The 47,405-nt window shown below is 75.5% G+C and carries 56 protein-coding genes and 2 pseudogenes; 31 read left to right on the plus strand and 27 right to left on the minus strand.

Translation table 11 applies throughout. The annotated features are described in order from the left end of the window. Nucleotides 1-176: 176 nt before the first annotated feature. The 4 genes from AB0B41_RS24660 to AB0B41_RS24675 form a co-directional block, all read right to left on the minus strand. Nucleotides 177-1,310: a tyrosine-type recombinase/integrase gene (locus AB0B41_RS24660; protein ID WP_358207188.1), complete on the minus strand. Its 1,134-nt coding sequence runs from the start codon at nucleotides 1,308-1,310 to the stop codon at nucleotides 177-179. Between the two features lie 298 nt (nucleotides 1,311-1,608). Beyond that, nucleotides 1,609-2,562 (minus strand): sensor histidine kinase, encoded by a 954-nt coding sequence (locus tag AB0B41_RS24665; RefSeq protein WP_358207190.1) that lies wholly within the window; start codon nucleotides 2,560-2,562, stop codon nucleotides 1,609-1,611. Then, nucleotides 2,559-2,867 carry a hypothetical protein gene (locus AB0B41_RS24670; RefSeq protein WP_358207192.1) on the minus strand — a complete coding sequence of 103 codons (309 nt, stop codon included), beginning with the start codon at nucleotides 2,865-2,867 and terminating at the stop codon, nucleotides 2,559-2,561. Before AB0B41_RS24670 ends, AB0B41_RS24665 begins: the two co-directional genes overlap by 4 nt. Before the next feature lie 197 nt (nucleotides 2,868-3,064). After that, nucleotides 3,065-3,538, minus strand: a complete 474-nt coding sequence (locus AB0B41_RS24675; protein ID WP_358207194.1) for an ArsI/CadI family heavy metal resistance metalloenzyme — start codon at nucleotides 3,536-3,538, stop codon at nucleotides 3,065-3,067. Between the two features lie 73 nt (nucleotides 3,539-3,611). On the opposite strand from AB0B41_RS24675, the gene AB0B41_RS24680 reads away from it, so the two are divergent. Then, on the plus strand, nucleotides 3,612-3,989 hold the full coding sequence (locus AB0B41_RS24680; protein ID WP_358207196.1) for a metalloregulator ArsR/SmtB family transcription factor: 378 nt from the start codon (nucleotides 3,612-3,614) through the stop codon (nucleotides 3,987-3,989). Between the two features lie 2 nt (nucleotides 3,990-3,991). Further along, a complete protein-coding gene (locus AB0B41_RS24685) occupies nucleotides 3,992-4,993 on the plus strand; it encodes a hypothetical protein (RefSeq protein WP_358207198.1) in 1,002 nt (333 codons plus the stop codon). Nucleotides 4,994-5,019: 26 nt separating this feature from the next. Here the strand turns inward: AB0B41_RS24685 and AB0B41_RS24690 are convergent, their stop codons facing one another. Both AB0B41_RS24690 and AB0B41_RS24695 read right to left on the minus strand, forming a co-directional pair. After that, nucleotides 5,020-5,595: a cation transporter gene (locus tag AB0B41_RS24690; protein ID WP_358207296.1), complete on the minus strand. Its 576-nt coding sequence runs from the start codon at nucleotides 5,593-5,595 to the stop codon at nucleotides 5,020-5,022. A 110-nt stretch (nucleotides 5,596-5,705) separates the two neighbouring features. Beyond that, nucleotides 5,706-6,059, minus strand: coding sequence for a metalloregulator ArsR/SmtB family transcription factor (locus AB0B41_RS24695; protein WP_358207200.1), 354 nt, complete (start codon nucleotides 6,057-6,059; stop codon nucleotides 5,706-5,708). A 102-nt stretch (nucleotides 6,060-6,161) separates the two neighbouring features. Here AB0B41_RS24695 and AB0B41_RS24700 point away from each other — a divergent pair, with 102 nt between their 5' ends. From AB0B41_RS24700 to AB0B41_RS24720, 5 genes are all read left to right on the plus strand, one after another. Beyond that, entirely contained in the window at nucleotides 6,162-6,842 is a 681-nt protein-coding gene (locus AB0B41_RS24700; protein WP_358207202.1) for a HEAT repeat domain-containing protein, read from the plus strand. Continuing rightward, nucleotides 6,836-7,837 carry a HEAT repeat domain-containing protein gene (locus AB0B41_RS24705; RefSeq protein ID WP_358207204.1) on the plus strand — a complete coding sequence of 334 codons (1,002 nt, stop codon included), beginning with the start codon at nucleotides 6,836-6,838 and terminating at the stop codon, nucleotides 7,835-7,837. Before AB0B41_RS24700 ends, AB0B41_RS24705 begins: the two co-directional genes overlap by 7 nt. A 216-nt stretch (nucleotides 7,838-8,053) precedes the next feature. Further along, a complete protein-coding gene (locus AB0B41_RS24710; protein WP_358207206.1) occupies nucleotides 8,054-8,332 on the plus strand; it encodes a hypothetical protein in 279 nt (92 codons plus the stop codon). Then, complete coding sequence (locus AB0B41_RS24715; RefSeq protein ID WP_358207208.1) at nucleotides 8,329-8,568, plus strand: DUF6186 family protein; 240 nt, start codon at nucleotides 8,329-8,331, stop codon at nucleotides 8,566-8,568. Before AB0B41_RS24710 ends, AB0B41_RS24715 begins: the two co-directional genes overlap by 4 nt. A 47-nt stretch (nucleotides 8,569-8,615) precedes the next feature. Further along, a complete protein-coding gene (locus AB0B41_RS24720) occupies nucleotides 8,616-8,834 on the plus strand; it encodes a hypothetical protein (RefSeq protein WP_358207210.1) in 219 nt (72 codons plus the stop codon). A gap of 2 nt (nucleotides 8,835-8,836) precedes the next feature. On the opposite strand, the gene AB0B41_RS24725 is transcribed toward AB0B41_RS24720, so the two are convergent. After that, nucleotides 8,837-9,583: an alpha/beta hydrolase gene (locus tag AB0B41_RS24725; protein WP_358207212.1), complete on the minus strand. Its 747-nt coding sequence runs from the start codon at nucleotides 9,581-9,583 to the stop codon at nucleotides 8,837-8,839. A 169-nt stretch (nucleotides 9,584-9,752) separates the two neighbouring features. Here AB0B41_RS24725 and AB0B41_RS24730 point away from each other — a divergent pair, with 169 nt between their 5' ends. The 3 genes from AB0B41_RS24730 (at nucleotide 9,753) to AB0B41_RS24740 (ending at nucleotide 11,531) form a co-directional block, all read left to right on the plus strand. Then, nucleotides 9,753-10,430, plus strand: coding sequence for a TetR/AcrR family transcriptional regulator (locus AB0B41_RS24730; RefSeq protein ID WP_358207214.1), 678 nt, complete (start codon nucleotides 9,753-9,755; stop codon nucleotides 10,428-10,430). 259 nt (nucleotides 10,431-10,689) lie between these two features. Continuing rightward, nucleotides 10,690-10,986 carry a hypothetical protein gene (locus AB0B41_RS24735; RefSeq protein ID WP_358207216.1) on the plus strand — a complete coding sequence of 99 codons (297 nt, stop codon included), beginning with the start codon at nucleotides 10,690-10,692 and terminating at the stop codon, nucleotides 10,984-10,986. A gap of 197 nt (nucleotides 10,987-11,183) precedes the next feature. Beyond that, nucleotides 11,184-11,531: an STAS domain-containing protein gene (locus AB0B41_RS24740; RefSeq protein WP_358207218.1), complete on the plus strand. Its 348-nt coding sequence runs from the start codon at nucleotides 11,184-11,186 to the stop codon at nucleotides 11,529-11,531. A 19-nt stretch (nucleotides 11,532-11,550) separates the two neighbouring features. On the opposite strand, the gene AB0B41_RS24745 is transcribed toward AB0B41_RS24740, so the two are convergent. The 3 genes from AB0B41_RS24745 to AB0B41_RS24755 all read right to left on the minus strand — a co-directional run bounded on the left by AB0B41_RS24745 (nucleotide 11,551) and on the right by AB0B41_RS24755 (nucleotide 14,045). Continuing rightward, entirely contained in the window at nucleotides 11,551-12,252 is a 702-nt protein-coding gene (locus AB0B41_RS24745) for a TetR family transcriptional regulator (RefSeq protein WP_358207220.1), read from the minus strand. Between the two features lie 93 nt (nucleotides 12,253-12,345). Next, nucleotides 12,346-13,671: a cytochrome P450 gene (locus AB0B41_RS24750; protein ID WP_358207222.1), complete on the minus strand. Its 1,326-nt coding sequence runs from the start codon at nucleotides 13,669-13,671 to the stop codon at nucleotides 12,346-12,348. A 113-nt stretch (nucleotides 13,672-13,784) separates the two neighbouring features. Continuing rightward, nucleotides 13,785-14,045 (minus strand): hypothetical protein, encoded by a 261-nt coding sequence (locus tag AB0B41_RS24755; RefSeq protein ID WP_358207224.1) that lies wholly within the window; start codon nucleotides 14,043-14,045, stop codon nucleotides 13,785-13,787. A gap of 203 nt (nucleotides 14,046-14,248) precedes the next feature. Between AB0B41_RS24755 and AB0B41_RS24760 the strand changes: the two genes are divergently transcribed. The 4 genes from AB0B41_RS24760 (at nucleotide 14,249) to AB0B41_RS24775 (ending at nucleotide 17,866) form a co-directional block, all read left to right on the plus strand. Further along, nucleotides 14,249-15,481: a helix-turn-helix domain-containing protein gene (locus AB0B41_RS24760; RefSeq protein WP_358207226.1), complete on the plus strand. Its 1,233-nt coding sequence runs from the start codon at nucleotides 14,249-14,251 to the stop codon at nucleotides 15,479-15,481. 140 nt (nucleotides 15,482-15,621) lie between these two features. After that, a complete protein-coding gene (locus AB0B41_RS24765) occupies nucleotides 15,622-16,461 on the plus strand; it encodes an SDR family oxidoreductase (protein ID WP_358207228.1) in 840 nt (279 codons plus the stop codon). A 40-nt stretch (nucleotides 16,462-16,501) separates the two neighbouring features. Beyond that, complete coding sequence (locus tag AB0B41_RS24770) at nucleotides 16,502-17,344, plus strand: alpha/beta hydrolase (RefSeq protein WP_358207230.1); 843 nt, start codon at nucleotides 16,502-16,504, stop codon at nucleotides 17,342-17,344. A 258-nt stretch (nucleotides 17,345-17,602) separates the two neighbouring features. After that, a complete protein-coding gene (locus AB0B41_RS24775; protein WP_358207232.1) occupies nucleotides 17,603-17,866 on the plus strand; it encodes a hypothetical protein in 264 nt (87 codons plus the stop codon). A 7-nt stretch (nucleotides 17,867-17,873) separates the two neighbouring features. Here AB0B41_RS24775 and AB0B41_RS24780 read toward each other — a convergent pair whose 3' ends face one another. Then, nucleotides 17,874-18,425 (minus strand): dihydrofolate reductase family protein, encoded by a 552-nt coding sequence (locus tag AB0B41_RS24780; RefSeq protein ID WP_358207234.1) that lies wholly within the window; start codon nucleotides 18,423-18,425, stop codon nucleotides 17,874-17,876. Nucleotides 18,426-18,892: 467 nt separating this feature from the next. Here AB0B41_RS24780 and AB0B41_RS24785 point away from each other — a divergent pair, with 467 nt between their 5' ends. Next, nucleotides 18,893-19,132, plus strand: coding sequence for an acyl carrier protein (locus tag AB0B41_RS24785; RefSeq protein WP_358207236.1), 240 nt, complete (start codon nucleotides 18,893-18,895; stop codon nucleotides 19,130-19,132). Between the two features lie 162 nt (nucleotides 19,133-19,294). Further along, a complete protein-coding gene (locus tag AB0B41_RS24790; RefSeq protein WP_358207238.1) occupies nucleotides 19,295-20,293 on the plus strand; it encodes a hypothetical protein in 999 nt (332 codons plus the stop codon). Between the two features lies 1 nt (nucleotide 20,294). Here the strand turns inward: AB0B41_RS24790 and AB0B41_RS24795 are convergent, their stop codons facing one another. Beyond that, nucleotides 20,295-20,525: a hypothetical protein gene (locus AB0B41_RS24795; protein ID WP_358207240.1), complete on the minus strand. Its 231-nt coding sequence runs from the start codon at nucleotides 20,523-20,525 to the stop codon at nucleotides 20,295-20,297. 150 nt (nucleotides 20,526-20,675) lie between these two features. Here AB0B41_RS24795 and AB0B41_RS24800 point away from each other — a divergent pair. The 8 genes and pseudogenes from AB0B41_RS24800 to AB0B41_RS24835 all read left to right on the plus strand — a co-directional run. Continuing rightward, nucleotides 20,676-21,197: pseudogene (locus AB0B41_RS24800) on the plus strand (HAD-IIIA family hydrolase); the annotation flags it as partial. Then, complete coding sequence (locus AB0B41_RS24805; protein WP_358207242.1) at nucleotides 21,194-22,234, plus strand: glycosyltransferase family 9 protein; 1,041 nt, start codon at nucleotides 21,194-21,196, stop codon at nucleotides 22,232-22,234. The pseudogene AB0B41_RS24800 and the gene AB0B41_RS24805, both read left to right, overlap by 4 nt. Further along, nucleotides 22,231-23,223: a glycosyltransferase gene (locus AB0B41_RS24810; protein ID WP_358207244.1), complete on the plus strand. Its 993-nt coding sequence runs from the start codon at nucleotides 22,231-22,233 to the stop codon at nucleotides 23,221-23,223. Before AB0B41_RS24805 ends, AB0B41_RS24810 begins: the two co-directional genes overlap by 4 nt. Nucleotides 23,224-23,226: 3 nt before the next feature. Next, nucleotides 23,227-24,462 (plus strand): glycosyltransferase, encoded by a 1,236-nt coding sequence (locus AB0B41_RS24815; RefSeq protein ID WP_358207246.1) that lies wholly within the window; start codon nucleotides 23,227-23,229, stop codon nucleotides 24,460-24,462. Then, nucleotides 24,462-25,022: pseudogene (locus AB0B41_RS24820) on the plus strand (SIS domain-containing protein); the annotation flags it as partial. The gene AB0B41_RS24815 and the pseudogene AB0B41_RS24820, both read left to right, overlap by 1 nt. A 119-nt stretch (nucleotides 25,023-25,141) precedes the next feature. After that, nucleotides 25,142-25,912 (plus strand): SDR family oxidoreductase, encoded by a 771-nt coding sequence (locus tag AB0B41_RS24825; protein ID WP_358207248.1) that lies wholly within the window; start codon nucleotides 25,142-25,144, stop codon nucleotides 25,910-25,912. Beyond that, a complete protein-coding gene (locus AB0B41_RS24830) occupies nucleotides 25,903-27,411 on the plus strand; it encodes a PfkB family carbohydrate kinase (RefSeq protein ID WP_358207250.1) in 1,509 nt (502 codons plus the stop codon). Before AB0B41_RS24825 ends, AB0B41_RS24830 begins: the two co-directional genes overlap by 10 nt. Further along, on the plus strand, nucleotides 27,408-28,337 hold the full coding sequence (locus AB0B41_RS24835) for a PfkB family carbohydrate kinase (RefSeq protein ID WP_358207252.1): 930 nt from the start codon (nucleotides 27,408-27,410) through the stop codon (nucleotides 28,335-28,337). The genes AB0B41_RS24830 and AB0B41_RS24835 overlap by 4 nt, the downstream gene beginning before the upstream one ends. A 328-nt stretch (nucleotides 28,338-28,665) precedes the next feature. Here AB0B41_RS24835 and AB0B41_RS24840 read toward each other — a convergent pair whose 3' ends face one another. The 7 genes from AB0B41_RS24840 to AB0B41_RS24870 all read right to left on the minus strand — a co-directional run bounded on the left by AB0B41_RS24840 (nucleotide 28,666) and on the right by AB0B41_RS24870 (nucleotide 34,188). Beyond that, nucleotides 28,666-28,890 carry a hypothetical protein gene (locus AB0B41_RS24840; protein ID WP_358207254.1) on the minus strand — a complete coding sequence of 75 codons (225 nt, stop codon included), beginning with the start codon at nucleotides 28,888-28,890 and terminating at the stop codon, nucleotides 28,666-28,668. Further along, complete coding sequence (locus AB0B41_RS24845) at nucleotides 28,887-29,861, minus strand: glycosyltransferase family 9 protein (RefSeq protein ID WP_358207255.1); 975 nt, start codon at nucleotides 29,859-29,861, stop codon at nucleotides 28,887-28,889. The genes AB0B41_RS24840 and AB0B41_RS24845 overlap by 4 nt, the downstream gene beginning before the upstream one ends. Nucleotides 29,862-30,123: 262 nt before the next feature. Further along, the gene (locus tag AB0B41_RS24850; protein WP_358207257.1) at nucleotides 30,124-31,068 is read right to left on the minus strand and encodes a PfkB family carbohydrate kinase; all 945 of its coding nucleotides are present in this window, start codon (nucleotides 31,066-31,068) and stop codon (nucleotides 30,124-30,126) included. Between the two features lie 46 nt (nucleotides 31,069-31,114). Further along, nucleotides 31,115-31,495: a TraR/DksA C4-type zinc finger protein gene (locus tag AB0B41_RS24855; RefSeq protein ID WP_358207259.1), complete on the minus strand. Its 381-nt coding sequence runs from the start codon at nucleotides 31,493-31,495 to the stop codon at nucleotides 31,115-31,117. After that, entirely contained in the window at nucleotides 31,492-32,292 is an 801-nt protein-coding gene (locus AB0B41_RS24860) for a 5'/3'-nucleotidase SurE (protein WP_358207261.1), read from the minus strand. Before AB0B41_RS24860 ends, AB0B41_RS24855 begins: the two co-directional genes overlap by 4 nt. After that, entirely contained in the window at nucleotides 32,289-33,290 is a 1,002-nt protein-coding gene (locus AB0B41_RS24865; protein ID WP_358207263.1) for an SDR family oxidoreductase, read from the minus strand. Before AB0B41_RS24865 ends, AB0B41_RS24860 begins: the two co-directional genes overlap by 4 nt. A gap of 55 nt (nucleotides 33,291-33,345) precedes the next feature. Continuing rightward, entirely contained in the window at nucleotides 33,346-34,188 is an 843-nt protein-coding gene (locus AB0B41_RS24870) for a PIG-L family deacetylase (protein WP_358207265.1), read from the minus strand. Between the two features lie 147 nt (nucleotides 34,189-34,335). Between AB0B41_RS24870 and AB0B41_RS24875 the strand changes: the two genes are divergently transcribed. Beyond that, the gene (locus tag AB0B41_RS24875) at nucleotides 34,336-34,641 is read left to right on the plus strand and encodes a hypothetical protein (RefSeq protein ID WP_358207267.1); all 306 of its coding nucleotides are present in this window, start codon (nucleotides 34,336-34,338) and stop codon (nucleotides 34,639-34,641) included. Then, a complete protein-coding gene (locus AB0B41_RS24880; protein ID WP_358207269.1) occupies nucleotides 34,638-35,498 on the plus strand; it encodes a glycosyltransferase family A protein in 861 nt (286 codons plus the stop codon). Before AB0B41_RS24875 ends, AB0B41_RS24880 begins: the two co-directional genes overlap by 4 nt. Here the strand turns inward: AB0B41_RS24880 and AB0B41_RS24885 are convergent. Then, nucleotides 35,488-36,447 (minus strand): glycosyltransferase family 9 protein, encoded by a 960-nt coding sequence (locus AB0B41_RS24885; RefSeq protein WP_358207271.1) that lies wholly within the window; start codon nucleotides 36,445-36,447, stop codon nucleotides 35,488-35,490. The genes AB0B41_RS24880 and AB0B41_RS24885 overlap by 11 nt on opposite strands. Then, nucleotides 36,440-37,555, minus strand: coding sequence for a glycosyltransferase (locus tag AB0B41_RS24890; RefSeq protein WP_358207298.1), 1,116 nt, complete (start codon nucleotides 37,553-37,555; stop codon nucleotides 36,440-36,442). Before AB0B41_RS24890 ends, AB0B41_RS24885 begins: the two co-directional genes overlap by 8 nt. A 99-nt stretch (nucleotides 37,556-37,654) precedes the next feature. Here AB0B41_RS24890 and AB0B41_RS24895 point away from each other — a divergent pair, with 99 nt between their 5' ends. The 3 genes from AB0B41_RS24895 (at nucleotide 37,655) to AB0B41_RS24905 (ending at nucleotide 39,733) form a co-directional block, all read left to right on the plus strand. Continuing rightward, entirely contained in the window at nucleotides 37,655-38,770 is a 1,116-nt protein-coding gene (locus AB0B41_RS24895; RefSeq protein WP_358207273.1) for a glycosyltransferase family 9 protein, read from the plus strand. Beyond that, complete coding sequence (locus tag AB0B41_RS24900) at nucleotides 38,767-38,934, plus strand: hypothetical protein (RefSeq protein WP_358207275.1); 168 nt, start codon at nucleotides 38,767-38,769, stop codon at nucleotides 38,932-38,934. The genes AB0B41_RS24895 and AB0B41_RS24900 overlap by 4 nt, the downstream gene beginning before the upstream one ends. 256 nt (nucleotides 38,935-39,190) lie before the next feature. Next, the gene (locus AB0B41_RS24905; RefSeq protein ID WP_358207301.1) at nucleotides 39,191-39,733 is read left to right on the plus strand and encodes an alpha/beta fold hydrolase; all 543 of its coding nucleotides are present in this window, start codon (nucleotides 39,191-39,193) and stop codon (nucleotides 39,731-39,733) included. Nucleotides 39,734-39,765: 32 nt separating this feature from the next. Here AB0B41_RS24905 and AB0B41_RS24910 read toward each other — a convergent pair whose 3' ends face one another. The 5 genes from AB0B41_RS24910 to AB0B41_RS24930 form a co-directional block, all read right to left on the minus strand. Then, nucleotides 39,766-41,052, minus strand: coding sequence for a DUF222 domain-containing protein (locus tag AB0B41_RS24910; protein WP_358207277.1), 1,287 nt, complete (start codon nucleotides 41,050-41,052; stop codon nucleotides 39,766-39,768). 268 nt (nucleotides 41,053-41,320) lie between these two features. Beyond that, nucleotides 41,321-41,722, minus strand: a complete 402-nt coding sequence (locus AB0B41_RS24915; protein WP_358207279.1) for a DUF3618 domain-containing protein — start codon at nucleotides 41,720-41,722, stop codon at nucleotides 41,321-41,323. Further along, on the minus strand, nucleotides 41,719-42,156 hold the full coding sequence (locus tag AB0B41_RS24920; RefSeq protein ID WP_358207281.1) for a phage holin family protein: 438 nt from the start codon (nucleotides 42,154-42,156) through the stop codon (nucleotides 41,719-41,721). The genes AB0B41_RS24915 and AB0B41_RS24920 overlap by 4 nt, the downstream gene beginning before the upstream one ends. A 42-nt stretch (nucleotides 42,157-42,198) precedes the next feature. Then, nucleotides 42,199-43,569, minus strand: coding sequence for a cytochrome P450 (locus AB0B41_RS24925; RefSeq protein ID WP_358207283.1), 1,371 nt, complete (start codon nucleotides 43,567-43,569; stop codon nucleotides 42,199-42,201). Between the two features lie 67 nt (nucleotides 43,570-43,636). Continuing rightward, a complete protein-coding gene (locus tag AB0B41_RS24930) occupies nucleotides 43,637-43,855 on the minus strand; it encodes a hypothetical protein (RefSeq protein ID WP_358207286.1) in 219 nt (72 codons plus the stop codon). Nucleotides 43,856-43,967: 112 nt separating this feature from the next. Between AB0B41_RS24930 and AB0B41_RS24935 the strand changes: the two genes are divergently transcribed. Next, nucleotides 43,968-44,816 (plus strand): uroporphyrinogen-III synthase, encoded by an 849-nt coding sequence (locus tag AB0B41_RS24935; RefSeq protein ID WP_358207289.1) that lies wholly within the window; start codon nucleotides 43,968-43,970, stop codon nucleotides 44,814-44,816. Between the two features lie 3 nt (nucleotides 44,817-44,819). Here the strand turns inward: AB0B41_RS24935 and AB0B41_RS24940 are convergent, their stop codons facing one another. Next, nucleotides 44,820-46,073, minus strand: a complete 1,254-nt coding sequence (locus AB0B41_RS24940) for an MFS transporter (RefSeq protein WP_358207291.1) — start codon at nucleotides 46,071-46,073, stop codon at nucleotides 44,820-44,822. Between the two features lie 303 nt (nucleotides 46,074-46,376). Here AB0B41_RS24940 and AB0B41_RS24945 point away from each other — a divergent pair. Beyond that, the coding region (locus AB0B41_RS24945) for an AAA family ATPase (protein WP_358207293.1) at nucleotides 46,377-47,405 on the plus strand (1,029 nt) is incomplete at its 3' end.

Genomic DNA, 47,405 nt, shown 5'->3' on the forward strand with positions numbered 1-47,405 from the left:
GAACTCCGGCGGGTGAGAAGCGGGCACGAACGACATCCTTCCCGGCGGACGAGGTCCGCCTCAGAGGAGGTGTCCGGCCTCAGGGGCCAAGCTCAGCTGTCGTTGTCACGGACCGTGACGAAGCTGACGGCTTTGGTCGGAGGCCGGGTTACGCGGGAACACAGCATCGCGGCTGGTTATCCGAGGTCCTCCAATACGTCGGCCGCACCTGTGTCAAGGATCGCCCGGCCGTAGTACCGATCGCTGGTCATCGACGGCTTGGCATGGCCGAGCTGGTCTGCTGCGGCGCGACTCGAAAGACCGGCTCCGTCCATCATCGAAGCCACCGTCTTGCGGAAGACATGGCTCGTGACCCATTCGTAGCCGCTCGCGATCAACGCCTCCTTGAGGTCGGCCTGGGTATTGGACGGGTCGCGCAGCCCGCCATTGGTGGCGGGGAACACCAGCGGCTCGGAGGTCGTGTCCTGGGGTCTGCGCCGCCGCAGCATCTCGACTGCCCACGTGGGCAACCGGAGTCGGCGGCCCTTCACCTTCGACGACGGGTCACGACGGACTTGCAGCCCCTTGCCTCGTTCGCGAACGACCATCCCGCCCGTCCGAACGGTGCCGGACTCGAGATCAACGTCATCCCAGCCCAGGGCGCAGATCTCGCCAATCCTCAGGCCCGTGGCAAACATCGCCGATACGAGGTCCGGGATATCGCGGCGTACTGCGACCTCGTCGTAGGTGAGCAGGGCACGGAGCTGACGTGCCTGCGGAGCGGTAAGGGCGACGGGGTCCTTCTTCGGTGCGCCGGAGAGGCGTGGGGCGTCTCGGACGGGGTTCCGGTCGAGGGCGTCGTGCCTCAACGCCAAGCCGCACATCCCCGACAGCACCGTCCGCACGAGCTTCGTCACCGCGACCCCGTGCCGCTCGCGCACAGCCTTGAGGTGACGGTCGACAACGCCTGTGCTGAGCTCACGGACGCGGAGGCTGCCGAGGGAGGGCTTCACCTGGCGATCGAGGCGGTCGCGATACGCCCGGAGCGTGCCCGGTGATTTGGCGCCGTCGTCGATCTCCGACCACCACGCCTCGGCGAGGGCATCGACCCGAGAGTCCGGGGTGATCTCCGCGCCTCCGTCGATGCGGACGCGGTCGCGCAGGGCCTCGGTGAGCGCGCGTTTCGCGGCGTTCTCCGTCGGCCCGTTCCTCTGCACCTGCCTTGTTACGCCGTCCCAGTCCCTGAACAGCGTTCGCGCCCACCACACGCCCCCTCGATCGTAAGTGCGTATCGAGGAGTACGTACCCAGCGGCATGGCGGGGCGGCCCATGAGTCACATTTTAGTCACAGGAAACGATGACGATCCAAGCGCAACGCTGATGGACATGGTCGACAGTTCGCCCAGCTCAGAGCTAGTAGCGAGCAGTCTTCGCAAGTGATGAGAAGCGCTGAAGTAAATCGCAGGAGTTACTGGTTCGAGTCCAGTCGGAGGAGCTTCTCCCCAGCTCACAGGCCTAATCCGGCCTGTCGCGCGCGGTCCGCGCCCCACCCGACTTCCACCATTCGTCGACGTCTGGTCTGGTCCCTGGCGCCGCGGAGCCCGAGCGGCCCGCGTGCGCGCTCGCGATCTACCGCCGGAGATAGATGCGGATGGTCGTGCCGTGACACGCGGCGTGGACGCGGACGAGGTCGGCGACGTGGTTCACCAGCAGCAGGCCTCGTCCGCCCACCTGTCCCGGCCGGGCAGGGCGGCGCCCCACCAGTGGATCGTCGAGCCGGCCGGCGTCCTGCACCTCGCCGACCAGGTGGGCCTCGTCGATCCACACCCGGAGCGCGCATTCGCCCGTCGCGTGCTCGATGCTGTTGGTGATCAGCTCGTTGATCGCGAGCTTGAAGTCCCCGACCCGGTCGGGGGTCAGGCCGGCCCGCCGTGCCTCGGCCACGGCCAGCGCCCGAGCCTGCGACAACGTCCGGATGTCGACCTGCATCGCGGACGGTCGACGTGGCGGCTCGGGGAGGACCTCATTGTAGTCGGAGAGCACGCGATGCGGCTCGTAGTGCCCGCTCGGGCGGGGCCCGGCGGGTCCGATCACCGTCGGGTGCGTTCGTTCGGCGTCGGCCACGACGCGCTCGGGTAGGCCGTTCACGTCGTAGGGGCAGAGGATGTCGACGGGCCTGCCGGCGAAGGCCTGGTTGATCAAGGCTTCGTGTTGCACGCAGGCCGGGTACTCGACCTCGCTCCGACCGGGCCAGACGGGCTCGCCGATGATCCGGACCCGGTCGGCGCCGACATGGTGGTCGGCGAAGGCGAACAGGACCTCGGGCAGGATCCGGCCCGGGTTGCGACCCGCCTGCGTCATGTCGATCAATCGGACCCGACCGGCGGATCCGCCCAGGGCCGCCCGCAGCGGTTCCAACTTCGAACCCGGCACGGCCGCCGCCACCGGGCCGCCGGCCCGGAGACCCTCGGCGATGAACGACAGCGTGCCGGCGAGGTACTCGTCCAGCCCTCGGTAGAACAGGGCGGGATGCCGGAACCACCCACCGTCCTCGGCGACGGGGGGTGGGAGTAGCGCAGTCACGGCTGGGTCCTGTCGACGAGAAGGCCGGGAACCCCGCTCGGCCAGCATGTGTCGAACACACGGAGGAACGTCGGACCCGGGTCGATCAGTCGGAGGTGGCTGCCGGGCGGCAACCGCTCGGACGCGGCGACCAGCATCGCCACCGCTCGAACGCTGACGAACCGCAGATCGGCCACATTCATTCGCCCGCCTCGCCCGCCCGAGGCGATCCGATCCAGAGCGGCGGCCCAGAAGTCGTGGTTCCGGACGTCGATCACGCCACGCACCCGCCAGCCCCCGTCGCTCAGCGCGATGATGTCGACCATCCCGGTGGGGTCGCCGCCGTCGAGGACCGGTTTGTGTGGGTGACGGGTCTGGAGGCGCCCTCGCGGCCCCGCGTCCCGGGTCTTCACAGGATGGGCGTCGGGTGGTGTCCCGTCTGCCATCCAGGAAGTCTAGGTGCGGCCGGCCCGGGCGGGCACCGCTGCATTCGGGCAGACCCCTCCTCGGCGGCCTGCTCCGTTCAGCCGCAGCACTTCACCGCCGCGTCGTCCGTCGGCTCGGCAGGGGTCCCGCACTCGCACTCCGCGTCCGGTGACGTACCGGTCGGGTGGATCGAGGTGGCGTCGGGGGCGTCGGCCTTGACGGTGTAGACCTCCCACGGCTCCTGCCCGGGGCCGTGCACCCAGACCTTGTCCTGCAGCGCGTAGCAGCAGGTGGTGTCGTTCTCGACCTGCGTGAACAGACCCAGCTCGGAGAGGCGGGCGGTGGCGGCGTCGACCTCGCCGGTGGTCCCGACCTCGACGCCGAGGTGGTCCATGACCGTCGGGCGGCCGGGCTCGCCCTCGATGAGCACCAGCTTCAGCGGCGGCTCGGCGATGGCGAAGTTGGCGTAGCCGGGGCGGAGCTTGGCCGGCTCCACCCCGAACAGGGACCGGTAGAACGCGATCGAGCCCTTCAGGTCGGAGACCCGCAGGGCGAGCTGGACAGGGGACACGGCGCGCTCCTTGTTTCGATGGTTGTCGAGACATGAGGTTGCACCCTGGTTCGAGGTTCGTCAACATAGGCGTATGTCGAAGCAAGACCTGTCGGTCGTCGACCTGAGCGCGCCGGTCTGCTGCACGCCGCTGACCAGCGAGCCCCTCGACGCGCAGCGCGCGGTGGAGCTGGCGCGGGTGTTCAAGGCGCTGGGTGACCCGGTCCGGCTGCGGCTGTTGTCGCTGATCGCCTCGCACGAGGGTGGCGAGGCGTGCGTGTGCGAGCTGACCGGGGTGTTCGACCTCACGGGGCCGACGATCAGCCACCACCTCAAGGTCCTCAAGGAGGCCGGGCTGATCACCGGTGAACGGCGCGGGACCTGGATCTACTACCGCGTCTCACCCGGCACGCTGCGCATGCTCGGCGACGTCCTGACCCCGTCCGTCCTGGTCGGCGAGCCGGCGGTGTAGCCGTGGCCGGCCCGGGACGGGTCTGCCCGGTGGCCTACCGCTACCGGCCCGAGGACCTCGCCGAACCTCCCGCGTTCGCCTGCACGACCCTGTTCGTGGTCGGCGGGCTCTACGGCAACCCGCACGCACTCGACGCGGTCCTGGCCCGCGCGGCCGCCGAACCCGCCCCTCCCGAGATCGTGTTCAACGGCGACTTCCACTACCTCGACGTCGACCCCGACCACTTCCGGGCGGTGGAGGCCGGGGTGCACGCCCACCACGCGACCCAGGGCAACGTCGAGTACGCCCTGGTCGCCGACGACGACACCGTCGGCTGTGGGTGCGACTACCCCGACTACGTCGCCGAACCGGTGGTCGTCAACTCCAACCTGGTCGTCGAGCAGCTCCGCGCGAGCCCCGCCCTGAAGGACGACGCGGTCCGACGCCGCCTGGCCGAGCTGCCCCGGCACCTCACCGTGCTCGTCGGGGACCACCGGGTGGGGATCGTGCACGGCGACCCGGAGAGCCTGGCCGGGTGGCGGCTGGCGCTCGAGGCCCTCGACCCACCGGACCGGGACGCCCGCGCCCATGCGTCCTTCGCCGGACCGACCACGACGGCCGAGCAGGTGGTCGACTGGTGCCGCCGGGCCGAGGTCGACGCGCTGTGCTGCACGCACACCGGCCTGCCCTACGCCCAGGACCATCCGCACGCCGGCCGTCGCCTCCTCGTCGCGAACAACGGGTGCGCAGGCCTGCCGAACTTCGCCGGCACCCGCGTCGGCGTCCTCACCCGCCTGTCGGCCGATGTGCGCCCGCCCGGCGACAGCCTCTACGGGACCACTCTCGACGGCCTGCGCGTCGACGCCCTGCCCGTCCGCTACGACCACGAACGCTGGCAGGCCGACTTCCTGCGCTCGTGGCCGCCCGGTTCACCTGCCCACGACAACTACGCCACCCGCATCGAGCAGGGGACCTGGCTGACGGTCGACCACGCCGCCCGCGGCACGGTCGCCGTCACGCGCTGATCCGCGCCACCGTCCGGGCGGCGCGGTCAGCAGCAGTGCCGCCCCTTCCAGGCCTCGCGCCCTTCCCGGACCGCGACGGCGGCGATGACCAGTGCCGCGATCGGGTCGGCCCAGGACCAGCCGACGAGGCCGTTCAGCAACAGCCCGACGAGCAGGACCCCGGACAGGTAGGTGCAGAGCAGGGTCTGCTTGGAGTCCGCGACGGCGCTGGCCGAGCCGAGCTCCCGACCGGCCCGGCGCTGCGCGGCGGACAGCAGCGGCATGATCACGAGGGAGAGCGCGGCCAGCACGATGCCGACCGTCGAGTGTTCGGGCTCGTCGGCGCCGAGCAGGCTGCGCACCGACTCCACCGTGACGTACGCGGCGAGGGCGAAGAACGACAGGGCGATGACCCGCAGTGCGGCGCGTTCGCGCTTCTCGGGGTCCGAGCCGGAGAACTGCCAGGCGACGGCGGCCGCGGAGGCGACCTCGATCACCGAGTCCAGGCCGAAGCCGATCAGTGCGGTGGAGGAAGCGACGTGTCCCGCGCTGATCGCGACGACGGCCTCGACGACGTTGTAGGTGATCGTCGCCGCGACCAGCAGGCGCACCCGGCGGGTCAGGACGGCGCGACGGTCGGGCCTTGCCGCGACGGCGGGGAGGGCCGAAGCGCTGCAGCAGTTGTCCGTGCAGCCGGGGCTCTCGGCGTCGGGTGCGGACCGGCCGGTCTCGGTCACGGCCGCCCGGCCCGGGGTGCGGGGGAGCGGTCGTCCTCGTCGAGGCAGGCCGGGCCCGTGTCGACGGCCAGGACGACGGCCAGCAACTCGTGCAGGGCACGCGCGAGGTGGGGATCGGAGATCTCGTAGCGCACCTGCCGCCCCTGGTAGGAGGCGGCGACCAGGCCGCAACCGCGCAGGCAGGCCAGGTGGTTGGACACGTTCGGCCGGGTGAGGCCGAGCCGGCCGGCGAGCTCCCCGGGAAAGCCCGCGCCGTCGAGGAGGGCGACGAGGATGCGGCACCGGGTCGGGTCCGCGAGGGCCTTCCCGACCCGGGCGAGCGCCGCCTCCCGCGTCTCACCGGTCAGCATGCGCTGAACTATAAAGCATGGGCTGAATTCTGAGAACCCGCGCGCACGGGCTTGACCTTGACACCGTGACAAGGTCTTGAATCGCGGGCGGAGGTGATCGAGATGACGAGAGTCCACGAGGGGGCGGGCCCCGCGCTGAGGTCGGCCCTGGAGAGTCCTGCCGCGTCGGGCCGCCTGCACGCGGCCCTGACGGCCGGGATGCACCCGAACCCCGAGTACGTCGAGGTCCTGGTCGAACGGTGCGCGGTCGAGCCCGACTTCTCCGTCCGCGACATGCTGACCTGGGCGCTCACCCGGCACGACGCCTCGGTCACGGTGGAGCGGTTGCTGTCCGAGCTCGGGTCGGAGGTCCCGCAGGGGCGGAGCCAGGCCCTGCACACGCTCTCGAAGATCGGCGACGCGCGGACGTGGCCGGCGATCACCGTCGAGCTCCTGACGGACGAGGACGACGAGGTCGCCCGTACGGCATGGCGCACCGCCGCCGCACTCGTCCCCGAGGGTCGTGAGACCGAGCTCGCCGCGACGTTGTCCACCCAGTTCGACCGGGGGGACGGCGAGGTGCAGCGGAGCCTGAGCCGGGCCTTCGTCGCCCTCGGGGACGCGGTCCTGCCCGTCGTCGAGCGTGCGACGACCGCCCGTGACCCGGGCGTGCGCGCGCACGCGATCGCCACGACGCGGCTCATGCAGCATCCCGACGAGGGGTTCGACGCCGCGATCGCGGAGGCCCGCCGGGTCGTCGCGCTGCGCGGGGCCCCGCTCGTCGGGGAGCACGCGGAATGCTGATCGGTGAGGTCTCCGCGCAGTCCGGGATCAGCGCCCGGATGCTGCGCCACTACGACCGCATCGGGCTGGTGTCGCCGACCGGGCGGACGCAGGGCGGATATCGGCAGTACTCGGACGACGACGTCCGGCGCCTGTTCCACGTGGAGGGCCTCCGCTCGTTGGGGTTGAGCCTGCAGGACGTCGCGGACGTGCTCGGCGACCTCTCGTTCAGCCCGGCCGCGATGGTCGAGCAGCTCGTCGCCCGCACGCACGACCGCCTCGCGCGGGAGGAGGAGCTCCTGCGCCGGCTCGGGCAGGTCCAGGCGAGCGACCCGGCCGCGTGGTCGGACGTGCTGCGGACGATCGGCCTGATGCGGGGGCTCGACGCCGGCGATCCCTCGGCCCGTCAACGCTTCGCCCTCTCGCTCACCGGCGAGGGGGACCGCGACTCCGTCCCCCTCGCCGAAGCGGCGTTGAAGGAGTCCGACCCGAACGTCGCCGGCGCGCTCGACTGGGCCCTCGCCCGGCTCGGGGACAGCGCGATCCCGGTCCTGGCGGAGGCTCTGGACTCACCGGTCGCCGAGCGGCGACATCGCGCGCTGGCGGCACTGGTCAAGATCGGTTCGCCGCGTGCCTCGGCCGTCCTGGCCGACGCGTTCCGGCATCCCGACCCCGTGGTGAGCGGACGTGCCGCCCTCGTGCGTGCCGCATGCGGTGAGGCGGACGCCGTCCCTGCGCTCGTCGCCCTCGTCGTCGAGGGACGCGACGACGTCGACGCCGCGGATGCACTCGGGGCGCTCGCCTCCCGGCACGGTCGGGCGGACGAGATCGCACGCGCGATCGCGGACGAGCTCACCGGCGCTACCGGCGCGGCCCGGCGGCGACTGGCATCGGCACTCGCCGACGTCCCCGGACCGCGGGCGGAGGCGACGCTGACCGGCCTCGTCGACGATCCCGACCGCGGCGTGGCACTCACCGCCACCTTCCTGCTCCAGGCCCGGCGGTCCGACGACTGAGCGACTCCTCGTCCGGGCCTGGCCCACCCGGACGAGGAGCGGGATCGTGGCGAGGTGTTATCCCGCCGTTCTCCCGCCGACCCTGCGGCTGCCTCGTCCGCGGCCGCTCGTCGGAGTGCGTCGCGGGCCGTCACCCGGGCCGCGGTGCTCGCGGTCGCGGTGACAGTCGCCGTGCTCGTCTCGCCGATCCCGACCCACACGTGGCAGGCGACGGCCGTGACCGCTGCGATCGGCGCGATCGGGGCTGCGCTCGCGGCATCCGGTCGCCTCGGGCGGGTCGGCGCACGCACGCGGGTCACGCCCCGATCGGCGGCACCGTGGGTCGCGCTCGTCGTCGCCGTCACCGCGCTGGAGATCGGTGCGCTGCTCTACGGCTACCGGCCGGAGTTCCCCACGATCAGCTACCTGGTGGGGCCGGAGTTCGTCGACCGCGCGGTCCGGCTCGTCGGCTACGTCGCCTGGATCTGCGGCGGGTACTGGCTGGCCCGGCGATGACCGGGTGGGACGCGACGATCGCCGCGTACCTCGCCGTCGTCGTGCTGGCCGGCGTCGTCGAGCTGGTCGGGAGGCGTCCCGGCACCGCGACGCCGACCTTCGGCGAGCTGGTCTCCGCGATCGCGATCACGCTCCCCGGCCGGATCGCGCTGTTCGCGTGCTGGTGGTGGGTGGGCTGGCACTTCCTGGCCCGCAGCAGCGCCCGCGTCGCTCCCCACCTCGTCGACCTGCCCTGACGGTAGCCGCCGGGCTCGCTCCCGAGCCGAGTGCATAGGGTGTCGCGGTGCAGCTGACGGTGACCCGGCGGACCGGCGATCGCGAGTGGACCTGGACCGTGGTCGACGAGGAGGGCTTCGTCGTCTCCGGAACCGCGAACAGCCGTCGGCGGGCGCGGGACATCATCGCCTGGGTACAGACGGAGATGCGCTTCCCGCCCATGCTGCGGCCTCAGGCCGGGATGCACCGGCACCTGGCCTTCAAGCTCCCGCTCGTGGACGACTGACCTCAGCGTCGCGGTGCCGGTTCGGCCGGCGCCGAGGCGGACGTGCCCGAGCGCACGGCGCGGGCGATCAGCACCCCGAGCTCGTGCGGGTGCGTGAGCGGGGCCATGTGGTCCAGACCGGGCAGTGTGACCGCTTCCGCGCCGGGCACCATCGCCGCGAGCAGCTCGACGTCCTCGCGGAACCAGGGCCGGGTCCCCGTGCCGGCCACGACGCAGGTCGGTGCCGTGATGCGCGTGCCCTCGGCGGGGCCGAAGTCCCACGCCCGCAGGGCCGGGAACTCGTCGGTGAAGAAGAAGGCGGACTCCCGGACGGCGGCGGCGATGCCGTCGTCACCCAGCCGTTCGCGCAGCCCCTCGCGGTACCCCTCGCCGCCCATGCCCGCGAGGAAGAGGTCGAACGCGGTCGCGGTGTCGCCCGCCCTCGCCGCGGCCAGCGCGGGCCTGACGAAGCGGGGGACCAGCTCGTCGCGGAGGGGCCCGGCCGGCTGCGCGGGTTCGTAGAGGATCAGGCCCGCCACGAGCTCGGGGGCGTCGAGCGCGAGCTGCAGCCCCATGCAGCAGCTGGAGGAGTGGCCGACCCAGTGCGCGCGTTCCACGCCGAGCTCCCGCAGCAGTGCGGCGCAGGCCCGGGCGTGGTCGCCGATGGTGAGGTGCCCGGCCGGCGGCGGCCCCCGTCGTAGCCGGGGCGCAGCGGCCGGATCACCCGGAACCCGTCGAGCGCCGGGTCCGCGAGGAGCGGCCCGAACCATCCCCCGAACACCCCGGCGTGGACGAGGAGCACGACCTCCTCCCCGGCCCCGCGCTCGTCGTACAGGAGCCCTGCCGCCCTGTTCATGAGCCCGCCCGTCCTCGAGATCCTGGCCCCGGAATTCATCCGAGTGTCGCTGGTATGAATCGAGAAGGAGTAGGGTCCTCGCGGTGGCCGACCCTGTCAACCGCCGCCGGTACCGCTCGGCGCTCCGCGCGGACCAGGCGCGGGAGACCCGGAGGCGGATACTGGCGGCGGCCGAGTCCCTGTTCGTGGTCCGGGGGTACGCGGGCACCACCGTCGCCGCGGTCGCCGAGGCCGCCGGGGTCGCGCCCGACACCGTGTACACCGTTCTCGGCGGCAAGCGGGGACTCCTCGACGGGGTCATCGCGCACGAGAGCGAGGATCCCGACGATCCGGTGCAGGCCGACCAACGGCGCAGGCGCGACGAGCTCGGCGCCCTCCCCGACCCCGTCGAGCGGCTGCGGGGGCTGGTCGCCCTGAGCTGCGAGACCCTGGCCCGGACCAGCCCGGTTCACCTGGTGATCAGGGGCGCGGCGGACGGGCACCCCTTCGCGGCCGAGCTGCGCGCCCGCATGCTGCGCCGCCGGCTCGACATCCAGCGCCGCCACCTCGCCACCCACCTCGGCGGGGCGTTGCGGGACGGGCTCGGCGCCGAGGAGGCCGCCCGCCGGTACAGCGCGCTGCTCTCGCCGGAGCTGTACCACCTGCTCACCACGGAGTGCGGGTGGACCGCGGCGCAGTACGAGGGGTGGGTCGTCGATCTCCTGCAGCACGATCTGCTCGGACCGCGCCCCACCGCTCGCGCGGATCCCGGGCCCCCGTGAGCGGGCCGGGCGTCCGGATCCGTGTGTCCGGATCCGGTCAGCGCGTGCCCGGAGGTACGCGGGGCCGTACCGTCGACGGCACCGCCGCATCCGTGGCAGGCGAGGAGTCCGGCGCGATGGACGAGTGGCACGGCGCGCGCGAGCATGGACGTGCTGGTCCGCATGCGGGAGCGCCGGCCCCGGCGGTCGCCCTGACCGGGTTCGGTGACCGGTGTGGCGGTCGGACGCACGGCACACCACGGAAGCGGAGGAGGTTCGGATGCGCGGCGACGAGCGTGCGGACAGGAGCGAGTCGCTGAGACGGCAGACGGCCCGGCTGCGGGCGGAGGGGGAGCGCGTCGCGGCGCAGGTGGCGGCGCTCGCCGCGCAGCGGGCGAGCATCGAGGACGAGGTCGCGTCCACCCTGGACCACTCGGCGCAGGTGCGGCCCGCCGACGCCGACCGGCTCCGGGGCCTCGCCGAGCACGCCCGGGAGTCGGCGCGGCACGAGCGCGCGGAGGCCCTGCGCTGGGCGAAGTACAGCCAGACGGGCGGCGCAGAGGACCGGACGCCGTAGAGCTGCGCCGATCGGGGCTGGCGGGTCGTGCCCGCACGGCAGGTCCGCCCCGTCGCGCCGCCGACCGGACGGGTGCCTCGGATGGCCGTAGCGGGACGGCCCGGCTCGGGCGGACACTCGGCCACCGCGCCGCACCGCGCCGGGCCGCGGTGGAGCGCCACAATGCTGGGGGCGTCGTGTGCGCGTGCGAGAGATCGTTGCCGGGGGGCCTGCTGCTGACGCTGCGGCGCCCGTGCCCCGACGTCGTCGTGGTGTCCATCGAGGGCGAGGTCGACCTGTCGAACTGCCCGGAGCTCGACGGCGTGGTGATGCGGGTGGCGGCCGCCCCCGGGGTCGAGCGCGTGGTCGTCGACCTGACCGCTGTCGGGTTCTTCGCGGCGTGCGGCGTGCGCTGCCTGGACCGGCTGCAGACGCGGCTGGCCGCCGGGAGGCACCGGATGCAGGTGGTGGTGTCGCCGGACTCCGGGACGGTCCGGCGGGTGCTCGACCTCGTCGACGGGTTCGAGATCGTCGACTCGCTGGCGGAGACCGGCGCGACGTGCTGAGGCGGCGCTGGCCCTCGGGTCAGGCCCGCCGCACCTCGTCCAGCCCCGCCGCCAGGTGGGCGAGGGCCTCGTCGACCTCGTGCCGCAGGACGGCGAGCGGTGGGGCGTGGTCGTGCCCGGCGTCGTCCTGGTCGGGGCCGGACGCGTGGTCGAGCCAGCGTTCGAGGACGACCCGCAACGCCGCCAGCGCCGCGGCCGCGCACAGCTGCGGGTAGATCGGCCGCGGACCGCCTTCCGCCCACGGCACGCCGACACGGTCGGCGACGGCCCGGGCGAGCGCCTGCTCCTGCGCCGTGAGCACCGCCATCTGCTGCGGCACCAGCGAGGGGCTCTCCCGCATGAGCCGCAGCGCGCGGAGGTGGTCGCGGCCCGCCGCGTCGTGGCGGTCCATCACCACGAGGACCGCCTCGCGCAGCGCCGGGAGCACCGACTCCGCGGCCGGCCGGGCCCGGAACTCGGCGACGAGCGCCTCCGCCCCCGCGGCCGCCGCCGCGACGACCGCCTCCTCCTTGCTGGAGTAGTGGTTGAAGAAGGTGCGCAGCGCGATGTCGGCCTCGGTCGCGATCTGCTCCACGGTGATGTTCTCGACGCCGTGCCGGACCGCGAGCCGCAGCGCCGCGTCCCGCAGCGCGGCGCGGGTGGCGAGCTTCTTGCGCTCCCGGCGGCCGACCTCCGGGGGCGCGGGCGCGACGGGCGGAGTGGGCGGTGCCGGCCCTGCCATCGGTCCCCTCTCGTGGCCCGTCGTCGTGGCCGCACATTATGACGACCGGCCGGGCGCGGCCCGGCCGGTCGACCACCTGCCGTCAGGTCGGTGTCACGCCCAGGTCACCGGCAGCGAGTGCACGCCGAAGATCAGCATGTCGTTGCGCAGCGGCACCTCGGCGGCCTTCGCGGCGAGCCGCAGGTCCGGCAGCCGCGTGACCAGCTCGGCGAAGCCCACCCGCATCTCGATGCGGGCCAGCTGCTGGCCCAGGCACTGGTGGACGCCGTGGCCGAACGCCAGGTGCGATGCGCGCTCGCGGCCCAGGTCGAGCCGGTCCGGGTCCGCCCAGTGCCGGGTGTCGCGGTTGACCTCGGGCGTGGCGACGACGACCGTCGCCCCGGCCGGGATCTCGACGCCGCCGACCGTCACGGCCTCGGTGGCGATCCGGCTGACGCCGAGCTGGATGATGCTCAGGTACCGCAGCAGCTCCTCGACCGCGGTGTCGATCAAATCCGGGTCGGCGCGCAGGGCCGCCAGCTGGTCCGGGTTCTCCAGCAGGGCGAAGGTGCCCAGGGCCAGCATGTTCGCGGTGGTCTCGTGCCCGGCGCCGAGCAGCACGAGGGCGACGTCGATCAGCTGGGCGTCCGTCAGCGGCGGGTCGGCCTCGTGGATCAGGCCGGAGAGGATGTCGTCCGCCGGGGTCGCCCGCTTGGCCGCCACCAGCTCGGAGATGAACGTGTAGAGCTCGCCGCCGGCGCGGGCGCGCTCCTCCGGCGTCGACCGGGAGTTCAGGGCGACGGCGGTGTTCTCCTGGAACCGCGCCCGGTCGGCGTAGTCGACGCCGAGCAGCTCGCAGATCACCAGCGACGGCAGCGGCAGCGCGTAGGCGGGGACGAGGTCGGCCTCGGTGCCGGCCGTCTTCATCGTCTCGATGTGCTCGACGGCGATCTCGGTGATCCGCTGCTCCAGCGCCTTCATCCTGCGCACCGTGAACTGGCCGGTGAGCAGCCGCCTGATCCGGGTGTGCTCCGGCGGGTCCATGAAGATGAACATCCCGTCCGTACGCGCCTCGATCGGGGCGGGGCACACCGGCTCGCCGCGCTCGATCGCGGCGGCCTGCGCGGCGGCCTCCTCGGGCGGCATCTGGGTGGCCTCGCGATAGCGGACCCGGTCCGAGCTGAACCTGCGGTCCGCCAGCACCGCGCGGGCCTCCTCGAAGCCGGTGACCAGATAGGCCCGTCCTCCGTTGAGCAGCGGCAACGGCTGCACCGCGCCCTGCCCGCGGCGCCTCTCCAGGCCGGGAGCGGGGTCGAAGGGGCACTCGGTGCGCCGTTCCAGCAGGTCGGCGGGCAGCACCCGGGTCCCCGCGGCGGGCGAGTTCTCCGCGGGCGCGGTGCCGGGGTCGGTAGTGGCGTCCTGCTCGCTCGGGGCACTCATGTGCCTCCTGTTCCGGGTGCCGCCGGCGGGCACCCGTCGTCCGGGTGGACCCAGGCTACCCACGAACGTGCACGCCGTGCAGCGATGCACAGCGTGCACTCAGGTTCGGTGACTCACCGTGGGTCCATCGCCTCCCGCAGGGCGTTCGCCAGCCCGCGCACGGCCCGGCGCACCCCGATCGGCAGGGCGCGGCCCGCCCGCAGCTCGATGGCCGCGCTGTGCAGCACGTTGCCGACCTGAGTGGCCACGGTGCGGTCGCCGATCACCTCGTCCCGGTAGTCGTCGAGCAGCTCGGCGACGGTCGAGTACGCCTCGGCCTCGGCGAGGACCTGGTCGTCGACGGTGGTCTCCCGGTCGTACCGGCTCCGGCCCATCCGTACCTCCGCGCGGTCGTGGTCCGACGGGGGCGCGGCGGCCGGGGTACTTCCCCTACCCCGGCCGCCGCGCGCAGTACGACGGTAGCAGAAGTTCGAACATCAGTTCGAGTCGAGGTGGGGTGTGACCCACGCCCGCCGCGGCGCACCCGTCGGGCATCCTGACGCCCGACGGGCACGGGCCGAGGAGGACGTCGGAGCGGATGGCGGAGACGGGGGGACGCCGGGCCGGCGCGGACCTGCAGGCCGTGGTCGACCAGCTGGCCGACGAGCTGGGCCGCTCGGTGGTGGTGAACGACCCGGTGGTCCGGATGCTCGTGACGAGCCGGCACTTCGGCGACGAGGACGACGTGCGCGTCCGCGCGGTCCTGCAGCGCGACGCCGGGGCGGCCGTCGCGCGGCACGTCCTGGACCAGGGGGTCGCCCGGTGGTCCCGGGCGGGCGTCGTCCCGGAGCGACCGGACCTGGGCCTGCGGGCGCGGCTGTGCGTCCCGATGCGCCACCACGGCGAGCTCCTCGGCCTGCTCATGGTGATCGACGCCGACGGTAGCCTCACCGACGCGCAGATCCGCCGTCTCGAGGAGGTAGCGGCGGCCGCGGCCGCGCTGCTGGCCCGCGACGAGGAGTCCGAGGAGGACCGCGCCGAGCGCGCCCGGCTCCTCGGCCGGCTGTTGGGCGACGACGTCGCCGCCCGCGGTGCGGCCGTGACCGCCGCGGTGTCGGGCGGCCTGGTGGCCGACGCCGAGCAGGCCGTCGTCACCGTGCTCCGCGCGCCCGGCGCGGCGCGGCCGGAGGTGGCGACCGCCCTGCGGGTGGTGCTCGACTCCGCCGCACACCGCCACCCGCACCGGTCCCTCGCCGCGCCGGTCCCGGGCGGCGGCACCCTGCTCCAGGTCGGTGCCCTGCTCGATCCCGTGGAGGTCCGCACCACGGCCGAGCGCATGGTCGCGGCCGCCGGCCGGCTCCTCGGCGGCACCCAGGGAACGGGCGGGGTCGTGGCGGGGATCGGCGAGGTCGTTCCCGGCCTGCGCTCGGCGTTCCGCTCGGCGCGGCAGGCCAGGGCGGCGGCGCGGGGCGCCCGGGCACTGCCCGGCCTCGGCCCGGTCGCGCAGTGGGAGGCGGTGGGCCCCTACGGGTTCCTGCTCCAGCTGCCCGACGACGTGCTGGGCCCGGCCCTGATCCCGGCGCCCGTCGTGCGCCTGCTGCGGCACCGGAGCGCACCTCGTCTGGTCGCGACCCTGCGCGCCTTCCTCGACCACGGTGGCTCGATGCCCCGCACCGCGGAGGCGCTGCACCTGCATCGCACCTCGCTCTACTACCGGCTCGAGCGGATCACCGAGATCACCGGCCTCGACCTGCAGGACGGCGGCGACCGGCTGCTCCTGCACACGGGTCTGCTGGTCGCCGAGCTGACCGGGAGCGACGGCGAGGACTGACGGTTCTTCCTACGAACCGTGGAATTCCGCTGCCCGAGTTCCGGCGCCCGTCCGTAGCGGGCGGCGTGGCGGCGCCGCGAGACTCGGCCGGACGCGGGCCGGTTCCGGTCCGGCGAGGGCGCAGGGAGGCGGCGGCAGCGATGACGGTGCACGGGACCGGACCGGTCGGACGCCCCCGGTTGGCCGGCCGGACCGCGCTCGTGCTCGGCGGCGGCCACGGTCCGGGCGACGGTGGCCCTGGAGCAGGGGGCACGGTCGGCATCGGCTTCGCCACCGCGACGACGTTCGCCCGGCACGGCGCCGCCACCGTCGTCGTCGACCGGGACGCCGACGCCGCCGAACGCACCGTCGAGGAGATCCGCCGGTGCAGGGGCACGGGCCACGCCGTCGTCGCCGACGCGACCGACCCGGACCAGGTCGAGGAGGCCGTGGCGGAGACCCTGCGCCGGACCGGCCGGCTCGACGTGGTGCACAACAACGTCGGAGCGACCCGGCTCGGCGGGCCCGAGGAGCTCACCCTCGAGCAGTGGCGGGCGACCCTGGCGGTGAACCTGGACAGCGTCTTCCTCAGCGCCCAGAAGACGATCCCGCACCTGCTCCGGCACGGCGGCGCGATCGTCAACGTCTCGTCGACCGCCTCGATCCGCTGGACCGGCTACCCCTATCCCGCGTATGCCGCCGCGAAGGCCGCGGTCAACCAGCTCACCCGCAGCCTGGCGGTGCAGTACGCGGACCGCGGGATCCGCGTCAACGCCATCCTCGCCGGGCTGATCGACACCCCGTTGGTCTACCGGCAGCTCTCGGGCGGCAGGGCGGCCGCCGACGTCCGGGCCGAGCGGGCGGCGCTGAGCCCGACCGGCGCGATGGGTAGCCCGTACGACATCGCCCACGCCGCCCTCTTCCTCGCCTCGGACGAGGCCGCCTACATCACCGGCGCGCTGTTGCCGGTCGACGGCGGGCTGCACGTCCGGGCCGCCTGAGACCGTCCCCCGGCCCTCCACCGACGACGCAGGAGCGACCATGAGCACCTTCACCACCCAGGACGGCGTCGAGCTGGCCTACCGCGACACCGGCCCGGCCGGCGACGCCCCGCCGCTGGTGATGCTGCACGGCTGGGGTCAGACCCAGGCGATGTTCCGGCACCAGGTCGAGGGCCTCGCCCCGCGGCGCCGGGTCGTGACGCTCGACCAGCGCGGGCACGGGGTCTCGGAGAAGCCGCACCACGGCTACCGGATCGCCCGCCTCGCCCGCGACGCCCACGAGCTGCTCGACCACCTGGGGATCGAGCGCGCCGACGTCCTGGGCTGGTCGATGGGCGTGTCGGTGTGGTGGAGCGTCGTCGACCAGTACGGCACCGGGCGGATCCGCCGGTTCGTGGCCGTCGACCAGCCGGCCGCCGTCGCCGCGGTGCCGTGGATGTCGCCGCAGGCGCAGGCGGACAGCGGCGCGATCTTCGACGTCGCCGCGCTGCTGTCGCTGTGCGAGGCGCTGCACGGGCCGGAGGGGGCGAAGGCCACCGAGGACTTCGTGCGCGGCATGTTCGGCGACGAGCCCGACCCCGAGCTCTGGGCGTTCGTCGAGGAGCAGATCAGGCTGACGCCGCCGCACGCGGGCGTCCCGCTGCTGTGGGACCACTGCGCCCAGGACTGGCGGGACGTCCTGCCCCGCCTCGACCGCCCCACCCTCGTGATCGGCTGCGAGGGCAGCCACGTCGACCCGGCCTCCCAGCGCTATATCGCCGAGAACGTGCCCGGCGCCGAGCTGCACGTCTTCCCGCGGGAGGTCGCGAGCTCGCACTTCCCGTTCCTGCAGAACCCGGCCGCGTTCAACGACGTGGTCGAGGCGTTCCTCGACCGGGCCTGACCTCGGGCCGGGCGTGGCGCGACCCCTCGGCCCACGCCCGGCTCGTCCCCACCGCGGGACCGCCCCCTGTGGTCTCGCTGTGAGCCGGGCGCGCGCGGATGTGCCCGGGCGGGCCGTCGTGATCTCCTGACGGCGTCGCTGCCGGGCGGGCGTGCCCGGCCGCACGACGGGACCTCCCGGCCCCGGCAACCCCTCGGCGGGGGCCGGGAGGTGCTCGACCGGCCGTTTTCGTCGGACCCCCGGCTTAGCCTGGCCGTCGTGGACGCCGGGCCCGTCGAGTCGTCGCGCCCGCCGCACCGGGTGGACCCCGACCGTGCGGCGCTCGTGCGCGCCTTCGCCGTGCTCCGCGGCCGGCCGGTCGACGACACGGAGGTGCGGGCGGTCCTCGACAAGGCCGACGCCCTCACCCGCGAGGAGCTGAACACCCTGTGGCGCCGCCACGAGCGGGCCCCGCACACCGTGGACTACCGCTCGCAGCTCGCCCTGGTGCTGCGGTTCGTCGAGCTGGGGCACCAGGGCTGAGGCGGGATCAGCCGGCGGCCGGGGTGTAGGTCAGGTGCACCACGCCGTTGTCCAGGCCCTTGCTGCCGGCCAGGGTCAGCACCCGCCGCGGACCGCCCTCGGGGAACAGCCGCGGGCCCTCGCCGACGGCGACGGGGTAGACGAACAGGTGCAGCTCGTCCAGCAGGCCGTCGTCGAGCAGGGCCTTCACGAGAGTGCCGCTGCCGCTGACGTAGAGGTCGCCGTCGACCCGCGCCTTGAGGTCGCGGATGGTCTCCGGGTCGTACTTGCCGATGATCGTGGAGTTGTTCCAGTCCGCGGTCTGCAGCGTGCCGGACACGACGTACTTGGGGGACTCGTTGAAGAACGGGGCCCCCGGGTCGTCCTCGGCGGTGCGGCCGGACCAGGCCGGCGCGAACTCCTCGAAGGTGGTGCGGCCCAGCAGGATCCCCGTGCACGAGCTCATGAAGCCGCCGATCTCCGCGCCGAGCTCGTCCGTGAACCCGTAGTCCATCGTCCACATCGGGGCGCCGATCACGCCGTCGAGGGTGGTGAACTCGTGGACCTTGATGCGCGCCATGGCGTCCTCCTGGTTCTCGGGCGGCGCCGGGACTCCCGCCCCGGCCGCCGCTGTCGTCGGGCGGTGGACCGCCGTCCGGTCCCGATCTCATCGGTCGTCCGTCGGAAGGATCGCGGCGGGGTGTCCCGGCGCTACCGGGGAACGACGTCCCGACCGGACGGCAGCGGGTACGTTGCGACGGGTGCCCTGCCGCGCACGCCTCCGCCGGGACGGACGGCGGCCGGGCGGCGGGTTTGACCGGCCACTGCGGGGGCACAGGACCCGCGGGCGCCGGACAGCCGTGGTGGGCGCCCCGCGCGGCGGGAGGTGGTGCTCCCGGCGCACGAGGAGCCCCCGCGGGCGCGTCCGCGTCCGCGGGGCTCCTCCGTCCCGGAACCCCGATCCCGTGCGCCCCAGCGTGGTTCGCGCCCGTCCCGGCGGGTACCTGCCTCCGGTCCGCACGGGTTCGACGACCGGAGGTGACCCACATGGCGACCGGGGAGACCGGCTTCAGCGACGTGATGTACGACCTCGTGTCCGTGCAGTACCACGCGCTCAAGGCCGGGCACGACTACGGCCAGTACGTCCGCGACGCCCGCAACGCCGGGTACGACGACGTCGCGTCCTTCTTCGAGGAGGTCATGACGGAGGACTCCCGCCGCGCCGCCCGCTGCCACGAGCTCCTGCGCGAGCTCTCGGCGAAGGAGGACACGGGACGCACCGCCTGACGTGGTGAGCACCGTCGAGGCGACCGCCGTCGAGCCCGCCCACCGCGGGCGTGCTCGACGGCCTCGCCGCCGCGATCGCCGCCGAGCGGGCGGGGACCGCGGAGGCCGAGGCGGCGGGGTAGGGGCCGGGTTCGGTGTCCGGGCGACGGGTACTCCCGGCCGGTGAAGGTCACGAGAGGACTCCTGAACGGGGTGACGGCCGGGGCGGCGGGTACGACCGCCCTCGACGTCGTCAGCGGTACCGACGCGGTGCTGCGGGCGCGACCGGCGAGCCGGGCTCCCGAGCAGCTTGTGGCGGCCGTCGCGGCCCGGGCCGGGGTGGAGGTGCCCGGCGGCCGGTCCGAGCGGCGGAACCGGCTCGCCGCCCTGGGCCCGCTGGCGGGCTCCGCGACCGGGCTGGTCGTCGGCGCCGTCGCGGGCGGGTTGCGCGCGGCCGGGCTGCGGCTGCCCACCGCGGTCGGCGGCCCGCTGCTCGGCGCCGCCGCCATGCTCGCGACGGACGGCCCGCTCGCGCTCACCCGGGTCTCGGACCCCCGCACCTGGTCGGCCGCCGACTGGACGGCCGACGTGCTCCCGCACCTCGCCTACGGCCTGGCCACCCACGCCACCCTCGTCCGGCTCGAGCGCGGCTCGCCCGACTCGTCCGACACAGCCTCCGCCGCTCCGCCCGCACGCCCGTCGACGCTGCTCCGGGCGGCCGCCCTCGGCGCCGCGACGGGTTCCCGCAGCACGGCGGGCACGGCGGCGCTGGCCCTCACCTCACGCACCGGGGACACCGGTGTCGCCGGACGGATCGGCGGGCGCACCGGCACGACCCTGGCCGGCCTGCTGGCCGTCGGGGAGGCCGCGGCCGACAAGCACCCCGCCGTACCCAGCCGGCTCGCGGCGCCGGGCCTGGCCCCGCGCCTCACCCTGGGTGCCACGAGTGCTGCCGCGATGGCCCGGCGCGACGGCGAGGACCCCGCCCTGCCCGGGCTGGTCGGGCTGGCGGGGGCGGCCGGTGCGGCGGTGCTCGGCGCGCGCGCCCGTACTGCCGCCGCGCGCCGCTTCGGCTCCGACCGGCCGGGCGCGGTCGCCGAAGACGTGCTCGCCGCCGCGCTGGCCTGGTTCGGCGCCCGCCGTCGTCGGTCACCCGACACCGCCGAGCAGATGAGGCGCTGAGCTACCCGTCCCGGCGGGCCTCGGCGCCGGACTCGCCGGCCATTCCCTCGTCCTGACCGGCCGCGCGGCCGACGAAGTCCTCGGTGGTGCCGGTCCCGGTCGTCGTCGCGGCGTCGCCCCGCTGGGTCGGCCGGCCGCCGGTCTCGCGGGTCCGGGCGGTGGCCGGGTCGGGACGCACGTCGTCCTCGGCGGTGGGCGGACGACCGAACAGGGACCGCAGCTTCTCGAACATCCACGGCGGATACCCGTGACCCCGGTCACGAACCTGTACTGTCACTCGGCGTCACTGGAACTACGGAGAGTAGTAGTCCTCGTCGACGAGTTTGCTCCGATCGCCAGCGGTGATTCGTCCACCATGAGACCGGCTTGGACACCGCCCGCCGCGGTCCTCTTCGACCGCGATGGCACGCTCGTGGTGGACGTGCCGTACTGCAGCGACCCTTCCGCCGTGCGGCCCATGCCCGGAGCACGCCGGGCCCTGGGCATGCTGCGCGCATCGGGGATCCCGATCGGTGTCGTGTCCAACCAGTCCGGGATCGGGCGCGGCCTGTTGCACCGGTCGGACGTCGACGCCGTGAACCGGGAGGTCGAACGGCAGCTCGGGCCCTTCGCCACCTGGCAGGTGTGCCCGCACGCGCCCGGGGACGGCTGTGCCTGCCGCAAGCCCGCGCCCGGCATGGTGCTCGCCGCGGCCGCCGAGCTGGGCGTGCCGGCGTGCCGCGTCGCCGTCGTCGGCGACATCGGCGCCGACGTCGGGGCGGCCCACGCCGCCGGCGCCGCCGCCGTGCTGGTCCCGACGGCGGTGACGCGCGTCGAGGAGATCCACGCGGCGCCCGTCGTCGCCCCCGACCTGGTCAGGGCGGTGGACCATCTGATGTACGGCCCGTTCGGGGCCGCCGCGTGAGGAAGGTGCTCGTCGCGAGGCTCGACGGCGCGGGGGACGTGCTCCTCGCCGGGCCCGCGGTGCGATCGATCGCGCGCTCGGCGCGGGTGACGATGCTGGTCGGACCCGCGGGGGAGGAGGCCGCCCGGCTCCTGCCGGGGGTCGCCGAGGTCCGCGTGTGGGCCTGCCCGTGGGTGCTGGGCGACCCGCCGCCGGTGCGGCGCAGCGAGATCGACGCGCTGACCGACGACCTGGCCGGCTTCGACGAGGCCGTCGTGCTCACGTCCTTCCACCAGTCGCCGCTGCCGCTCGCCCTGGTGCTGCGGATGGCGGGCGTGCCGCGGATCACCGGCGCCTCGGTGGACTACCCGGGCGCGCTGCTCGACGTCCGGCTGCGGCCGGGCGAGACGCTCGACGAGGACCAGCCCGAACCCGAACGGATGCTCGCGATCGCGGCGGCCGCCGGGTACCCCCTCCCGCCCGGCGACGACGGCCGGCTGGACGTCCGGCTGCCGTATCCGCTCCCGGCGGCCCCGGCGGAGGTGGTGGTGCACCCCGGCGCCGCCGTCGACGCCCGCCGGTGGCCGGCTGGGCACGCCGCCGAGGCCGTGCGGCTGCTGGCCGGCGAGGGGTGGCGCGTGGCGGTGACCGGCGGCCCCGGCGAGCGCGACCTCACCGCGCAGGTCGCCGGCGAGCACGCCCTGGACCTGGGCGGACGCACCTCGATGGCCGAGCTGGCCGCGGTGCTCGCGGGGGCGTCGGCCGTCGTCGTCGGCAACACCGCGGCGGCCCACCTCGCCGCCGCCGTGGGCACCCCGGTGGTCTCGCTGTTCGCGCCGGTCGTGCCCGCGGTGCGCTGGCGGCCCTACCGGGTCCCGCAGGTCCTGCTCGGCGACCAGGACGCCCCGTGCCGGGACACCCGGGCGCGCGAGTGCCCCGTCGCCGGCCATCCCTGTCTCGCCTCCGTCCGGCCCGGCGACGTCGTCGCGGCCGTCCGGCGGCTCACCCGCCCCACCGTTCCCCTCGCCGGACCTCGCACGGAGGAGATCCCCGCGTGAACATCCTGATCTGGCACGTGCACGGCTCCTGGACGACGGCGTTCGTCCAGGGCGCGCACCGCTACCTGCTGCCGACCCTGCCCGAGCGCGGGCCGTGGGGCGGCGGGCGGCCCGCGGCCTGGGACTGGCCCGCGTCCGCCGTGGAGTGCTCGCCCGCCGGGCTCGCGGAGTCCGACGTGGACCTGGTCGTGCTGCAGCGGCCGGAGGAGCTCGAGCTGGCCGCGGAGTGGCTGGGCCGGGTGCCCGGTCGCGACGTGCCGGCGATCTATCTGGAGCACAACGCCCCGCGCGAGGGTGCGGCCACCACGCGGCACCCGATGGCCGATCGCGACGACCTGCTGCTCGTGCACGTCACGCACTTCAACGCGTTGATGTGGGACGCGGGAAGCACGCCCACGACGGTGGTGGAGCACGGTGTCCTCGACCCCGGGCACCGGTACACGGGCGAGGTGGCCTCGGCGGCGACCTGCATCAACGAGCCGTTGCGGCGCAACAGGATCACAGGCACGGACATCGTCGCCCGGTTGGCGGCCGACGTTCCCGTCGACGTCTTCGGCATCGGTACGGACGACCTCGATCTACCGGGTGTCCGGAGCTGCGGCGACCTGCCCCAGCACCGGATGCACACCGAACTGGCGCGCCGCCGCGTCTACCTGCACACCGCGCGCTGGACCTCGCTCGGGCTCTCGCTGATCGAGGCGATGATGCTCGGGATGCCGGTGGTGGTGGTCGGCACCACCGAGGCGCCGGAACGGGTGCCCCCGGCCGCCGGGGTGTGTTCCACCGACTTGCGCCGGCTGCGCCGCGGGCTCACCGACCTCGTCGCCGACCCGGAGGCGGCGGCGACCGCCGGCCGGGCGGCACGCGAGGCCGCGCTCGCCCGGTTCGGCGTGGAGCGCTTCCTGCACGACTGGGAGGGCGTGCTCGCCCGCGTCACCGACACCGCTCCCACCCTCGCCCCGAGACCCGCTCTCACCGGAAGGAGCTGACCCATGCGGATCGCCATGGTGTCCGAACACGCCAGCCCCCTCGCCGAGCCCGGCGGACCGGACTCGGGAGGGCAGAACGTGCACGTCCGGGAGCTGAGCCTGGCGCTCGGCCGGGCGGGGCACGACGTCACCGTCTACACCCGGCGGGACCACCCGGACCTGCCGGAGGTGGTCGCGTTCGGCCCGGGCGCGCGCGTCCGGCACGTCACCGCGGGCCCGGCGCGGCCCGTGCCGAAGGACGACCTCGTGCCCTTCGTCCCGCTGCTGGCCCAGCAGCTGGAGCGGGCCTGGCGCGCCGATCCGCCGGACGTCGCCCACGCGCACTTCTGGATGTCCGGGCTCGCCGCCCGGGGCGCAGCGGGCCTGCTCGGCCTGCCGCTGGTGCAGACCTTCCACGCGCTCGGCCACGTCAAGAAACGCGAGCAGGGCGCGGACGACACCAGCCCGACCGGCCGCATCGCGGCCGAGGAGACGTTGGTGCGCACCGCGGACCGGCTCACCGCGTCCTGTGAGGACGAACTGTTCGAACTGCTGCGCCTGGGCGCCAACCGCCGCCGCATCTCCGTGGTGCCGTGCGGGGTGGACCCCGAGGAGTTCGGCCCGGAGGGACCGACGCCGCGACGCGGCCGCCGGAAGCGGCTGCTCGCGCTCGGGCGGGTGGTGCGGCGCAAGGGCGTCGACGAGGTCGTCAAGGCCCTGCGCGACGTCCCCGACACCGAGCTCGTCGTCGCCGGCGGGCCGCCCGCCCGGATGGACCTGATGGCCGACCCGGAGCTGAACCGGCTGCGCGGGCTGGCCCGCCGGATGCGCGTCGCCGGCCGGGTGCGGTTCCTCGGCGCCGTCCGGCGGCCCGACGTGCCGGCGCTGATCCGCTCGGCCGACGCCGTGGTCTGCGCGCCCTGGTACGAGCCCTTCGGCATCGTCCCCCTGGAGGCCATGTCCTGCGGCCGGCCCGTCGTCGCGACTGCGGTCGGCGGCATGAAGGACACGGTCGTCGACGGCGAGACCGGCCTGCTGGTCCCGCCGCGCGACCCGGAGGCGCTGGGCGCGGCGCTGCGGGCGCTGCTGGAGGACCCGCAGGCGGTGGCCGACTTCGGCGCCGCCGGGCGTCGCCGGGTGCTGTCCCGCTACACCTGGGCGAAGGTCGCCGGCTCCACCGCGGTGGCCTACCGCGAGGCGATCGCCGGCCGCGAGGCCGGGGCCCCGGTGTCGCGCGAGGCTCGGACGGGGGTGCGGTGATGGCCGACGTGAGTCCACACCAGGTCCTGGGCGGGCACGTCGACCGGCTGGAGGCCGCCCTGCCCGCCCTGCGCGCCGCGGCCCCGACCCTCGTGCGGTGGGGCGCCACGCTCGCCGGGCTGCTGCCGGGCGGCGGCCGCCTGCTCGCGGCCGGCAACGGCGGCAGCGCGGCGGAGGCCCAGCACCTCACCGCGGAGCTGGTCGGCCGGTTCGACGGCGAGCGCCAGGCGCTCTCCGCGATCGCCCTGCACGCCGACACCTCGTCGATGACCGCGATCGGCAACGACTACGGCTACGAGGAGGTGTTCGCGCGGCAGGTCCGCGCGCACGGCCGCCCCGGGGACGTCCTGCTGCTGCTGTCCACCAGCGGCCGCAGCCCCAACCTGCTCGCCGCGGCCGACGCCGCGCGCGAGCTCGACATGGACTGCTGGGCCCTCACCGGGCCCGGCCCGAACCCCTTGGCCGGGCGCGCCACCGACGCCGTCTGCCTGCCGGGTGACACCGCGACGGTGCAGGAGTCGCACCTCGCCGCGGTGCACATGCTCTGCCGGGCCCTCGAGGCGCAGCTGCCCGCTGCGCCGGGTGTCCCGGCCGGGCTGGTGGCCCGGCACCACCGGACCCACCGCCGGGCACCCGCCCTCGACCCGACGATCGCCCCGACGACCGTGAGGAGACCCGCATGACACTCACCGACACCACACCCCACCCCACGCCCGCGAGCGACCCCCGCGACCGGCTCCCCACCTCGCGCCCGGTCGGGACGGTGCTCGTCACCGGTGCCGCCTCCGGCCTCGGCCGGGCCGTCGCCGAGGCCGTCGCCACGGCGGGCGGCACCCCGCTGCTCGTCGACCGCGTGGACCCGACGCCCGGCCTGACCGAGGCCGCCGACGCCGCCCACGCGCTCGCCGACCTCGCCGACACCCGCGCGGCCGAGGAGGCAGTCCGTGCGCTCGTCGAGCGGGCGGGCGGCGTCGACGGCGTCGTCACCTGCGCGGGTACCGACGCCTGCGGCCGGATCGACGAGGTGTCCGCCGAGGACTGGGAACGCGTGATCAAGGTCAACCTGCTCGGTACCGCCGCGGTCATCCGGGCCGCGCTGCCGAGCCTGAAGGAGCGTCGCGGGCGGATCGTCACGGTCGCCTCCACGCTCGGCCTGCGCGCCCTGTCCGACGCCTCGGCCTACTGCGCCTCCAAGTTCGGCGTGCTCGGGATGAGCCGCGCCCTGGCGGCGGAGCTGGCCGGCGAGGTCGGGCTGACCACGCTGGTGCCCGGCGGCATGGACACCGCGTTCTTCGACGGCCGTACCGAGCAGTACCGGCCCGGCCCGGACGCCAAGCTCAACGACCCGCGCAACGTCGCCGCCACCGTCCTGTTCGCGCTGACCCGCCCCGAGGGGTGCGAGGTCCGCGAGCTGGTGGTGTGCCAGTCCGAGGAGCCCTCGTGGCCCTGATCCCCGTGTCGTGCGCCCCGGTCGCCTCCGTGGCCGCGGCCGCGCGCATCCCCGACCGGCGGCCCCGGGTTCTCGTGCTGGGCGACGTCGTGCTCGACGGCTGGGTGCGCGGCAGCGCCCGCCGGGTCGCCCGCGACGGGCCCGTCCCGGTCGTCGAACCGTCGTCCGAGGAGGTCGCGGCCGGCGGAGCGGGCAACGCCGCCGTGGCGCTGGCCGCGCTGGGCGCCGACGTCGAGATCGCCTGCACGGTCGGCGACGACCCGGACGGCCGCACCCTGCGCTCGGCGCTGGCCGAGGCCGGCGTCCGCACGGACCGGTGCGTGCTCGACCCGGCCCGCGCGACGGCGGCCAAGCGCCGCATCGTCGCCGGCGACCCGCCCGGGCAGCCCGTGGCCCGTTACGACGTGGTGCCGCCGGGCCTTCCCGGCAGCGCGACCGTCCGCGCGCTCGCCGACCAGACCACCGCGGCGCTGGCCGACGGCCCCGACGCGGTGCTGGTCGCCGACTACGGGCTCGGCGCGCTCTCGCCCGCGGTGCGCCGGCGGATCGCGCGGGCGCGCAGCCGGATCCCGCTGCTGGTCGTCGACGCGCACGACCTCGCGCCGTGGGCCGAGCTGACGCCCGACGCCGTCACGCCGAGCGTCGAGGAGGCCGCCGCCGTGCTCGGCGTCGACCTGCCCGAGCGCGACCGGCTCGCGTGGGGGCTGGAGCACGCGTCGGCACTACGCGCGGCCACCGGGGCGTCGGAGGTGCTGCTCACCCTGGACGTCGACGGGTCCGTGCGGCTCCCCGCGGACGGCACGCCGTTGCGGCGGCCGGCGGGGGAGCACGCACCGCCGTCGGGCGCCTGCGGGGCCGGCGACGTGTTCGCCGCGGCCTGGACCGTGGCCGTCGCGTCGGGGACGCCACGGGAGGAGGCGCTGTCGCTGGCGCAGACCGCCGCCGACGTCGTCGTCACGTTGTCGGGGACCGCGGTATGCACCGCCGCGGCGCTGACCAGCCGGCTCGCGGCCGGGGACCCGGGCAGCGTGCTGTCGCACCGGGACCTGCTGACCGTGCTGGCCGAGCACCGGGCGGCCGGGCACCGCATCGTGTTCACCAACGGCTGCTTCGACGTGCTGCACCGCGGGCACGTGGCCTATCTGCGGGAGGCCGCCGAGCTGGGGGACGTGCTGGTCGTGGCCCTGAACAGCGACGACTGCGTGGCCCGGCTCAAGGGTCCGACGCGCCCGGTCAACCCGCTCGAGGACCGCGCCGGGGTGATCGGCGCGCTGGCGGCGGTCGACCTGGTGACCTCGTTCGACACCGACAGCCCGGTCGAGCTGCTCGACCTGGTGCGGCCGGACGTCTACTGCAAAGGCGGGGACTACACCCCGGAGATGCTGCCGGAGACGCCGGTGGTGGAGCGGCTGGGTGGGGAGGTCCGGATCCTCGGTTACCTCGCCGACCACTCCACCAGCGCCATCGTGGCGCGGGCCGCCGAGGGGGCCGGGCGATGAGCTCCGTCGTGGTCGTCGGGGACGTGCTGCTCGACGTCGACGTGCACGGCGAGGTCGAGCGGCTCTGCCCGGACGCGCCCGTCCCCGTCCTCGACGTCACCGGTGAGGTGGCGCGGCCGGGCGGGGCCGGGCTGGCCGCGGCGCTGCTCGCCGGCTCCGGGGTCCGGACGACCCTCGTCGCGGCCCTCGCGGAGGACGGCGAGCGGGTGCGCGGGCTGCTCGCGCCGACGCTGGACCTGATCACGGGGCCGGCGACGGGCGGGACCCCGGTCAAGTGCCGGTGGCACTCCGGCGAGGGCCCGTTGCTGCGCACGGACACGGGCAGCGGCCGCCCGGCCGACGAGTTCGGCGAGACGGTCCGCACCGCTCTGAGCCGGGTGCTCGACGGTGCGGGCGCGGTGCTGGTGTCGGACTACGGCCGCGGTGTCACGGCCGACCCACAGGTGCGGCGGATGCTCTCCGGCGCCGTCGCGGCCGGGACGCCGGTGGTGTGGGACCCGCACCCCAAGGGCTCCGACCCGGTGCCCGGCGTGATCATGACGCCGAACGCCGAGGAAGCCGCGGGCGCGCTCGGGCTGCCGGGCGGGGACGCGGTCGGCTGTGCCGCAGAGCTGCGACGACGGCGGGAGAGCCACGCCGTCGTCGTGACGCGGGGCGACCGGGGCGCGGTCCTGGTGACCGCGTCGGACCGGGTCGCGGTGCCCGCCCTGGACGTGACGGGCGGCGACCCCTGCGGCGCGGGCGACGCCTTCGCGGGCCGGCTCGCCGCGGCCCTCGCCGGCGGGGCGTCGCTGCGCGCGGCGGTGGAGCGCGCCGTCGAGGCCGCCGGCCGGTTCGTGGAGGCGGGTGGTGCCGCGACGGTCCGGTGCATCGACGGCCGGTGGACCCAGGTGTCGCCCGCGAACGTGTCCGAACGCGCCTCCTGACTCCCGTGAGTGCGAAGTGCTGCGAGAGGGGCACTTCGCACTCACGACCGGTGGTGAGCCGGCCTTCCCCGCGAGTCGGGAGTTCTGGCACCGCGAGTCGGGAGTTCCGGCACCGCGAGTCGGGGGTTCCGGCACCGCGAGTCGGGGGTTCCGGCACCGCGAGTCGGGATTTCCGCACCCGTGAGTGGGGCTCGGGGCTCCCGCGGAATGCGCCATCAGCTTTCGCGAGTCGGGATGTCTGGACGTGATCGCCGCTCGGGACCGGCTGCGGCCGGATGTGGCGCCGAGCGGTCCGGGACGGCGATCATCGCCTCGAGAAGCGGACGAGTCAGCCGCGCGGCGCCTCGTCGTCGTCGACCGGGACCTCGCGGTGCTGTTCCAGCACGTCGTAGGGGTCGGCCTCGGTGGTCGGGTCGATCTCCTCGTCGTCGAGACCGGTGCCACGGTCGATCACGTCCTCGAGGTCCGCGGCGGGGTCGGTCGCGATCTCGTCGTGGGCGATCATGTCGGGCCGGGTCACGTCGTCGCGGCTGTCGCGGGTCGGCTCGTTCATGAGGCCTCCGTACCCGCGGTGGCGGGCTCGACACACCCGCTCGACGCGGTGACGTCGAGGCACGTCGCCTCCACCTCGTCCACGCCGATCGCGAGCAGGGCCGGATCCGGGTCGTCGGCGAACGGGTCGCCCCTACGGATGTCGGCGTGCGTGAGGGCACGGTGGGGACCGGTGGGCGGGCCCCAGCGCTCCGGCCCGACCGGGCCGAACAGCACGACCGACGGCCGCCCGAACGCGGCGGCGAGGTGCGCGATCCCGGTGTCCCCGCTGACGACCAGCGCCGCACCGGCGACCAGGGCCGCGAGCTCGGCGATCGAGGTCCGCCCGGCGAGGACACGGTCGTCGGACAGGTCGGCGGCCGCCGCGACCCGCTCGGCGAGGGGCCGCTCCTGCGGTCCGCCCGTCACGACGACGGGGCCGAGCGGGGCGAGCCGGCGGGCCAGGGCGGCGAAGCGGTCGGCCGGCCAGCACTTGGCACCGAAGGCCGCGCCGGGATGGATGACGACGGGACGTGCGGGTCCGGGAGCAGTGCCGGCCGGCGCGGGGAGGCGGAGGTCCTCGGGATCGGCCGGGATGCCGTGGTGGGCGAGCATCGCGCACCAGCGGACGCGCTCGTGCAACGTGTCGAGCTCCTCGGCCGGCGGACCGGGCCACCCCAGCTCGGGGCGGCCCGGTCCGATGCGACGACGAGGGTGCAGGGCGTCGAGTGCCCGATGGCTCTGGGGGCCCGCGCCGTGCAGGTTCACGGCCACGTCGACCTCGCCGCGGAAGGCCAGCGCGTCGGGCGCCGGGGTGGGCAGCACCTCGTCGACCGCGCCGATGAGCGCGGCGAGCGGTTCCAGGACTCCCGCGGTGGCCAGCACGATCCGGTGCTCCGGGTGGTGCCGGCGCAGCGCCCGCAGCGCGGGCACGACGGTCAACAGGTCGCCGAGGTTCAACGCCCGCAGCGCGAGCAGGACGGGAGCCGCCACGGAGATCGACTACCCGCTGCCCGCGCCACCAACCGTGGCCGAGCCGAGCGAACACCCATCGCCGATTTCCCGGAATCGCCGACCCGGTCGTTTGTGACCGCCGACTCGGGGAGGGCGGGCGGGAGTCGCGGTGCCAGAACTCCCGACTCGCGGTGCCAGAACTCCCGACTCGCGCTGCTGGATGTCCCGACTCGCGGAGCCCGGAGCCCGGAGCCCGGAGCCCGGAGCCCGGAGCGCGGCTCGCGGGGCGGGAGGGGGCGCGCTACTTCAGCGGGGCGAGCTGGACGCGGTCGGCCAGGACCTGCACCGCCTCGGCGCCGCCGGTGCCGAGCCCGTGCCGGACGACGTTGAGGGCGCCGCAGGCCGCACCGACCTTCAGCACGTCCTCCCACGACCCGCCCGCCGCGAGCCGCGCCGTCATCCCCGCCGTCTGCGAGTCGCCGGCGCCGCGCGGGTCGTTGGCCTGCACGGGCGGCGGGGTGATGGTGAGGATCTCGTCCGACTCGCCGTCGAGGGCGAGCGCGGGCTCGCCCGCCCGGCTCACCACGACGGCCCGCGCCCCGTCCTTCAGCAGCTGCCGCATCGCCGGCACGACGTCGTCGACCTCGGTGGACTCGGCCCGCGAGTGCGCCACCAGCTCCTCGTCGCTGACCTTGAGCAGGTCGACCCCGGCCTCGACGACCGCCTCCATCCGCTCGCCGGCAAGGTCGGCGACCACCCGCACACCGTTGGCGCGCAGGTCCCCGGCCAGCCGCTGGTACAGCCGGGACGGCACGACGGTCTCGGACTGCGGGCCGGACAGCAGCACCGTCCCGGCCTGCAGCCCCTCGGCGAGGGTGAGCTCGTAGAGGCCGTCGAGCTCGTGCCGGTCGAGCGGGGCCGGGAGCTCGGCGGCGATCTCGACCCGGCCCTCGTCCTCCGGCTGCCGCCGGTCGTGCACGTAGCCACCGTTGCGCGCCGCGGTCTCGACGAACCGCAGCTCCATGCCGTCGACGGCGATCATCCGCTCCAGCAGCCTGCCGGTCTCCCCGCCCAGCCCGGCACACAGCCGCACCGGCGCTCCGAGCGCGGCGAGCATCCGCGCCTGCCAGACGCCCTGCCCGCCGGCGTGGACGTGCAGCTCGGGCTGTCCGGCGCGGTCCTCGATGGTGACGGTGATGAGGGGGGAGGGGGCGAAAACGACGACGAGCGGGCACGAATCCGACATACCGGTCTCGTACCCGCCCGTCCGCGGCCCTACTCCGGAGGCCTGCTCACGTGTCGACGCGCGGCACGCTGCCCGGCCGGCTCGGCGACGTGGTGTCCGCGTGTTCGCGGCAGGTGTCCGTCTCCGGACGGGCCTCCAGCCGCTCGTCGTCGATCTCCTTGCCGCACACGGCGCAGCGGCCGTACTCGCCGGCCTCGATCCGCTCCAGGGCCGCGACGACCTCGGCGCGCTGCATCCGCAGCGTGCCCAGCGCCAGGTCGTCCTCCATCGCCTCGGTCTCCCGCGAGCCGCGGTCGCCGAAGTCCATGCCACCGGACAGCTCGTCGGAGTCCCGCTGCTCCTCCTGGTCGCGGGCCTCCTCGCCGGCCTCGTGGTCGAGCCGCTCGAGCTCGGCGGTCAGCTTCTCGCGGGCCTGCGTGGTGTTCATGCGTGCGTCCTCTCGTCGGTCAGGCGCGCGGAGTGGGCGAGGCGCTCGGGCACGAGCAGATCGGGGTCCTCGCACAGGCCGCGCAGAGCGGTCAGGGTGGGGTGGCCGGCGGCCAGCAGGGCGCGGTCGCTGTCCGGCTCGGCCCGCTCGCCGGTCTCGGCCTCGCGCAGCAGCAGGCCCTGGCCGTCGGCGTCCTCGACCAGGGTCTGGACGACACCGCGCGGGTCCAGCGGGGCGAGCCGCAGCTCGCGGTGCTCCTCGACGGGCCGGTCGGGCACGTTCAGCGACAGCGTGGTGCCGAGGGGGCTGTCGAGCAGCAGCTCCAGCACGCGCGGGAGGTACCCGGTCACGGCCTCCCAGTGCTCGTCCTCCTCGGCGCCGAGGGCGACGTCGAGCGAGACGGCCAGACCACGCCGGTCGTGCAGGCCGGCGGTGAGGGCGGCGCCGACCGTGCCGGAGTGCAGCACCGCGCGCCCGACGTTCCCGCCCCGGTTGATCCCCGACAGGACCAGGTCGGGTGCGGGGTCGAACCAGCCCTGCAGACCGGCGACCACGATGTGCGCGGGCGCCGCCCGCACGGCGTACGCGGGCAGCCCGGACGGGCCCTCCACCTCGCGCACCACGGTCCGGCCGTCCTCCTGGACGGCGGTGATGGATGCGCTGGCGCCGGAGAACTGGTGCTCGGGGGCGGCGATAACGACGTCGAGCCCGGCCTCGCTCGCGGCCTCGGCCAGCACGGCCAGGCCGGGGGAGTCGATGCCGTCGTCGTTGGTCACGAGGGCACGGGTGCGCGTCATCGTCGGGGAGTACCCGTCCGGTCGGGACCGACACCGGGCCCCGGATCGGGGGCGAGATCGGTGTGCTCGTGCCAGCGCTCGGCGGCGGCCTTGTCCAGCCCGGTCAGCCGGCGCAGCCAGCCGGGCAGCGGCGCGGTGTAGGCCGGGCGGGGCGGCCCGCCGGTGCCGGTCGGCCCGGGCAGCAGCCGTTCGACGGCGGTGAGCAGCCGCAACGTCGTCGAGGGCGCGAGGGCGTGCACCCGCGACCCGATGTTGGCCAGCGGCGTCAGGATGATCTCCGGAGTCCCGCGCAGGGTGGCGCGGACCAGGCGGGCGGCGGCCCGCTCGGCGTCCATCGACACCAGCGGCAGGGACGCGCCGACCGTGAACCAGGACCGTTCCGCCTGCGCCTCGCCGGTCACCAGCGCGTTGCGCGAGGAGCCGGTCCGCATCAGCCCGGGCACGCCGACGGTCACCGACACGCCCTGCCGGCCGGCCTCCAGCCGCAGCCCCTCCGCGAACCCGACGGCGGCGTGCTTGGCCGCCCCGTACGGCAGCAGGTGCGGGGCGGGGAGCTTCCCGCCGATCGACGTCACGGCGAGGATCCGGCCACCGGTGCGGGCCAGCAGCGGCAGCGCCTCCAGCGCGGGCCGGGCGAGCCCCCAGAACATGACGTCCATGGCCTGCTCGTAGTCCTCCTCGCGCAGGTCCGCCTGGGGCCCCACCTGGATGATGCCGGCGTTGGCGACCAGCACGTCGAGCCGGCCGAACTCGCGCTCGGCGGTGCCCACGAGCTCGCGGGCGGCCTCGGGCCTGCCGACGTCCGCCGCCACCGTCACGACCCGCGCGCCGCGTGCCTCGAGGTCGGCGCGGGCGGGCTGCAGGCCCTCGGCGTCCCGGGCACAGAGCAGCAGGTCGTGACCGCGGTCGGCGAGCTCGCGGGCGATCAGGTAGCCCAGGCCGCGGCTGGCGCCGGTGACCAGGGCGACCGGGCGGACCGGTGCATCGGGGGTGGCCATGGGGGAGGGATGCCCGGCACGGCGCCGTCGACACCCCGGCGCGGCTCACCCGCCGTCACACCAGGAAGAGCTCCGCCTCGGCGCAGCCGGGCCCGGTGTCCGCGCGCCCCGCCGCGAGGCCGGCGACGGCCCGGTCCTTGCGTTGCAGCACTCCGCCGGAGAGCCGGAACCGCCGCACCGCCTGCCGGGGGAGGAGCGCGATCCCGGAGGGTGTGCCGTCGTCGCGCCACGGTTCGAGCACGTACCGCAGCAGCCGGACGCGGTGCTCCCGGGCGACGCGGGCGGCCACCGCGCCGACGAGGTCGTGGTCCGGGTGGCCGTCCTGCTCCCACGGCGCGACGAGCAGCGTGCCCTCCGGGTCCGCGCGGACGAGGTCGGCCAGGGCGGCCTCGACGTCCGATCCGGCGTCGAGGCGGTCGTCCGGCGGAGGCAGTGGGGCCGGCAGGCCGAGCCGGTAGCGGCGCAGCGGGTCGAGACGCAGCGCGGTGTAGCCGCGAGCGACCGACGGCCGGTCGCGCCGGTCCTCCGCGTGGTCCTCCGCGTGGTTCTCCGCGTGGTTCTCCGCGTGGTTCTCCGCGTGGTTCTCCGCGTGGTTCTCCGCGTGGTTCTCCGCGTGGTTCTCCGCGCGGTCGCGCGAGTGGGCGCCGGGGCGCTCCGGGCCGCCGTCGCCGTCCGTCACGGCGAGGGCCTCGACCGCGCAGCCGGCCTCGGCGAGCGTCGCCATCAGCCCGCCCGCGGCGCAGAGCTCCTCGTGGAGGTGCGCGGTCGCGGCCACGCACCGCCGGACGTCCGGGACCGGGAGGGCGGGCGCGCCGGTGAAGCGGCCGCGGGCGGCGACGGCCGCGAGCCAGGGATCACAGGGCCCCCGCACGACGAGCTCACCGCCCCTCCGCGACACGCGGCACGACCTGCACCGTCATGCCTGGGCGACTACCCGGGTGCGCCACCCGCCATGCACCCGGGCGAGGGGATGTCCGGCCGCATGCGACGGCCCGGACCGGGTAGCCGCGGCCCGGAACGACCCCGACCCGAGAGGTGGACGAGCATGAAGGTCGTCGTGTGGAACGGGCCCGGCGACATCGCGCTGTGCGCCGCGCCCTCGCAGGCAGCGCAGTGGGCGGCGACGTTTCCGATCGGCGAGGTCATGAACCGCAACCTCACCGTGAAGGCCGGCAACTGCCCGCACCGCGCGCGGCTGCCGCGCATCATCGACCTGATCGCCTTCGGCCGGCTCGACGAGGGCCGCGCCGTCACCACGCGGGAGGGCATGACCGGCGCCGTCGAGGCGTACGAGACCTTCGACCGGCACGAACCGGGGTGGACCATGGTCGTCGTGGACCCCGCGGCGTGACCGGCGCGACGAGCCCGGGCCGGATCGAGGCCGACCCGGGGGAGGGGAGCGGGGCGGCGGCCGTCGAGGTGCTGGTGCCCACCCGCAACCGCCCCGTGGAGCTGGCCACCACGCTGGCCGGCCTGGCCGCCCAGGACCATCCGTTCGACGTCGTGGTCTCGGACCAGTCCGACGCCGCCGCCTCCTACGAGACCGAGCCCGCGCAGGCGATGATCCGGGTGCTGGAGCTGCGGGGACACCGGGTCCGCACCCGTCGGCATCTGCCCCGCCGCGGCGTCGTCGAGCACCGCGCCGCGCTCCTGGGCGCCTCGACCGCGCGGTACGTGCTCTTCCTCGACGACGACGTCTGGCTCGCGCCCGGCACGATCGCGCTGCTGCACGAGGCGATCACCGAGCTGGGTTGCGGCATGGTCGGCGCGGCCATGCAGGGCCTGTCGCACCTCGACGACGAGCGGCCCGCCGAGCAGGAGCCGTTCGAGCGCTGGGAGGGCGCGCCGGTCCCGGAGACGCTGCACCCGGACACCCCCGAGTGGGAACGCTGGCGGCTGCACAACGCCGCCACGCCGATCCACCTGGCCCGCAGGCACCTCCGCGCCGGCGAGCGCCGGCTGGCCTACAAGATCGCCTGGGTGGCGGGCTGCGTGCTCTACGACCGCGAGGCGCTCGTGGCGGTCGGCGGCTTCGACTTCTGGCGGGACGTGCCGGAGGAGGCCGTGGGCGAGGACGTCGTGGCCGAGCAGCGGGTCATGGCGAAGTTCGGCGGGGCCGGGATCCTGCCGTCCGGCGCCGTGCACCTGGAGTCGGGCACCACGATCCCGGACCGCCCGGTGACCGCCGACGGCGTGCTCAGGGGCTGAAGACCGGGGATCGGGAAACCGGGAGCGCCGCCCGCACCGCGGCCGCGACCGCCGCCGGGGGGAGGTCGGCCATGCAGGCCGGCCCTCCGGTGGCGGTGAGCGGGCACCGGGCCTCCCACCAGCACATCTGCTCGGTGATCGCCGTGGCCCGCCGGTGCGGGCACTCCGGCAGGCCCTGCAGGTTCGTGGCCGGGTCGTCGAGCCCGTAGCGGGCGGCGAGGGTGGGGCCGAACAGGCCGACGGTGCGGGCACCGACCGCCGCCGCGACGCGTGCCGGACCGGTGTCGCCGCCCACCACGACCCCGCCGCGGCGGGCGACGGCGGCGAACCGGGCCGCGAGGCCGCGCAGGTCCGTCGGCGGGAGTTCCGGTACGGGCGCGCCGGGGCCGACGGCCACCACCGGGACCTCGTCCAGCAGGTCGGCGAGCGCGGCCCAGTGCGGCCACAGCTTCACCGCCATCCCGGCGCCCGGCACGAGCACGACGGGCACACCCGTCGGCAGGTCGGCGTCGGCCGCGCGGACCTCGGCGTCGGTCAGGTGGATCCGCGGCGGCCGGTACTCCGGCGCGACGAGCCCCTCCCCGGCGAGGATCCGCACGTAGCGGCGGGAGACCGGCTCGTCGGGCGGCGGGGAGCGCCACAGGTTCGTGACGCCCGGGATCCCGCGCTCCTCGACCAGGTCCGGGATCCCGTGCAGCCGGGTGGTGCTGACGACGAGGTCGGTGTTCTCCAGCGCGGCCTCGACCGCCGCACGCTCCCGGCCCTTCTCCGCGCGCAGCACCTCGGCCACGGCGGGATCGGACTCGAGCAGGGTGGCGCCGGGGTCGTGGGTCAGCACGCGCAGCGCGGCCCCGGGGAACCGCTCGGCCAGCCCGTGCACCACGGGCAGCGCCATGACCAGGTCGCCCAGCCCGCCGAGCAGGTCGATGACCAGGATGTCGTCAGGCACCCGCACGGACCTCGGCGTAGATCTTCCGGTGCAGCTCCGCGATCCGCTCCCAGCTCCGCGCGGCGCCGACCGCGTCCCCGCCGGCGGCCACGCGCAGGCGCAGGGCCGGGTCGTCGAGCAGCCTGCGGAGGGCGTCGGCGAGGGCCGCGCCGTCGCGGACCGTCGGGGCGACCACCACGGTCTCCCCGTCGACCAGCTCGGGATCGGGCGGGTCGGCGCGGGTGACGACCGTCGGCAGGCCGTGCGCGAAGGCCGACAGCAGCGCGCCGCTCTTGGTCGTGGCGCCGGCGGTCAGGGGGAACGCGGCGAGGTCGGCGGCGTGCAGGGCGGCCGAGACGTCCTTCTCGGGCAGGTGCCCGGTCACCGTGACGTGCTCGGCGACGCCCGCCGCCTCGATCTGGCCGAGCAGCTCGGTCCGGAAGGCCTGTGCCTCGTCCTCGGGCAGGGCCAGCGAGGTGAACCCGCCGACGACGAGCAGGTGCAGCCGGTCCCGGCCCTCGGCGCGCAGCCGGGCGAGCGCCTCGGCGAGGTACCGGACGCCCTTCACGGGGTGGACGAACCCGAAGAAGGCGACGACCTCGGCGTCGTCCGGCACCCCGAGCCGGCGGCGCGTCTCGGTGCGGGGCGCGGGTCCGAGGTCCGGCACGTTCGGCGCCAGCGGCACGAGCACCGGCTCGACGCCCATGCGCTCGCGCAGGGTCCGCTCGTGGCCCGCGTTCGTGGTGAGCACGGCGGCGCTGCGGGGGACGAGCCGCCAGGTCTCGCGGTCGACGCCGCGGCGCTCCACCGCGCGCCACACCCGGCCGGGCACCCACGACGGGGAGGCCCACCAGCCGTACTCGTGCACCGTCGTCACGACGGGAGCCCGGACCAGGTCGGGCAGCAGGCCGGGCCAGGGGGAGAAGCCGAACGCCGAGGGCGCGAACTGCACGTGCACGACGTCCGGCCCGAGCGCGCGGATCCGCCGCGCCGCGCGGGCGACACTCGTGGGCGAGCCGGCCACGCTCACGGGCTCGACGTGCTCGCCGGTCTCCCGCAGCGTCTCGACCAGGTGGGCGGTGTAGTCGGCCACGCCGTCGCGGGCGGGATCGGCCCCGCCCTGCACCATCACGATCACCCGTGGACGGTTCCCGAGGAGCAGGGCGCGAAACGGGCGGGTTGATCGACGCCGGGGTTGACGGGCGGCCGGGCGGGAACACACCTGACCGTGTTCGAGCATCCGGCGGCCCTGGTGGGCGCCCCCGTGAACTGGCCGGCGCTGCGCCGGATCCTGGTCGTGCGGCCGGACAACCTGGGCGACGTCCTGCTCACCGGCCCCGCCCTCGCCGCGCTGCGGGCCGCGGCCCCGCACGCCCGCATCGAGCTGCTCGCCTCGCCCGCGGGCGCGGCCGCCGCCGCCCTGCTGCCCGAGATCGACGACGTCGTGGTCGCGCGCGTGTCCTGGCAGCAGATCGACGGCCCGACCGGCGAGGACCGGGACCCGGACGCCGCCCTGGTCGCCGATCTTGCGGGCCGCGCCCACGACGCCGCGGTGCTGCTGACCTCGTTCTCGCAGTCCCCGTGGCCCGCCGCGGAGGTCTGCCGGCGGGCGGGGATCCCGGTCCGGGCCGGGCTGTCGAAGGAGTTCGGCGGAACCGCGCTCACGCACTGGGTGCCCGCCCCCGACGACGGCCTGCACCAGGTCGACCGGGCCCTCCACCTGCTCGGGCGGCTCGGGATCCCCGCGACCGCTCGCACCCTGCATGCCGCGGTCCCGGCGGCGGGCCACAGCGACGCGCGGACCGCGCTCGCCGGGCTCGGGCTGTCCCCGGGCCCGTACGCCGTGCTGCTGCCCGGCGCCTCCTGCCCGTCGCGGCGGTACCTGGGGTTCCGCGAGGTCGCGGCCGGGCTGGGGAGCCGGCTCCCGGTGGTCGTCTCCGGTCCGGCGGCGGAGGAGGAGCTGGTCCGGTCGATCGCCGACGGGCTACTCGGGGTGTTCCCGCTGGCCGGCGCGGTCGACGTGCCGGGCCTGGCCGGCCTGCTCGCCGGGGCCGCCGTCGCCGTGACCAACAACAGCGGCGGCATGCACCTCGCCGACGCCGTCGGCACGCCGGTGACCGTGCTGTTCGCCGGCACCGAGGACGTCGACCAGTACCGGCCCCGGTCGGTGCCCGCCGCCGTCCTCGGCCGCCCGGTCTCGTGCAGCCCGTGCCGCCAGTTCCGCTGCCCCTTCGCGCTCGAGTGCCTCGACGTGCCGCCGGCCGAGGTCGTGGCCGCCGCACTCGACCTCGCCGGCACCTCCTGTGGTGTGGAACCGGGCGCACTGGGAATCCCGGTCGCATGAGCACTCCCCGAGAGAACGAGCCCGAGGTGCGCGACGTCATGGTCCCCGAGGAGCAGGCCCACCCGGATCACCGCGAGCACGCCAAGACACCGCACCCCGTCGACGACGACGAGCTCGAGGCCCGCACCGAGCACGAGCGGCGTCAGGTCGACGCCGACCGCTGAGCCGGTCCGCGGAAGGGGCGCGATCCTGCGGGATCGCGCCCCTTCGCCGTGTCCGGGACGGGATGTCGGGCGGGTAAGGCGGTCGTGACGGCTTCGTAGACGGCGAGAATTCCCTCGCCAAGGCTTTTCGCCGCCGGCGAGATCATCCAGCGCGGCACGTTTTCAGGAGGACGTCTCGACCCAGGAAAAGGTCACTTCCCAGGACGGCACGCCAATCGCCTACCGGCGTCGCGGCGACGGGCCGCCGTTGGTGCTGGTGCACGGGACATCCGCCGACCACAGCCGGTGGGCTCCCGTCCTGCCGGCGTTCGAGCAGCGCTACACGGTCCACGCCGTCGATCGTCGCGGTCGCGGTGGCCGCGGCGACTCCGAGGACTTCGCGATGGAGCGGGAGTTCGAGGACGTGGCCGCCGTGGTGGACTCGCTCGGGGAGCCGGTGAACCTTCTCGGCCACTCGTACGGAGGGCTGTGCGCTCTCGAGGCGGCCTTGGTCAGCCGCAACGTCCTATCTCGCGGTACCGACGCTGCTGCTGAACGGAAGCGAGAGTCTGCCTGTCTTTCGATCGGCCGAAGAGGCCGTGGACGCGGCGCTGCCGGACTCTCGGATCGTCGTGATGCCCGGACAGGGGCACGTGGCCATCGACACCGGGACCGACCTCTTCGCCGCCGAGGTCCTTCGGTTCACCGAAGATCCCCACTGAGGCACCTCCGGCGTGCCCTGGGTGTTCGAGTCAGCGCGTGTTTCGCGGATCATGGCGATGAGGATGCGGCAGATCGAGTCGGTGCTCGATCGTCCTGAGGTCCCACAGCGCCCGGGCTCGCACGCGTCGTTCATCCCACCGGCGTCAGTACCGGTGGTGGTCGTCGGCGGGGCGTGCGGCTGCGGTCGATCCAGGACGGGGGAATGAACTCGGGCAGGCCGTCGACCATCCGGATCTCCCAGAGGGAGTGGTGGATGAGCCGGTGGTGGACGGTGCAGAGCATGACCAGGTTGCCCAGGCTCGTCGGGCCGCCGTGTTGCCATTCGCGCACATGATGGATCTCGCACCAGGAGGGTGGCCGGTCGCAGCCGGGGAAGGCGCAGCCGCCGTCGCGGACGGTGACCGCGCGGCGTAGCCCGTCGGGGACGGTGCGGGAGAGGCGGCCGACGTCGAGGGGGACGCCGGTGCCGTCGAGCACGACCGGGATGACCCCGGCGTCGCAGGCCAACTGGCGCAGGGTCTGCGGGGTGAGCCGGCCGCCGAACTCCAGTGCGGCGGACGCGGCGCGCCGTTCGAGGTCTTCGAGGCGGACGGTGACGGTGAGCTGGGGGCGGCGGCCGCCGGTCTCGGGCAACCGCCCGCGGGAGAGGACTTGGGCGCAGGCTTCGGCGAGCGCTTCGGCCTGCCGTTCGGCGGTGCTGCGGTGGTCGTCGGTGTCGCGGGGGGCGGCGCCGGCGTCGACCGCGGCGGCGATGGCGTCGAACATCGCGGCGTCGAAGCGGCCGCTCACCTTGCCGCCGGGGCGGGTGCGGAAGCGGAACAGGCGGAGTTCGTTGAGCTGCGCGGGCGGGGTGTCGTCGGGCTCGGGCCCGTCCTGGTCGAGGATCTCGAGGAGTTGGGTGCCCCAGGTGTGCAGCTCGGAGGGTGTGTAGACGGCGGCTTTGCCGGCGAGCTGGACCTCCGCGCCGGCCCAGGTCTCGGGCGGCAGTCGTCCGGCGGGGCCGCTGTCGAGCAGCCGGGCGATGACTTCGACGTGCCGCAGGCCGGCCTCGCCGCAGGCGAACACGGTCGCGGTGGCCGGCAGCCGGGCCGGCAACGGCGCACCGTCGAGGCCGATCTGGGCGCAGACGTTCTCGGCGGCGAGCACCCGGCGGCGGGCCTCGAAACGTTCCCAGCCGAGCAGGTCGCTCAACGCCCCGGCCGGGGAACGATAGCCGCGCTCGGCGAACACACCGCGCCGCTGCAGGTCGGCGGTGGCGTCGACCACGGCCCGGTCCAGGAAGCGTCGGGCCTCTTCGTAGGCGCGGAGCGCGTCGATGACCTCGTCGGCCGTGGCGGTGGGTCCGGCGGCGTCGACCAGCTGCGCGATGGCCTGCTGAAGGCGGTCGCGCCCGGTGCCGACGGGCTCTGCGTCCATGCTCTGATTCTACTCGAACTGATGTTCGATACGTTGTCTATCGTCGCAGGTCGCCGGCCATTCGGCGCGACGTCGAGGTGTCGCCACGACCGCGTCGCGCGGAGCCCGAACCACTCGTCGCGCCCCACTCACCGCTCCCCACCAACGAGCCCACCGCACCTGAATGGTCGAGCACGTGCCGCTGCGGAACTCCACCTCGCGCCCCCGCACAGATGAAGGGGCGCGACCCCCACGGATCGCGCCCCTCATCTCGTCCCGGACGACACTCTCACCTCCGCCGCCTCCGCAGCACGAGCAGGAGCACCGCGAGGAGGGCGGCTCCGGCTCCGGCGGCCACGGCCGACGTGCGGTCCCGGCCCCCGAGGGCCGAGTCGAGGGTGCTCACGGCCTGCTTGGCCGTCCCGGCGGTCCGGGTCAGCACCTCGCGCCCGACCTCCTGCGCCTGGCCGACGCCCGCCTTGACCTGCTCGGTCGCCTGACCCACGCCCGCCTTGACCTGCTCGGTCGCCTGACCCACGCCCGCCTTGACCTGGTCGGTGGCCTGGTCGCGGGCGGCACGGGCGCGGGAGCCGACGTCGACGCGGTCCGCGAGCGCCGCGGCCGTGCGGCCCAGCTCGGCGCGCTCGGCGGCGATCCGGTCCCGCAGCTCCTCGGGGGTCGGCTCGCTCACCGGTGGACCTCCCGCTTGATCGTCTCCACGTCCGCCTTGGTGCTGTCGATGGCCTGCTCCGGCAGCGGCGGGGTGCCCCGGCTGATCTCCTTCTTGGCCACGAGTGCGAGCACACCGCCGAGCGCCACGAGCACCGCGCCGACGATCAGCGCCGACGCCCACACCGGCAGCACGAGGGCCAGCGCGGCGATCGCGGCGGCGATGAACGCCAGGCCGCCGGCGAGCGCGAGCATCGTGCCCGCGCCGGCCAACCCGGCCCCGATGCCGACGGCCTTGCCCTTGGCCGTCACCTCCGCCTTCGCCAGCTGGACCTCGTCGGTCACGAGGGTCCGGACCTGGTCGGACAGCTGCCGGAGGAGGTCGGCGGTGGACAGCTCGGCCGGGTCCCGCCGGGCGGGCCCGTCCCGCTGGTCTGGATGGAGTGAGCTGGTCATGACCCTCGGCTACCCCCGGCGCCCGGCGCTACACACCGCAGGTCACCCGGTCGGTCGCACCCGCAGTCGTACGGCGAAGGGGTCCACCCCGGCCGGCAACAAGGCCTGCGGATCCAGCTCCGGGACCGCGAGCTCCAGCTCCCGGCCACGCAGCAGGTGCGCCAGGAACAACGACGTCGTGAACAGGACGAGCTCGCGGCCGGGGCAGCGGCCCGGGCCGGCGCTGAACGGGACCAGGGCCGGGTCCTCCTGCGCGGCGCCGTCGAGCCACTGCTGCGGGTCGAAGCGGTTCGCGTCGGCGCGTGTGCGGCCGTCGCGGTGCAGGAACCAGGTCGGGATGACCAGCGCGGTCCGCCCCTCGAGCTCCCCGTCGTCCCACCGGACCGGGCGGGAGGTCTCGCGCAGCAGCAACGGCGTCGTCGGCCACAGCCGCACCGACTCGAGGACGGCGGCGCGCAGCCGGGGGAGGTCCTGGGGCAGGGCGAGGTCGCGGTCGTCGATCTCCTCCCGGGCCCGCGCGAGCTCTGCGGGGTGGGCGACGAGCGCGGCCAGGGCCCGCAGCGCCACGGCGCCGGCGGGGTCGTAGGCGAAGAGCCACTGCGGCACCTGGTCGACGGGATCGACCTCCGGGTCCGCCGGGGTGCGGGCGATCATCTCGGCCAGGCTGCCGGGCTCGGCGCGCTCCAGGTGCGCGCGCACCCGGTCGCGGAACCGCTCCCGGCGGGCCCGGTGCCGCGGCAGCAGGAAGGACCAGTTCGCGGCCTTGCGCAGCCGGGTCAGCTCGTCGGTGAGGTCGTGGTCGTCGCGGGCGCTGTCGCCGAGGACGACCCGGCGCACCAAACGCCACCAGGCACGGATGAAGGCGTCCCAGTCCAGCTCGCCGCTGCGGTCGACCTCGCGGCCGAGCTGCTCGGCCTCCTGGGCGACCGCGCGGGCCATCACCGAGGCGTTGTGGTGCAGCGGGTGGCCGCTGTCGAGGACGGCCTCGTTGAACCGACGCCGCTCGGCGCGGACCTCGCCGTGCGAGACGAGCACGCCGTGCGGCTGGAACTGGCCGAGCGCCTTGCGTTTCTCCCAGGTGTCCGGCGCGAAGGGGTCCGGCGTCCCGTCGAGCACCCGCCGGACGCCCTCGCCGTCGAGCACGAGCGCGGCCCTCCGCCCCGGCAGCCGCAGCCGCACCGGGCCGGGCCCGTAACGGGTCGCGACGTCCTGCAGGATCCGGACGCCGCGGCCGTCGGCGTCGAGTTTGCTGGCCAGCGCGACGACGCTGCGGCGCCGCGCGATCACCCCCTGCGCCACGATGGGCAGGATCGCCCCCGCGACGCGGAGGGTGTCGCGGCCGGAGGCGAGCGGCAGGCCGGGCTCGCCGGTGCGGCCGGGCAGGCTGTCGAGCGGGGTCTGCTGCGTGGTCATGGCAGGCCCGTACCCGGTGCCCCGCCGTTCTCACGTGGCCCCGGGCACGTCGGGCAGGGCCGGACCGTCAGTCCCGGCTCCGTTCGGTCGGGTCGTCCTCGGGCATGTGGCCCTGCGCGGCGGGCACGTCGACCTGCGGGCCGCCCGGCACCTCGGCCATGGGCTCCACGCCCTCGGCCTGGTCGTCGGGCTCCGACCCCGGCGGTGCGGCCGGCGAGCGCTCCTCGGTCGTCGTGTCGTGCAGGGTGCGCACCCGCTCGGGGCGCGGGTCCTCGTCACGGCTCATGAGTGGGTGCTACCCGACGCGCGGGTATCCACTCGCGACGCCGGTGTGACCGTCGCGTGACGATGCGGTGCCCGATTCGTCATCGGGGCCCCCGGCCCGTCACCATGCTCCGATGGCAGCAGCGTCGGGAACGGACACGGCCTCCGCGCAGGCCGCGCCCCTGCACGGCCTCACCGTCGGGGTGACGGCCGAGCGCAAGGCGGAGGAGCTCGCCGGGCTCCTCGAGCGGCGCGGCGCCCGGGTGCTGCACGGCGCGGCGGTGCGGATCGTCCAGGTCGAGGACGACGAGCGGATCGTCGACATCACCCGCGGGCTGCTCGCGGCGCCGCCGGACGTCGTCGTGGCGACCACCGGGGTCGGGTTCCGCGGCTGGCTGGCCGGGGCCGAGCGGTGGGGGCTGCGGGAGGAGCTCGTCGCGGCCCTCGGCCGCGGGGAGATCCTGGCGCGCGGGCCGAAGGCGCGCGGGGCGATCCGCGGCGCGGGCCTGACCGACGCGTGGTCCCCGGCCACCGAGTCCTCCGCCGAGGTGCTGGAGCACCTGCTGGACCGCGGGGTCGCCGGCTTGCGGATCGCCCTTCAGCTGCACGGGGACCCGCTGACCGACCTGGTCGACGCGCTGTCGGCCGCCGGCGCCGAGGTCGTCACCGTGCCGGTGTACCGCTGGGAGCTGCCCGCGGACCTCGGCCCCGTCGACCACCTCACCGACCGCCTGGTGGCCGGCGGGCTCGACGCCGTGACCTTCACCAGCGCGCCCGCGGTCGGCGGCCTGCTCCGCCGGGCCGACGAGCGGGACCTGCGGGAACCGGTGGTCGAGGCCCTGCGGCGCACCCTCGTGGTCTGCGTCGGGCCGGTGACCGCGGCTCCGCTGGAGGCCCACGGCGTGCCCAACGTCCAGCCCGAGCGCGCCCGGCTCGGGCCGATGGTGCGGGCGCTCGAGGCCGCGGTGGCCGCCCGGGCCTGACGGTCAGGCGGGGCGGGCCCGTCGCAGCACGGCGAGCAGGACCCCGCCCGCCAGCCCGGCACAGCCGAGGGCCAGCACCTCGTAGGAGGTCGCGGCCACCGTGAGGCCTGCGACCGATCCGCCGAGCGCGCCGCTGAGGTTCACCACGATGTCCGCCCGGCCCTGCCACCGCGGCCGCTCGGCCGGCGGGACCGTGTCGACGAGCAGCGCCGACCCGGCGACCAACGCGGCGGACCAGCCGAGCCCGAGCAGCACCAGCCCGGCCGTCAGCCGGAGGTGGTCGTGCGGGCCGGCCGTGCCCGCGACGACGCCGGCGGCCACCAGCAGGCCCGCCCCGGCCGCGAGGACGGGGAGCCGCCCGAACCGGTCCGAGGCCCAGCCGAAGACCGGGCTGAGGGCGTACATGCCGGCCGAGTGCGCGCCGATCGCGAGCCCCACGACCCCCAGCCCGGCGCCGCCGTGCTCCAGGTGGACCGGCGCCATCGACATCACGGCGATCATCACCAGCTGGGCGACGACCACCACGGCGAGGGCCAGGGAGAGGGGCGCGATCGGCGTCCCCGTCCGCGGCTCCTCGGGCGCCGGCTCCTCGAGGTCCACAGCACGGTGGTGCGTGCGGGCGAGCCGCAGCGGATCGGGGCGCAGGCCGGCGGCGACGATCGTCGCGGCCGACGCGAACAGCAGGGTGCAGAGCAGGTAGGGCCCGGCACCGGGGACCAGGCCCGCCGCGGCGGCCGCACGCTGCGCCGGTGCGGCGAGGAGTGGTCCGCAGACGGCGCCGACGGTCGTCGCCGCGAGGACCACGGCGAGCGCGCGGGCCCGCCGGTCAGGGGCGGCGAGGTCGGTCCCCGCGAACCGGGCGGCCAGGCCGGTCGCCGTCCCGGTCCCGAACGGCACGCACGCCAGCAGCAGGAGTGCCCAGCTGCCGAGGACCACCGCGAGCGCACCGCCCGCGGCGCCGACGGTCGCCGTCGTCCAGCCGCCGACGAGCGCGGCGCGCCGCCCGAGACACGACGCCGCCCGGGCGAGCGGCACCGCGGCCAGCGCCGCGCCCAGCACCGTGCAGGTCAGCGCGAACCCGCCGACCACGTCGGAGCCCGACAGCCGGGCCGCGGTCAGGGCCGCGATCACGACCCCGGTGCTCACCGCGGCCCCGCCGACGACCTGCGCCGCGACGAGCACGGCCAGGGTGCGCCGCTGCACGCGGGCGAGCCCGGCCTCGTGCGTCCGCGTCGCCGTGATGGTGGTCGTCGTCATGGCCCCGTCCTCCCGCGGCCTCCCCGTGGCGGCCTCGGGAGGAGGATCGGGCGCCGGGGTGCTCCGGCTCATCGGTGCCGGCCACCCATCCCGGCGCGACCGACACCCATCTCGGGAGAGCCTGTCGGCCCGGCACGTGGACGGGCTCCAGCCGGATGTCGTCGGGGTCGCGAGAGATCAGGCCCGATCTGCGCAGCGGCGGAGATGGGCACCCGTGGGCGGTACCTAGGTGGTCGGTCACCCATGTCCGGTGTGCCGCCCCGCTGCGAGACTCGGTGCCCGGCGGCGATGCGGGGAGGCACGGTGGAGGGACGGCGGGACCTGCTCGAACGCGAGGCGGCACTGGCGACGCTGCGCACGGCCCTGGCCGACGCGCAGGGCGGCGAGGGCCGCGTCGTGCTCGTGGCCGGCGAGGCGGGCATCGGCAAGACGAGCCTGGTGCGGGCCTTCACGGCCGCGGCGGCCGACGACGGGGCCGTGCGCGTCGTGCGCGGCTCGTGCGACCACCTGCTGACGGCCCGCGAGCACGGCCCGTTCCACGACGTCGCGCGGCGGGCGCGGACGGACCTGGCCGCCGCGCTGGCTGCGGGCTCCGCGGACGAGGTGCGCGACCTCCTGCTGGCCGAGCTGTCGGTCCCCACCACCGTGCTCGTGATCGAGGACGTGCACTGGGCCGACGAGGCGACCGTCGACGCGCTGGCCTTCCTCGCCCGCCGCCTCGACACCCTCCCCGCGCTCGTGGTCCTGACCTGCCGCGACGGCGAGGTGCTGCCCGGCTCGCCGCTGCGCCGGCTGCTCGCGCTGGTCCGGCCGCCCGCCGGGCTCCGGGTGGCCCTGGCCCCGCTCTCGGCCCGGGCGGTGTCCGCGCTGGCCGGCGGGTCGGGCCTCGGCCTGCGGTTGCACGCGGTGACCCAGGGCAATCCGTTCTTCGTCACCGAGATGCTCGCCGCCGAGGACGAGGGCGTCCCCGCCTCGGTGCGCGACGTCGTCCTCGAGCGCGTGGCGACCCTGCCGGAGCGCACCCGCACGCTGCTCGACCTGCTCGCGGTCGTCCCCGCGCGCGTCGACCGGGCCCTGCTCGACGCCGTCCACCCGGACTGGGCCAGCGACGCCGAGCCGGCCGAGCGTCGCGGGATCGTCGAGCTCGCGGACGGCGGGCTGGACTTCCGCCACGACCTGTCCCGGATGGCCGTGGCGGACGTGCTGCCCGGGGCCCGCCGGCTCGGGCTGGGTGCCGCGGTCCTGGCCGCGCTGCTCGCGCAGGAACCGCGGGACGAGGCGCGGATCCTGCACCACGCCGTGCTCTGCGGCGACGCCGCCGCCGTCGCCGCC

It is taken from the genome of Pseudonocardia sp. NPDC049154 (genome assembly GCF_040648315.1).
Classification (GTDB): domain Bacteria; phylum Actinomycetota; class Actinomycetes; order Mycobacteriales; family Pseudonocardiaceae; genus Pseudonocardia.

Coding starts and splice junctions, on each gene's coding strand:
- AB0B41_RS24660 (WP_358207188.1), bottom strand. CDS start 1,310: ATGGGCCGCCCCGCCATGCCGCTGGGTACGTACTCCTCGATACGCACT.
- AB0B41_RS24670 (WP_358207192.1), bottom strand. CDS start 2,867: ATGGTCGACATCATCGCGCTGAGCGACGGGGGCTGGCGGGTGCGTGGC.
- AB0B41_RS24680 (WP_358207196.1), top strand. CDS start 3,612: ATGTCGAAGCAAGACCTGTCGGTCGTCGACCTGAGCGCGCCGGTCTGC.
- AB0B41_RS24695 (WP_358207200.1), bottom strand. CDS start 6,059: ATGCTGACCGGTGAGACGCGGGAGGCGGCGCTCGCCCGGGTCGGGAAG.
- AB0B41_RS24700 (WP_358207202.1), top strand. CDS start 6,162: ATGACGAGAGTCCACGAGGGGGCGGGCCCCGCGCTGAGGTCGGCCCTG.
- AB0B41_RS24705 (WP_358207204.1), top strand. CDS start 6,836: ATGCTGATCGGTGAGGTCTCCGCGCAGTCCGGGATCAGCGCCCGGATG.
- AB0B41_RS24715 (WP_358207208.1), top strand. CDS start 8,329: ATGACCGGGTGGGACGCGACGATCGCCGCGTACCTCGCCGTCGTCGTG.
- AB0B41_RS24725 (WP_358207212.1), bottom strand. CDS start 9,583: ATGGTTCGGGCCGCTCCTCGCGGACCCGGCGCTCGACGGGTTCCGGGT.
- AB0B41_RS24735 (WP_358207216.1), top strand. CDS start 10,690: ATGCGCGGCGACGAGCGTGCGGACAGGAGCGAGTCGCTGAGACGGCAG.
- AB0B41_RS24745 (WP_358207220.1), bottom strand. CDS start 12,252: ATGGCAGGGCCGGCACCGCCCACTCCGCCCGTCGCGCCCGCGCCCCCG.
- AB0B41_RS24750 (WP_358207222.1), bottom strand. CDS start 13,671: ATGAGTGCCCCGAGCGAGCAGGACGCCACTACCGACCCCGGCACCGCG.
- AB0B41_RS24755 (WP_358207224.1), bottom strand. CDS start 14,045: ATGGGCCGGAGCCGGTACGACCGGGAGACCACCGTCGACGACCAGGTC.
- AB0B41_RS24760 (WP_358207226.1), top strand. CDS start 14,249: ATGGCGGAGACGGGGGGACGCCGGGCCGGCGCGGACCTGCAGGCCGTG.
- AB0B41_RS24765 (WP_358207228.1), top strand. CDS start 15,622: ATGACGGTGCACGGGACCGGACCGGTCGGACGCCCCCGGTTGGCCGGC.
- AB0B41_RS24770 (WP_358207230.1), top strand. CDS start 16,502: ATGAGCACCTTCACCACCCAGGACGGCGTCGAGCTGGCCTACCGCGAC.
- AB0B41_RS24780 (WP_358207234.1), bottom strand. CDS start 18,425: ATGGCGCGCATCAAGGTCCACGAGTTCACCACCCTCGACGGCGTGATC.
- AB0B41_RS24785 (WP_358207236.1), top strand. CDS start 18,893: ATGGCGACCGGGGAGACCGGCTTCAGCGACGTGATGTACGACCTCGTG.
- AB0B41_RS24795 (WP_358207240.1), bottom strand. CDS start 20,525: ATGTTCGAGAAGCTGCGGTCCCTGTTCGGTCGTCCGCCCACCGCCGAG.
- AB0B41_RS24815 (WP_358207246.1), top strand. CDS start 23,227: ATGCGGATCGCCATGGTGTCCGAACACGCCAGCCCCCTCGCCGAGCCC.
- AB0B41_RS24825 (WP_358207248.1), top strand. CDS start 25,142: ATGACACTCACCGACACCACACCCCACCCCACGCCCGCGAGCGACCCC.
- AB0B41_RS24835 (WP_358207252.1), top strand. CDS start 27,408: ATGAGCTCCGTCGTGGTCGTCGGGGACGTGCTGCTCGACGTCGACGTG.
- AB0B41_RS24840 (WP_358207254.1), bottom strand. CDS start 28,890: ATGAACGAGCCGACCCGCGACAGCCGCGACGACGTGACCCGGCCCGAC.
- AB0B41_RS24850 (WP_358207257.1), bottom strand. CDS start 31,068: ATGTCGGATTCGTGCCCGCTCGTCGTCGTTTTCGCCCCCTCCCCCCTC.
- AB0B41_RS24855 (WP_358207259.1), bottom strand. CDS start 31,495: ATGAACACCACGCAGGCCCGCGAGAAGCTGACCGCCGAGCTCGAGCGG.
- AB0B41_RS24860 (WP_358207261.1), bottom strand. CDS start 32,292: ATGACGCGCACCCGTGCCCTCGTGACCAACGACGACGGCATCGACTCC.
- AB0B41_RS24865 (WP_358207263.1), bottom strand. CDS start 33,290: ATGGCCACCCCCGATGCACCGGTCCGCCCGGTCGCCCTGGTCACCGGC.
- AB0B41_RS24875 (WP_358207267.1), top strand. CDS start 34,336: ATGAAGGTCGTCGTGTGGAACGGGCCCGGCGACATCGCGCTGTGCGCC.
- AB0B41_RS24890 (WP_358207298.1), bottom strand. CDS start 37,555: ATGGTGCAGGGCGGGGCCGATCCCGCCCGCGACGGCGTGGCCGACTAC.
- AB0B41_RS24900 (WP_358207275.1), top strand. CDS start 38,767: ATGAGCACTCCCCGAGAGAACGAGCCCGAGGTGCGCGACGTCATGGTC.
- AB0B41_RS24910 (WP_358207277.1), bottom strand. CDS start 41,052: ATGGACGCAGAGCCCGTCGGCACCGGGCGCGACCGCCTTCAGCAGGCC.
- AB0B41_RS24920 (WP_358207281.1), bottom strand. CDS start 42,156: ATGACCAGCTCACTCCATCCAGACCAGCGGGACGGGCCCGCCCGGCGG.
- AB0B41_RS24925 (WP_358207283.1), bottom strand. CDS start 43,569: ATGACCACGCAGCAGACCCCGCTCGACAGCCTGCCCGGCCGCACCGGC.
- AB0B41_RS24930 (WP_358207286.1), bottom strand. CDS start 43,855: ATGAGCCGTGACGAGGACCCGCGCCCCGAGCGGGTGCGCACCCTGCAC.
- AB0B41_RS24935 (WP_358207289.1), top strand. CDS start 43,968: ATGGCAGCAGCGTCGGGAACGGACACGGCCTCCGCGCAGGCCGCGCCC.
- AB0B41_RS24940 (WP_358207291.1), bottom strand. CDS start 46,073: ATGACGACGACCACCATCACGGCGACGCGGACGCACGAGGCCGGGCTC.